The sequence below is a fragment of the Mycobacterium sp. VKM Ac-1816D genome, assembly GCF_000416385.1.
Taxonomy (GTDB): Bacteria; Actinomycetota; Actinomycetes; order Mycobacteriales; family Mycobacteriaceae; genus Mycobacterium; species Mycobacterium neoaurum_A.
The window spans coordinates 1-57,671 of sequence record NZ_AOHQ01000136.1 but is presented as its reverse complement, the minus strand read 5'-3'; the positions used below and the strand labels follow the sequence as shown (position 1 = coordinate 57,671).

The 57,671-nt window shown below is 64.9% G+C and carries 54 protein-coding genes and 1 tRNA gene (1 of these 55 running past the window's edge); 30 read left to right on the top strand and 25 right to left on the bottom strand.

Annotated elements, in window-relative coordinates; translation table 11 throughout:
• The 6 genes from G154_RS14040 to G154_RS14015 all read left to right on the top strand — a co-directional run.
• Positions 1–1,065: the 3' portion of a cytochrome P450 gene (locus G154_RS14040; protein WP_019511058.1), read on the top strand. Its footprint begins 294 nt before the window's first position; the window shows 1,065 of its 1,359 coding nt (coding positions 295–1,359); the start codon falls outside the window, past its left edge; it ends in the stop codon at positions 1,063–1,065.
• A 6-nt stretch (positions 1,066–1,071) separates the two neighbouring features.
• Positions 1,072–1,278 (top strand): ferredoxin, encoded by a 207-nt coding sequence (locus G154_RS14035; RefSeq protein WP_019511057.1) that lies wholly within the window; start codon positions 1,072–1,074, stop codon positions 1,276–1,278.
• Between the two features lie 12 nt (positions 1,279–1,290).
• Positions 1,291–1,830 carry a nuclear transport factor 2 family protein gene (locus tag G154_RS14030; RefSeq protein WP_019511056.1) on the top strand — a complete coding sequence of 180 codons (540 nt, stop codon included), beginning with the start codon at positions 1,291–1,293 and terminating at the stop codon, positions 1,828–1,830.
• 95 nt (positions 1,831–1,925) lie between these two features.
• Entirely contained in the window at positions 1,926–3,059 is a 1,134-nt protein-coding gene (locus G154_RS14025) for an NDMA-dependent alcohol dehydrogenase (protein ID WP_023986301.1), read from the top strand.
• A gap of 6 nt (positions 3,060–3,065) precedes the next feature.
• A complete protein-coding gene (locus G154_RS14020) occupies positions 3,066–3,503 on the top strand; it encodes a nuclear transport factor 2 family protein (protein WP_019511054.1) in 438 nt (145 codons plus the stop codon).
• Positions 3,504–3,540: 37 nt separating this feature from the next.
• Positions 3,541–4,359: an SDR family NAD(P)-dependent oxidoreductase gene (locus tag G154_RS14015; RefSeq protein ID WP_019511053.1), complete on the top strand. Its 819-nt coding sequence runs from the start codon at positions 3,541–3,543 to the stop codon at positions 4,357–4,359.
• Here the strand turns inward: G154_RS14015 and G154_RS14010 are convergent.
• Positions 4,352–5,995, bottom strand: a complete 1,644-nt coding sequence (locus tag G154_RS14010) for a long-chain-fatty-acid--CoA ligase (protein ID WP_019511052.1) — start codon at positions 5,993–5,995, stop codon at positions 4,352–4,354. The genes G154_RS14015 and G154_RS14010 overlap by 8 nt on opposite strands.
• Before the next feature lie 61 nt (positions 5,996–6,056).
• Between G154_RS14010 and G154_RS14005 the strand changes: the two genes are divergently transcribed.
• Positions 6,057–6,461: an HIT family protein gene (locus G154_RS14005; RefSeq protein ID WP_019511051.1), complete on the top strand. Its 405-nt coding sequence runs from the start codon at positions 6,057–6,059 to the stop codon at positions 6,459–6,461.
• Here the strand turns inward: G154_RS14005 and G154_RS14000 are convergent.
• Both G154_RS14000 and G154_RS13995 read right to left on the bottom strand, forming a co-directional pair.
• Positions 6,449–7,879 (bottom strand): cell wall metabolism sensor histidine kinase WalK, encoded by a 1,431-nt coding sequence (locus G154_RS14000; protein ID WP_023986302.1) that lies wholly within the window; start codon positions 7,877–7,879, stop codon positions 6,449–6,451. The genes G154_RS14005 and G154_RS14000 overlap by 13 nt on opposite strands.
• Before the next feature lie 14 nt (positions 7,880–7,893).
• Complete coding sequence (locus tag G154_RS13995; RefSeq protein ID WP_019511049.1) at positions 7,894–8,616, bottom strand: response regulator transcription factor; 723 nt, start codon at positions 8,614–8,616, stop codon at positions 7,894–7,896.
• 114 nt (positions 8,617–8,730) lie between these two features.
• Between G154_RS13995 and G154_RS13990 the strand changes: the two genes are divergently transcribed.
• From G154_RS13990 to G154_RS13980, 3 genes are all read left to right on the top strand, one after another.
• Positions 8,731–9,762 carry a hypothetical protein gene (locus tag G154_RS13990; RefSeq protein WP_019511048.1) on the top strand — a complete coding sequence of 344 codons (1,032 nt, stop codon included), beginning with the start codon at positions 8,731–8,733 and terminating at the stop codon, positions 9,760–9,762.
• 19 nt (positions 9,763–9,781) lie between these two features.
• Positions 9,782–9,853 (top strand) — tRNA-Thr (locus tag G154_RS13985).
• 46 nt (positions 9,854–9,899) lie between these two features.
• Entirely contained in the window at positions 9,900–10,304 is a 405-nt protein-coding gene (locus tag G154_RS13980; RefSeq protein ID WP_023986303.1) for an HNH endonuclease, read from the top strand.
• A gap of 9 nt (positions 10,305–10,313) precedes the next feature.
• Here G154_RS13980 and G154_RS13975 read toward each other — a convergent pair whose 3' ends face one another.
• Positions 10,314–10,502, bottom strand: coding sequence for a hypothetical protein (locus G154_RS13975; RefSeq protein ID WP_045546402.1), 189 nt, complete (start codon positions 10,500–10,502; stop codon positions 10,314–10,316).
• A 109-nt stretch (positions 10,503–10,611) separates the two neighbouring features.
• Between G154_RS13975 and G154_RS13970 the strand changes: the two genes are divergently transcribed.
• The 5 genes from G154_RS13970 to G154_RS13950 all read left to right on the top strand — a co-directional run bounded on the left by G154_RS13970 (position 10,612) and on the right by G154_RS13950 (position 15,416).
• Complete coding sequence (locus G154_RS13970) at positions 10,612–10,977, top strand: hypothetical protein (RefSeq protein WP_019511045.1); 366 nt, start codon at positions 10,612–10,614, stop codon at positions 10,975–10,977.
• Between the two features lie 122 nt (positions 10,978–11,099).
• Positions 11,100–13,322, top strand: a complete 2,223-nt coding sequence (locus G154_RS13965) for a DUF4185 domain-containing protein (RefSeq protein WP_045546363.1) — start codon at positions 11,100–11,102, stop codon at positions 13,320–13,322.
• A 1-nt stretch (position 13,323) separates the two neighbouring features.
• Positions 13,324–13,782: a hypothetical protein gene (locus G154_RS13960; RefSeq protein WP_019511043.1), complete on the top strand. Its 459-nt coding sequence runs from the start codon at positions 13,324–13,326 to the stop codon at positions 13,780–13,782.
• 65 nt (positions 13,783–13,847) lie between these two features.
• Complete coding sequence (locus G154_RS13955) at positions 13,848–14,993, top strand: XdhC/CoxI family protein (RefSeq protein WP_019511042.1); 1,146 nt, start codon at positions 13,848–13,850, stop codon at positions 14,991–14,993.
• Positions 14,994–15,083: 90 nt separating this feature from the next.
• Complete coding sequence (locus tag G154_RS13950) at positions 15,084–15,416, top strand: DUF732 domain-containing protein (protein ID WP_019511041.1); 333 nt, start codon at positions 15,084–15,086, stop codon at positions 15,414–15,416.
• Here the strand turns inward: G154_RS13950 and G154_RS13945 are convergent.
• A complete protein-coding gene (locus G154_RS13945; protein ID WP_019511040.1) occupies positions 15,413–16,246 on the bottom strand; it encodes an SDR family oxidoreductase in 834 nt (277 codons plus the stop codon). The genes G154_RS13950 and G154_RS13945 overlap by 4 nt on opposite strands.
• A 144-nt stretch (positions 16,247–16,390) precedes the next feature.
• Here G154_RS13945 and G154_RS26460 point away from each other — a divergent pair, with 144 nt between their 5' ends.
• Entirely contained in the window at positions 16,391–16,555 is a 165-nt protein-coding gene (locus tag G154_RS26460) for a hypothetical protein (RefSeq protein ID WP_019511039.1), read from the top strand.
• The gene (locus G154_RS13940; RefSeq protein WP_019511038.1) at positions 16,555–18,015 is read left to right on the top strand and encodes a trehalose-6-phosphate synthase; all 1,461 of its coding nucleotides are present in this window, start codon (positions 16,555–16,557) and stop codon (positions 18,013–18,015) included. Before G154_RS26460 ends, G154_RS13940 begins: the two co-directional genes overlap by 1 nt.
• Here the strand turns inward: G154_RS13940 and G154_RS13935 are convergent.
• From G154_RS13935 to G154_RS13900, 8 genes are all read right to left on the bottom strand, one after another.
• Positions 18,012–18,497, bottom strand: a complete 486-nt coding sequence (locus G154_RS13935; protein WP_019511037.1) for a hypothetical protein — start codon at positions 18,495–18,497, stop codon at positions 18,012–18,014. The two genes, G154_RS13940 and G154_RS13935, sit on opposite strands and share 4 nt — an antisense overlap.
• The gene (locus G154_RS13930; protein ID WP_019511036.1) at positions 18,497–19,207 is read right to left on the bottom strand and encodes a hypothetical protein; all 711 of its coding nucleotides are present in this window, start codon (positions 19,205–19,207) and stop codon (positions 18,497–18,499) included. The genes G154_RS13935 and G154_RS13930 overlap by 1 nt, the downstream gene beginning before the upstream one ends.
• The gene (locus G154_RS13925; RefSeq protein ID WP_019511035.1) at positions 19,208–20,971 is read right to left on the bottom strand and encodes an MCE family protein; all 1,764 of its coding nucleotides are present in this window, start codon (positions 20,969–20,971) and stop codon (positions 19,208–19,210) included.
• On the bottom strand, positions 20,971–22,125 hold the full coding sequence (locus G154_RS13920) for an MCE family protein (protein ID WP_023986305.1): 1,155 nt from the start codon (positions 22,123–22,125) through the stop codon (positions 20,971–20,973). Before G154_RS13920 ends, G154_RS13925 begins: the two co-directional genes overlap by 1 nt.
• A gap of 5 nt (positions 22,126–22,130) precedes the next feature.
• Positions 22,131–23,516 carry an MCE family protein gene (locus G154_RS13915; RefSeq protein WP_019511033.1) on the bottom strand — a complete coding sequence of 462 codons (1,386 nt, stop codon included), beginning with the start codon at positions 23,514–23,516 and terminating at the stop codon, positions 22,131–22,133.
• On the bottom strand, positions 23,513–24,571 hold the full coding sequence (locus G154_RS13910; protein ID WP_019511032.1) for an MCE family protein: 1,059 nt from the start codon (positions 24,569–24,571) through the stop codon (positions 23,513–23,515). Before G154_RS13910 ends, G154_RS13915 begins: the two co-directional genes overlap by 4 nt.
• Entirely contained in the window at positions 24,564–25,601 is a 1,038-nt protein-coding gene (locus tag G154_RS13905) for an MCE family protein (protein WP_019511031.1), read from the bottom strand. Before G154_RS13905 ends, G154_RS13910 begins: the two co-directional genes overlap by 8 nt.
• A gap of 64 nt (positions 25,602–25,665) precedes the next feature.
• A complete protein-coding gene (locus G154_RS13900) occupies positions 25,666–26,868 on the bottom strand; it encodes an MCE family protein (protein WP_019511030.1) in 1,203 nt (400 codons plus the stop codon).
• 713 nt (positions 26,869–27,581) lie between these two features.
• On the opposite strand from G154_RS13900, the gene car reads away from it, so the two are divergent.
• A complete protein-coding gene (car, locus tag G154_RS13895) occupies positions 27,582–31,007 on the top strand; it encodes a carboxylic acid reductase (protein WP_045546403.1) in 3,426 nt (1,141 codons plus the stop codon).
• Here car and G154_RS13890 read toward each other — a convergent pair whose 3' ends face one another.
• Entirely contained in the window at positions 31,008–32,192 is a 1,185-nt protein-coding gene (locus G154_RS13890; protein WP_023986306.1) for a cytochrome P450, read from the bottom strand. It abuts the gene before it with no gap.
• A 425-nt stretch (positions 32,193–32,617) separates the two neighbouring features.
• On the opposite strand from G154_RS13890, the gene G154_RS13885 reads away from it, so the two are divergent.
• A complete protein-coding gene (locus G154_RS13885) occupies positions 32,618–33,955 on the top strand; it encodes a cytochrome P450 (protein WP_031601698.1) in 1,338 nt (445 codons plus the stop codon).
• Here G154_RS13885 and G154_RS13880 read toward each other — a convergent pair.
• Positions 33,936–34,460 carry a nitroreductase/quinone reductase family protein gene (locus G154_RS13880; RefSeq protein WP_045546364.1) on the bottom strand — a complete coding sequence of 175 codons (525 nt, stop codon included), beginning with the start codon at positions 34,458–34,460 and terminating at the stop codon, positions 33,936–33,938. The genes G154_RS13885 and G154_RS13880 overlap by 20 nt on opposite strands.
• 96 nt (positions 34,461–34,556) lie before the next feature.
• Here G154_RS13880 and G154_RS13875 point away from each other — a divergent pair, with 96 nt between their 5' ends.
• Both G154_RS13875 and G154_RS13870 read left to right on the top strand, forming a co-directional pair.
• The gene (locus G154_RS13875) at positions 34,557–35,936 is read left to right on the top strand and encodes a wax ester/triacylglycerol synthase family O-acyltransferase (protein WP_019511025.1); all 1,380 of its coding nucleotides are present in this window, start codon (positions 34,557–34,559) and stop codon (positions 35,934–35,936) included.
• A 41-nt stretch (positions 35,937–35,977) separates the two neighbouring features.
• Positions 35,978–38,161, top strand: coding sequence for an aminotransferase class III-fold pyridoxal phosphate-dependent enzyme (locus tag G154_RS13870; RefSeq protein WP_023986307.1), 2,184 nt, complete (start codon positions 35,978–35,980; stop codon positions 38,159–38,161).
• Here the strand turns inward: G154_RS13870 and G154_RS13865 are convergent.
• A complete protein-coding gene (locus G154_RS13865) occupies positions 38,146–39,105 on the bottom strand; it encodes an SDR family NAD(P)-dependent oxidoreductase (RefSeq protein ID WP_031601700.1) in 960 nt (319 codons plus the stop codon). The genes G154_RS13870 and G154_RS13865 overlap by 16 nt on opposite strands.
• A 41-nt stretch (positions 39,106–39,146) precedes the next feature.
• On the opposite strand from G154_RS13865, the gene G154_RS13860 reads away from it, so the two are divergent.
• The 3 genes from G154_RS13860 to G154_RS13850 are packed head-to-tail and all read left to right on the top strand — an operon-like array spanning position 39,147 to position 43,075.
• A complete protein-coding gene (locus G154_RS13860) occupies positions 39,147–40,601 on the top strand; it encodes an NAD(P)/FAD-dependent oxidoreductase (protein ID WP_019511022.1) in 1,455 nt (484 codons plus the stop codon).
• A 49-nt stretch (positions 40,602–40,650) separates the two neighbouring features.
• Positions 40,651–41,904 (top strand): sulfotransferase, encoded by a 1,254-nt coding sequence (locus tag G154_RS13855; RefSeq protein WP_023986309.1) that lies wholly within the window; start codon positions 40,651–40,653, stop codon positions 41,902–41,904.
• Positions 41,894–43,075: a hypothetical protein gene (locus G154_RS13850; RefSeq protein WP_019511020.1), complete on the top strand. Its 1,182-nt coding sequence runs from the start codon at positions 41,894–41,896 to the stop codon at positions 43,073–43,075. Before G154_RS13855 ends, G154_RS13850 begins: the two co-directional genes overlap by 11 nt.
• 8 nt (positions 43,076–43,083) lie before the next feature.
• Here the strand turns inward: G154_RS13850 and G154_RS13845 are convergent, their stop codons facing one another.
• From G154_RS13845 to G154_RS26015, 4 genes are all read right to left on the bottom strand, one after another.
• Entirely contained in the window at positions 43,084–43,926 is an 843-nt protein-coding gene (locus G154_RS13845; protein WP_019511019.1) for an ABC transporter permease, read from the bottom strand.
• A gap of 4 nt (positions 43,927–43,930) precedes the next feature.
• Positions 43,931–44,695 carry an ABC transporter permease gene (locus G154_RS13840; protein WP_023986310.1) on the bottom strand — a complete coding sequence of 255 codons (765 nt, stop codon included), beginning with the start codon at positions 44,693–44,695 and terminating at the stop codon, positions 43,931–43,933.
• Between the two features lie 272 nt (positions 44,696–44,967).
• Entirely contained in the window at positions 44,968–45,879 is a 912-nt protein-coding gene (locus G154_RS13835; RefSeq protein ID WP_019511017.1) for a 3-oxoacyl-ACP reductase, read from the bottom strand.
• Between the two features lie 32 nt (positions 45,880–45,911).
• The gene (locus tag G154_RS26015; RefSeq protein ID WP_081650007.1) at positions 45,912–46,103 is read right to left on the bottom strand and encodes a ferredoxin; all 192 of its coding nucleotides are present in this window, start codon (positions 46,101–46,103) and stop codon (positions 45,912–45,914) included.
• Positions 46,104–46,260: 157 nt separating this feature from the next.
• On the opposite strand from G154_RS26015, the gene G154_RS13825 reads away from it, so the two are divergent.
• The 4 genes from G154_RS13825 to G154_RS13810 all read left to right on the top strand — a co-directional run bounded on the left by G154_RS13825 (position 46,261) and on the right by G154_RS13810 (position 50,880).
• Positions 46,261–47,442: an acyl-CoA dehydrogenase family protein gene (locus G154_RS13825; RefSeq protein WP_019511015.1), complete on the top strand. Its 1,182-nt coding sequence runs from the start codon at positions 46,261–46,263 to the stop codon at positions 47,440–47,442.
• 8 nt (positions 47,443–47,450) lie between these two features.
• Positions 47,451–48,548 carry an acyl-CoA dehydrogenase family protein gene (locus tag G154_RS13820; protein ID WP_019511014.1) on the top strand — a complete coding sequence of 366 codons (1,098 nt, stop codon included), beginning with the start codon at positions 47,451–47,453 and terminating at the stop codon, positions 48,546–48,548.
• A gap of 4 nt (positions 48,549–48,552) precedes the next feature.
• A complete protein-coding gene (gene fadD17, locus G154_RS13815; protein ID WP_019511013.1) occupies positions 48,553–50,064 on the top strand; it encodes a long-chain-fatty-acid--CoA ligase FadD17 in 1,512 nt (503 codons plus the stop codon).
• A gap of 123 nt (positions 50,065–50,187) precedes the next feature.
• A complete protein-coding gene (locus tag G154_RS13810; protein WP_023986311.1) occupies positions 50,188–50,880 on the top strand; it encodes an LpqN/LpqT family lipoprotein in 693 nt (230 codons plus the stop codon).
• On the opposite strand, the gene G154_RS13805 is transcribed toward G154_RS13810, so the two are convergent.
• On the bottom strand, positions 50,870–52,051 hold the full coding sequence (locus G154_RS13805; protein WP_019511011.1) for an NADH:flavin oxidoreductase: 1,182 nt from the start codon (positions 52,049–52,051) through the stop codon (positions 50,870–50,872). The two genes, G154_RS13810 and G154_RS13805, sit on opposite strands and share 11 nt — an antisense overlap.
• Before the next feature lie 27 nt (positions 52,052–52,078).
• On the opposite strand from G154_RS13805, the gene G154_RS13800 reads away from it, so the two are divergent.
• Positions 52,079–53,053, top strand: coding sequence for an NAD-dependent epimerase/dehydratase family protein (locus tag G154_RS13800; protein WP_019511010.1), 975 nt, complete (start codon positions 52,079–52,081; stop codon positions 53,051–53,053).
• Here the strand turns inward: G154_RS13800 and G154_RS13795 are convergent.
• From G154_RS13795 to G154_RS13785, 3 genes are read right to left on the bottom strand one after another with little or no spacing between them, the layout of a single operon-like run.
• The gene (locus tag G154_RS13795; protein ID WP_019511009.1) at positions 53,015–53,578 is read right to left on the bottom strand and encodes a helix-turn-helix domain-containing protein; all 564 of its coding nucleotides are present in this window, start codon (positions 53,576–53,578) and stop codon (positions 53,015–53,017) included. The two genes, G154_RS13800 and G154_RS13795, sit on opposite strands and share 39 nt — an antisense overlap.
• Positions 53,579–53,628: 50 nt before the next feature.
• Complete coding sequence (locus G154_RS13790) at positions 53,629–54,750, bottom strand: nitronate monooxygenase family protein (protein WP_019511008.1); 1,122 nt, start codon at positions 54,748–54,750, stop codon at positions 53,629–53,631.
• Positions 54,747–56,399, bottom strand: coding sequence for an acyl-CoA synthetase (locus tag G154_RS13785; RefSeq protein WP_019511007.1), 1,653 nt, complete (start codon positions 56,397–56,399; stop codon positions 54,747–54,749). Before G154_RS13785 ends, G154_RS13790 begins: the two co-directional genes overlap by 4 nt.
• 79 nt (positions 56,400–56,478) lie before the next feature.
• On the opposite strand from G154_RS13785, the gene G154_RS13780 reads away from it, so the two are divergent.
• Complete coding sequence (locus tag G154_RS13780; protein WP_019511006.1) at positions 56,479–57,279, top strand: crotonase/enoyl-CoA hydratase family protein; 801 nt, start codon at positions 56,479–56,481, stop codon at positions 57,277–57,279.
• Here G154_RS13780 and G154_RS26810 read toward each other — a convergent pair.
• Positions 57,242–57,671: hypothetical protein (locus G154_RS26810; RefSeq protein WP_019511005.1), on the bottom strand; the 430-nt coding region annotated here is incomplete at its 5' end. The genes G154_RS13780 and G154_RS26810 overlap by 38 nt on opposite strands.

Below are 57,671 nucleotides of genomic sequence, written 5' to 3'. Positions count from 1 at the left end.
GAGATGCTGCACAACACCGCTCTGCGCGGTGAACAGATGAAGGGCCACGCGGCCACCATCGAGAACGAGGTGAAGAAGATCATCGCCGACTGGGGCGATGAGGGCGAGATCGAACTGCTGGACTTCTTCTCGGAATTGACGATCTACACCTCGACGGCCTGCCTCATCGGCCTCAAGTTCCGTGAGCAACTCGACAGCCGGTTCGCCCATTACTACCACCAGCTGGAGCGTGGCACCGATCCGCTCTGCTACGTCGATCCTTATCTCGATATCGAGAGTTTCCGGATCCGCGACGAGTCGCGGGCGAAGCTGGTTGCGCTCGTCCAGGAGATCATGGACGGCCGGATCGCCAACCCGCCCAAGGGCAAAGAGGATCGCGATCTGCTCGACGTGCTCGTCTCGATCAAGGATGAGCAGGGCGAACCCCGCTTCACCGCCAACGAGGTCACCGGCATGTTCATCTCGTTGATGTTCGCCGGGCACCACACCAGTTCGGGCACCTCCTCCTGGACGCTGATCGAACTGCTGCGCAACCCCGAGGTGTACGCCCAGGTGCAGCAGGAACTCGATGAGCTCTACGCCGATGGCCAGGAGGTGAGTTTCCATGCCCTGCGCCAGATCCCGAAGCTGGACAACTCGCTGAAGGAGACGCTGCGCCTGCATCCGCCGCTGATCATCCTGATGCGTGTCGCACAGGACGAGTTCGAGGTGGCGGGCTACCCGATCCACAAGGGGCAGATGGTGGCCGCCTCCCCGGCGATCTCGAACCGTATCGCCGAGGACTTCCCGGATCCCGATACCTTCGATCCCGATCGCTATCAGAAGCCACGCCAGGAGGACCTGGTCAACCGGTGGACCTGGATCCCGTTCGGCGCGGGTAAGCACCGTTGCGTCGGTGCGGCGTTCGCGCAGATGCAGATCAAGGCCATCTTCTCGGTGCTGCTGCGCGAGTACGAGTTCGAGATGTCACAGCCCGCCGACACCTATCAGAACGACCACTCGAAGATGGTCGTTCAGCTCGCGCAGCCGGCGAAGGTCCGCTACCGCAGGCGAGTCCGGGACTGATCGCGAATGGGTTGCTATCGCATCGAACTCGACGAGGACCTGTGCCAAGGCCACGCCATGTGCGAGCTGGAGGCACCCGATGTCTTCCGGGTACCCAAACGCGGTGTCGTCGAGGTTCTCGACCTCGAGCCGCCCGATGATCTGCGCGACGCCGTCGAGATGGCTGTCGACATGTGCCCTACCCGCGCTCTATCCATAATCGAAAAGAACTGAAAGGCAACGACAATGGCGTCAAGGGAAGCTCTCGAAGACTGGGTCCAGCGCTGGCTGCAGGCCAACCGGGATGCCGAAGCGGCCGGTGACTGGAGGCCGATGGCGGACTTCTACACCGAGGACGCGACGTACGGCTGGAACATCGGCCCCAAGGAAGACGTCATGTGCGTCAACCGGGACGAGATCCGCGATGTCGCGCTCGGACTGGAGATGGAAGGGCTGGAGAACTGGGTCTACGAGTACCAGAAGACCCTCATCGACGAGAAGCAGAACGAGATCGTCGGCTTCTGGAAGCAGATCGCCCACAAGAGCGACGGTAGTAAGGACGAGATCTACGGCATCGGCGGCAGCTGGTTCCGCCTGAATGACGATCTGCTGATCGAGTGGCAGCGTGACTTCTTCGACTTCGGGCATGTGCAGAAGGCGTTCATGAAGCTGATTTCTTCCGGCGACCTGACCCCGACCATGCAGAAGCGCATCGAGCGCTCGCTGGCCGGCGAGAAGCTGCCGGGCTATTACCCGCTCGGTGAGGCACCCGTACCCCTCTGGTGACCACCCGGCCAAGCAGTTGCTTGGGGGTGGGTGTGACGTACCTAACTACTGCCTCTAGTCTGATGGGCACCGGTTCTAGTGGAAGGCATATGCGCATGAAGACAAAAGGCGCTCTCATCTACGAGTTCAACCAGCCGTGGTCGATCGAGGAGATCGAGATCGGCGACCCCGTCAAGGACGAGGTCAAGATCCAGATGGAAGCCTCGGGCATGTGCCATTCCGATCACCACCTGGTGACCGGTGACATCCCGATGGCCGGTTTCCCCGTGCTGGGCGGCCACGAGGGCGCCGGCGTGGTGACCGAGGTGGGCCCCGGAGTCGAGCACATCGCCCCCGGTGACCACGTGGTTCTGTCGTTCATCCCGTCCTGCGGTGAATGTCCGGCATGCCAGGAGGGTCTGCGCAACCTGTGCGATCTGGGCGCCGGTCTCCTCGCAGGCACGGCCGTCTCCGACGGCACCCACCGGATCCACTCCGTCAAGACTGGCGAGCCGGTCATCCCGATGACCCTGCTGGGCACCTTCAGCCCGTACATGGTGGTGCACAAGAGCTCGGTGGTGAAGATCGACCCGAGCATCCCGTTCGAGGTGGCCTGTCTGGTCGGTTGCGGTGTGACCACCGGCTACGGCTCGGCCGTCCGCAGCGGCGACGTGCGTCCCGGTGACGATGTCGTGATCGTGGGCGTCGGTGGTGTCGGGACCGGTGCCCTGCAGGGCGCACTGAACGCCGGCGCGCGCAACATCTTCGCCGTCGACCCGGTCGAGTTCAAGCGCGACAACGCACTCAAATTCGGCGCCACCCATGCCTACCCGGACATTTTCAGCGCCATGGCCGGTGTGGCGGAGGTGACCCAGGGCCGGATGGCGCACAAGACCATCGTCACCGTGGGTGAGCTCAAGGGCGAAGATATCGACCACTACATGAACATCACCGCCAAGGGCGGCACGGTGGTGGCCACAGCGGTGGCGAACATGGCCGAGAACGACGTCAAGCTCAACCTGTCCATGTTGACCCTGTTGCAGAAGCGTCTGCAGGGCACCATCTTCGGCGGCGGCAATCCCCACCACGACATCCCGCAGTTGCTGTCGATGTACAAGGCCGGGCGTCTCAATCTCGACGACATGGTGACCCGGCAGTACCGGCTGGAGCAGATCAACGACGGTTACGCCGACATGCTGGAAGGGCGCAACATCCGCGGGGTCATCCGTTACACCGACGCCGACCGGTAACCACGCATGACCCAGAGCTCGCAGGACACCACGGTCTCCCCGGTTGTCGCGGCGTCACAGAACTCGTGGCGCTGCGTGCAATCGGGTGACCGGGAGGGCTGGCTGGCGCTGATGGCCGACGATATCGTCGTCGAAGATCCCATCGGCGAAGCGGTTACCAATCCCGACGGCACCGGGGTGCGTGGCAAGGCCGCACTGGCGGCGTTCTACGACACCAACATCGGCCCAAACCGGCTGCGCGTCACCTGTGAGGCGACGTTTCCGTCGAGCAGCCCCACCGAGATCGCCTATATCTTGGTGCTGGAGACGACGTTCCCCAACGGTTTCGTCGCCACGGTCCGCGGCGTGTTCACCTACCGCGTCGACGACGCGGGACTGATCACCAACCTCCGCGGCTACTGGAACATGGACGCCATGACCTTCACCGAGGCCCCCGATCGCTAGGACTCCGGGGCGGCCGCTGGAAGACAGCTGTGCCGTCGTGGTCGGCGGCACCCGCGGTGTCGGCCTGTGCGTCGCCGAACTGCTCGCCGCACAGGGTGCGGACGTGGTCGTCAACGGCCGCGATCCCGATGCGGTCGCCGAAGCCGCCGAACGCATCTCGGGTGTCGGCTTCGTGGGATCCCCTGCCGACCCGGAGGTGGCCGACGCCCTTGTCGGGCGGTGCATCGACGAGTTCGGCCGGATCGACAGCCTGATCAATTGCGCAGGCACCGCCGAGCCCACCGGATCCTCGATCCTCACCGTGACCTCGGCACAGTTCCGGGACCTGTTGGACGCGCACCTGCTGACCACCTTCGAGACCTGCCGCGCTGCCGCACCCCATATGGTGCGGCAGCGCTCGGGTGCGATCGTCAACACGAGTTCGTTCGCCTTCCTCGGCGACTACGGGGGCACCGGGTACCCGGCGGGCAAGGGCGGGGTCAACAGCCTGACCCTTGCGATCGCCGCGGAGCTCGCCGAGCATGGCGTCCGGGCCAACGTGGTGTGTCCCGGTGCCAGGACACGGTTGTCGACGGGCTCCGACTATGAGCAGCACATCGTCGAGTTGAACCGGCGCGGGCTGCTCGACGATGTCAGCATGCAGGGGGCACTCGACGCCGGTCCGCCGGAGTACGTCGCACCCACCTACGCGTATCTGGCCGGTGATCTCGCCCGCCACATCACCGGGCAGATCTTCATCGCCGCAGGGGGTTTCGTCGGTCGGTTCGATCGGCAGCAGCCGGCATTCGTCGCCTACCGGGACCATCACGACGCGCCACCGTGGACGGTCGAGGAGATCGCCGCCGCCGTCAACTAGCGCTATCGGGCAACCGGTGCTCGCGGTACTCCTTGCGCAGTTGGATCTTCAGCAGCTTGCCGGTCGCGGTGTGCGGTAACTCCTCGACGAAGACCACATCATCGGGCAGCCACCACTTCACCACCCGCTCGGCGAGATAGTCCAGGATCTCCTCGCGGGAGGCATCCTGTCCGGGCCGCCGCACCACCAGCAGCAGCGGACGTTCCTGCCATTTCGGATGCGGCACACCGATCACCGCGGCCTCGGCGATCGCCGGATGCCCGGTGGCGGCATTCTCCAGGTCGATCGAGCTGATCCACTCGCCGCCGGATTTTATGACGTCCTTGGCGCGGTCCACCAGCTGCAGGTAACCATCCGGGTCGACGGTGGCGACGTCACCGGTGGGGAAGAAACCCTCGGCATCGAGCTTGTCGCCGCCCTCGCCCTTGAAATAACCGCTGGCGATCCACGGGCCGCGGACGAACACCTCGCCGAACGCCTCACCGTCCCACGGCAGTCGATTGCCCTCGTCATCGACGATCTTGATGTCGACACCCCAGATGGCGTGGCCCTGTTTGAGTTTGAGCTTCATCTTGTCGGCAGCCGACAGGTGGGCGTGCCGGGGCGCCAGCTTGCCGATCACACACAGCGGGCTGGTCTCGGTCATCCCCCAGCCCTGCACCACCTCCGAGCCGAAATCCCGTTCGAAGCGTTCGATCATCGACTGCGGCAACGCCGCGCCCCCGGTGCCTGCGAACTCCAGCCGCAGTTCGTGCGGGTCGATCTCGGGGTGGTCGTCGAGGTAGGAGAACAACATCATCCACACGGTGGGCACACCCTGGGTGAAGTTGACCCCTTCGTCGCGCATCAACTCATACAGACTCTCACCATCCAGGTGCGGACCGGGCAGCACGAGCTTCGCGCCGACCATCGGGGCGGTGTAGGGAGTGCCCCAGGCGTTCGCGTGGAACATCGGGACCACCACCAGGATGGTCGATCCGCTGTGCAGGTCGAAGCTGTCGCGCGGGATCGCACCGAGTGCGTGCAGCACCGTCGAGCGGTGGGAGTACAAGACGCCCTTGGGGTTACCGGTGGTCCCCGAGGTGTAGCACAGTGACGAGGCGCTGCGTTCGTCGAATTCGGGCCACCGATAGTGGGTCGACTGCGCGCTCACCAACTCGTCGAAACACACCAACCGGTCGACGTCGATCTCGGGCATATGGTCGCGATCGGTCATGGCGATGTAGGTGTGCACCGTCTGCAACTGCGGTGCGATCTGCTCGACCAGGGGCGCAAAGGTGATGTCGAAGAACAACACCCGATCCTCGGCGTGGTTGATGATGTAGACGATCTGCTCGGCGAACAACCGCGGGTTGACGGTGTGCAGGACGGCGCCGGATCCGGAAACTCCGTAGTACAGCGACAGATGCCGGTCACTGTTCCAGGCCAGGGTGCCCACCCGGTCTCCGGACTCGATGCCCAATTCGGACAGGGCGTTGGCCACCTGCTTGGATCGGTCCCGCACAGCCGACCATGTGGTCCGCGCGATCATGCCCTCCGGCAACCTGGACACGATCTCGGTGTCGCCGTGGAATGTCGCGGCGTGGTCAATCAGCGACGAGATCATCAACGGCCGGTCTTGCATCAGCCCAAGCATCTGGTCAGGCTAATGGTGCCGCCTGCGCATTGCAGGCGATCCACGGACTAGCCTCGATGCCATGGCGACCGTCTTCTCCATGATCATCAACCGCGAGATCCCCGGCCGATTCGTCTATGAGGACGACGAGATCGTGGCGTTCCTGACCATCGAACCGATGACCCAGGGCCACACGCTGGTGGTGCCTCGTGCCGAGGTCGACAACTGGCAGGATCTCGACCCCGCCCTCTTCGGTCGGGTGATGGCGGTGGCCCAGAAGATCGGCAAGGCCGTCTGTGCGGCCTTCGACGCCGAACGGGCCGGGGTGATCATCGCCGGACTGGAGGTGCCGCACCTGCATGTGCACGTGTTCCCCGCCCGCGATCTCAGCGATTTCGGATTCGCGGGCGTCGACCGTAATCCGTCACCGGAATCTCTCGACGAGGCACAGGCGAAGATCACGGCGGCACTGGCTCAGCTGAGCTGAACCGCGGCCTCCACGATCCGTGGCAGGGTGACCCGGAACCGGCAGCCCTGCCCGGGCGCGGTGTCCACCGACACGCTGCCACCGTGGGCGAGCACCAACGAATCGACGATCGAGAGCCCCAATCCGGAGCCGCCACTGGTCCGCGTGCGCGACGAGTCCGCACGGTAGAAGCGCTCGAAGACACGTTGGGCGTCTTCGGGATTCATGCCGGGTCCCGCATCGCACACCTCGATGACCGCGTCATCACCTTCGGTGCCCACCCGCACCGTCACCGGCGCGCTCTCCGGGGTGTGCTGTAGCGCGTTGGACATCAGGTTGCTCAGCACCTGCCGCAGCCTGGCCTCGTCACCGAGCACCTCCGGCGTGCCCGGTCCGTCGAAGACCTGCATCCCGATCGGTCGCCCCGGGGCGACCGTCTGCGCGTCGTGCACCGCATCACTGGCCAGTGCCAGCAGGTCGACGCGGCGCTGCTCCAGCGGACGCTGTTCGTCCAGCCTCGCCAACAACAACAGATCCTCGACCAGCAGGCCCATCCGGCCCGCCTCGCTCTCGATACGCCCCATCAGCATCTCGGTATCGCGCGCCGCGCCCTGCCGATACAGCTCCGCGTATCCCCTGATGGTCGTCAGTGGAGTGCGCAGGTCGTGGCTGGCATCGGCGATGAAGCGCCGCATCCGCTCCTCGGATTGTTGCGCCAACTCCGCCGATTCCGCCGATGACGCCATGGCCCGCTGGATTTGGGTCAGCATGCCGTTCAACGCCAGCGACAGCCGGCCCACCTCGGTGCGTGGATCACGTTGCGGAACACGACGGTCCAGTTCTCCGTCGGCGATGGCGGCAGCGGTCTCCTCGACCTCGGCCAAGGGTTTGAGGCTACGACGCACCACGGCATAGCCGACGACGCCGAGTACCAGCAGCACCGCGGTCCCGATCCCGAGCTGCGACCAGACCAGCGCGCGCACACTGGATTCCACATCGGTCAGATCGATGGCGACCGTGGTCAGCTCCCCGTCGGGACCGCCGACGGTGACCGCGCGCCATTGCACGCCGGAGCCGTCCTTGGAACCGACCGTGACGGGTTCGGGTCCGACGTCATTGCTCGCGGGCAGCACGGGTTCGGCCGCACTGTCGTTGATGGCCAACTGGATCCGGCCGTCGGCGTCGGTCCCCCGGACATAGAAGTTCGTCGGCGGATTCGCGGGGCTGGGATCCTGCAACGGTTCGGCGAACGCGTGCGGGGCCTGCGCCCAGCCGCCCGACGCCTCGAGCAGGGTGTCATCGACACGCTTGATCTCGGTGTGGCGCATTATCGACGTGACGGCAATACCGGAGGCCAGCAGTCCGAATGCCACCAACACCAGCGTCGCCGCCACCAACCCGACGCGCAGCGGCACCGCCCGCCGGTATCTACCGATCATGGATGAATGATGGCCTAGCGCGGCTCACGCAGCACGTACCCCACACCGCGCAGCGTGTGCAGCAGTCGCTTGTCACCGGTGTCGATCTTGCGTCGCAGATAGGAGACATAGGACTCGACGACGTTCACATCGCCGCCGAAGTCGTAGCGCCACACGTGGTCGAGGATCTTCGGCTTGGACAGCACCGTGCCCGCGTTGATGATGAAGTAGCGCAGCAGCGTGAACTCCGTCGGCGACAGCGATACGGGTTCGCCGGCCTTCCAGACCTCGTGGGTCTCCTCGTCGAGTTCGATATCGGCGAAGCTCAGCCGCGCGTTCTTGGGTTCTTCGACACCGCGGCCGACCCGGCGCAGGATGACCCGCAACCGTGCCACCACTTCCTCGAGGCTGAACGGTTTGGTCACGTAGTCGTCACCGCCGAGGGTGAGTCCGGTGATCTTGTCCTGCAGGTTGTCGCGCGCGGTGAGAAAGAGCGCGGGCGCGTCGATACCGTCGGCACGCATGCGTCGCAGCACGCCGAAGCCATCCATACCCGGCATCATCACGTCGAGGATCACCGCATCGGGCTTGATCTCGCGGGCCTTGGCCAGCGCATCGGGACCACTGGCAGCGGTATGCACCTCGAATCCCTGGAACTTCAGGCTCACCGAGAGCAGCTCCACGATGTTGGTCTCGTCATCGACGACGAGGATGCGCGCCTCGGGGATGCTGTCGTGAGATTCGGATATCGCTGCCATTGCCATGAAGTTCACAGTGCACTCTCTGGTTGAAGCACACCTGGAGACTGGCTGTGAACTCACTGAGAATGCAAACCCGGCCGGGCCCGTCGGCGGCCGCCCTAGACTGGCGGCATGAACCTCGGCAACACCATCGTGCAAGTTGCCACGGCCCCGGTCAGGGTCGGACTGGCCGTTGCCGACATCGGACTCAACATCGCTGGTGGCACGCTGAAGGTGGTGCAGCGATCGCTGACCGACGCCGGCCCGGTCAGCGGTACCACCGGCTTTGCCGCGATGCTGGGCATCGACGACGCGGTCGACCGCGCGAACCGGCTGGCCCGGTTGATGGACGATGATGCCCCACTCGGCCGGGCGCTGGCTCCCGAGGGTCCGCTCAACCAGCTGCTGCGGCCGGGCGGGCTTGTCGATCAGCTGACCGCCCCGGGGGGCCTGCTCGATCGGCTGAACAATCAGAACGGACCGGTCGCCCGCGCGCTGGCCGAAGACGGGCTGATCGACCAGATCACCGCCGAAGGCGGACTCGCCGACCGGTTGACCGCAGAGGGCGGTGTCGTCTCCCGGGTGATCGCCCCCGGCGGGTTGGCCGACCGGTTGCTCGCCGACGACGGCCTGGTGGAGCGGGCCCTGCGCGAGGACGGGGTCGCCGAACAACTCCTCTCCGAGAACGGCCCGGTCGGCCGGGCGCTGGCCAAGGGCGGGCTTGTCGATCAGGTCACCGCGGAGGGCGGACTGATCGATCGGCTGACCACCGACAGCGGCGCGCTGTCGCGGCTCATCGCACCCGGCGGACTGGCCGACCAGCTGCTCGCCGACGACGGCCTGATCGAACGGATCCTTCGGGAGGACGGCGTCGTCGACACGCTGCTGGCCGAGGGCGGTCTGCTGGACACCTTGACCGATCCGGACGGACCGCTGCTCAAGCTCGCCGATGTCGCCGACACCCTCAACCGCCTGGCACCCGGGCTGGAGGCGCTTGCCCCGACCATCGACGCCCTGCACGAAGCCGTCATCACGCTGTCGCAGGTGGTCAACCCGCTGTCGAACATCGCCGGGCGCATCCCGCTGGGACGTCAGCGCAGCCGCCGCACCGCCACCATGCCGCGCGCGGTGGTCTCCGAACGCGTCATCGACGACGAGGGCTAAGCTGTCCGGCGTAGTACACGCCTCCGTAGCTCAGTGGTAGAGCTTCCGCCTTGTAAGCGGACGGCCGTCGGTTCAATCCCGACCGGGGGCTCAGTTGTGGCTCGTCTGTTGTCGGACCGGGGACGTAGCGTGCGGCCATGAGACAGTGCAGAAGCTGCGGAGTTGCGCTCACTCGGCGCAGCCAAAAAGTGTTCTGTAGCAATCCGTGTCAGATTGCGTTCCGCCGCGCGACGCGCACGGAGATGTGGCTGGCATCCGGCCAAGGCCGTGCCGGATCTTTGCGAGGCCACTACATCCGCTCGTACGTGGACGCCGAACAGGGCGGCTGCTGCGCAATTTGCGGCTGTTCGGGCACCTGGCAAGACATCCCGCTGACCTTCGTGCTCGACCACATCGACGGCAATTCCGAGAACAACCGGCGCGAGAACCTGCGCCTGGTGTGCCCGAATTGCGATTCCCAGCTGCCGACGTACAAGAGTCGCAACCGCGGCAACGGCCGCAGCATCCGCCGTCAGCGGTACGCCGACGGGAAGTCCTACTAGGTGCGCCCGTCAGGTCTCGTCGGCGATCTGGCGGCGACTCTCGTGTAACCCGGGTCCGTCGGGGTCCTCGTGCCGACGGTCGAGCTGGTCCTGCACCTGGCGCTGGTCGGCGGTGGCCTCGGTGGCGTCCGCGGGGTTGGCCGGCGGGTCGATGCCGGGGTCCTTCACTGAGGCCTTGGCTATCTCGTCCTTTTTCATGTCCTGTTGCATGCCCGCGGGTTCTCCCCGCCGACCGAAAACTAAACGTCGTTGCCCGAGCCCACACCCGGGCATGTGTAGCTTGTGAGGCGAGAGAGGGAGGTGCGCCGTGGCCGATGCCGGATTCTGGGTTGCCTGGGGGTTGCCCACCCAGGGCCGCGAGGCCCTGGCACTGGAGACCCTGAAGTCGTCTCGTGACTTCCTGACCGAGCTGGCCGAGACCGGGCGCATCGAACGGTACGACACGGCCATCTTGAAGCCGCAGACCACCGAGCTCGGTGGGTTCTTCCTCATCCAGGGCAGCCGGACGCAGATCGATCAGCTCCGCCGCGATGCCGATTTCGAGCGCTGGGCCAACCGCGTTCAACTGGTTGCCGACCGCGTCGCGATCGTGGACGCCTGGGCGGGTAACGGAATCGACGAAGCGACCGATCTCTATATCGAGGCGCTGCGTGAGGCCGGTCTGCACGGCTGAATCCCCCGGCCGGCCGGGCCGGTTGCAGCGCGCGCATTAATTGCCTCTTCCGTTAACGGCTTTGCTGAGGTTCTATTAGATGTACTTGTTGGGCCGGGGGCGGACAGCACGGAGGCACCATCATGGGCTCATCGACGTTCTTCTGGCGGGGCGGGGGGCTGGCGGTGGGTCGCGTCGGGGGCCTGGCCGTGGCGCTGGGCGTCGGAACGGCGATCGTCAGCGGGCACGGCATCGCCGCGGCCGAGGGCAGCGACTCCGGCGGCGCCGGCAGTTCGTCGAGCGCATCCAACAGCACCGGCGGATCCGCCACGACGTCGACACACGCGGGCGGCGCCACGGGTTCGGGCGAGAAGTCCGGGGACTCCGAGGGCTCCGGCAGCGGTGGGCTCACCACCCGAGACCGCGACACCGACCGGGAGAACGAGAAGGACGCCACGTCCGGCGGCTCCGGCTCCGAGGCCGTCAAGGGATCCGGCGACGACGTCATCGACGACTCCAAGATCGACGATTCAACAACCGACGATGACGAGCCGCTCGGCGGGGGCTCCAACAGCAGTGGCTCCAACAGCGGTGGCTCCAAGGACGAATCCCCCACCTCGGAGTCCGGCTCGACGCCGCCCGACGAACTCGAACCGACAGAGCAGACCGCGCCGCGCACACCGCGCGTCACCATCGGCCAGTCCGACCGGCCACACTCCATAGCCCCGACCACCGAGCAGCCGAGCGCCTCGGTCGAATCCGGTGCGGGCACCACCGACGACTCGCGCACCACCACCGAGACGGCCAGCTTGAGCACCACCCGGGTCGCCGATGCCTCGGACACGTTGGCCACCGCGGGCAACGTCGCGGTGTTCGCCTCGGCGCGCACCCTGGCCACCGCCACGGTCACCGACAACCCGTCCCGGCCGGCCGCCACCGCCTCGGCCCACCCGTTGACCGGCGTGGTGAAGGTCGTCGCCAACGTCCTCGACTGGGCGGCGGGCGTGGTGCCGGGCTCGCCGAGCGCTCCCACCCTGGCATGGGCCCTGCTCGCGTTCGCCCGGCGCGAGGTGGACAATCTGCTCAGCCGGCTCGATCCCGCGCACGCTGCCGCGACCGCGGCGGCCAACTCGGCGGCCGCCGCGACCGATAACGCGGCGCGCGCCCTGGCGGCTGCCGCGATCAATCCGCGTCCCGGCTTCCCTCCGCCGGGCTATCAGTTCAGCCCGTCGACGAGTTTCGTGGACTGGGTCACCGGTAACTTCGCCCCCAACGACACCTTCAACCGGTACGGGATCTGGGGTACCGATATCGGAACCATGTGGGACAACGGTATCCCCGATGATCCCAACACCCCGATCAACGAGAACCAGGTGCTCATCGCCTTCGGCGACACCTTCGGTGGACCCAACATGACCGGCACCTGGCGACTCAACACGCTCTTCCGCAGCCCGGACCGCAACCTTGCCGACGGTCTGGCGGTACCGGGCGGACAGTGGTTCAACGGCAACATGTTCGGCGGTTCTCCACTGTGGGAGGAGCATTACGCCAGGCAGATCATCCTGCCCGAACGGCTCCCCAAGGGACTGCCGACGGGTGTCACGCTGATCCCGACGGCCGGCATCTCGGTTCCCACTCCGGGCACCAAATACGGTGCCACGCAATACCTGAGCTTCATGTCGGTCAAGCAGTGGGGTGCGGCGGGACAGTGGTCGACCAACTATTCGGCCATCGCCTATTCCGAGGACAACGGCGAGAACTGGTACATCGCCCCGAGCAGTGTGCGCACCAACTTCGGCGGTAACGCGAACTTCCAGCAGGGCGCGTTCGTGCGGCCCGGCGACGGATTCGTGTACTCCTACGGAACTCCGAACGGTCGGCAGGGCCAGGCCTTCGTCTCCCGGGTCGCCGAGAAGGACATCCTCGACGTCACCAAGTACGAGTACTACAGCGCGGGCAGCAGCGGCTGGCTGTTCGGCATCGGGGCCTACAGCTCCGGTTGGTATCGCAACGACCCCGGCAAGGCCTCCCCCGTCTTCGGACGCGAGACCGGGGCGTGCGGCGTGGCCAAGGCCGGCAACCAGGTCAGCGAGATGTCGGTGCAGTACAACAAGACGCTCGGCAAATACGTTGCCATGCACGGGGATCAGTTCAACAACATCATCCTGCGCACCTCGGATCGCCCCGAGGGTGGTTGGTCCGCACCCACGGTCGTGATGGGTCAGCAGGGCGGCGGCATCTACGCACCGATGATGCATCCGTGGTCACCGTCGACGCTGGGTACCGGCACCGAGCTGTACTTCAACCTCTCGGTGTGGAACGACTACAACGTGTGGCTTGTGAAAACCGACCTCGCCAAGCTCTGACATGCGCACGATCCTGGCGGCGATCGCGTTGCTCGTGGTGACGGCGGCGCCCGCCGCCGCCGAACCGCCGTCACCGAACACCCCCTGCACACCGGATCTGACCGGTGCCACCACGATGCAGGCCGGACAGCTCCTACCGCTGGTGTGCACGGGCGGACGATGGGCGGCGGTGACCGTGCCGGGCGATCCCAGCGATCGCTGGGTGAGCTTCGGCCCGGAAATGGCTTTGCACGGTGAGGGTTTGCGTAACCCGAATCTGGCCTCGGGGACCTGGACCGCAACCCCGTTGGAGCCGCAAACCTCCTGCGGGGCAACGCAGCAGAGCGTCGTCAGTGCAGGTGTCGTCGGCGCCCCCATGACCACGACGGCACCGATCGGTCAACCGCTCACCGTGGTGGTGATGCCGCGACTGTTCGACATCGTCATGACCGGACATTGTTTGTGGACGCGCAACCGCTAGGCGGCCACGCACCGCCCTTCCACTTCGCCGCGCGACGGCACCGCGTGCACACTTAGACTTCGCTGGTGCGCGAGATCCTCGGCGACGTACTGACAACCTGGCATTCCGGTGGCACCGCCGGCCTCGCCACGGTCGTGCGCACCTTCCGCTCCGCCCCACGCGCGCCCGGCGCGGCCCTGGCCGTGGCACCCGACGGTAGCGTTGCCGGGTCGGTATCCGGCGGTTGTGTCGAAGGCGCGGTGTACGAGCTTGCCGCCGAGGTCGTCGCGACCGGATCGCCGCAACTACAGCGCTACGGGATCAGCGATGACGACGCCTTCGCCGTCGGACTCACCTGCGGCGGCATCATCGATGTGTTCGTCGAACCCGTGTCACGACAGACATTTCCCGAACTGCCGGCGTTGGCCGACGCGGTCGACCACGACCGGCCGGTGGCGGTCGCCACCGTGATCGCCCACCCCGATGCTCGTCGCATCGGACGCCGGATGGTCATCGACTCCGAGCGCCGCGATGGCTCGCTGGGGTCGGCGCGCGCAGATGACGCCGTGACCGACGATGCACGCGGCCTGCTGCTGGCGGGACAGACCGGTGTGCTGTCCTACGGCCCCGACGGAGAGCGCATCGACGAGACGGCCGACCGGGGCATGGAGGTGTTCGTCGCCAGTTACGCTCCGGCGCCGCGCATGGTGATCTTCGGCGCCATCGACTTCGCCGCAGCGCTGACTCGGCAGGCCGGGCTGCTGGGATATCGGGTGACGGTATGCGACGCCCGCCCGGTGTTCGCGACCGCTGCCCGATTCCCGACCGCCGACGAGGTGGTCGTCGACTGGCCCGACCGTTACCTGCGCGCTCAGCAGGATCTCGGCGCCATCGACAACAGAACCGCGATCTGCGTGCTGACCCACGACCCGAAATTCGATGTGCCCGCCCTTGCGGTGGCGCTGCGGCTCCCCCAGGTCGGGTATGTCGGGGCGATGGGCTCCCGGCGCACCCATCTGGACCGATTGGCCCGACTCTCCGAGGCGGGGCTCGGCGGCGACGAGCTGGCCCGGCTGTCCAGCCCCATCGGACTGGACCTCGGCGCGCGGACGCCGGAGGAGACCGCGGTGTCGATCGTCGCCGAGATCATCGCCAGCCGATGGGGTGGCGGCGGACGCCCCCTCGCCGCGCTCGACGGTCGCATCCACCGTGATCGGGAAGCCCGCACCTGAGTCGGTGTTCGGTAACGTCGGGTCCGACCCCGCCGATAGTCCTCACAGCGTCTGCCGATGCATCTCGCTCGGTGCTGGGACAGGAGAACAATGATCACGCGCATGCTGGCCGCCGCTTTCCTGGCCGGCGCTGTCATCGGCCCGGCTGCCGGACTCGGTGCCGCCGCGCCCGCCGCCGCCGAGGAAATCACCCAGGAGCAGTTCCTGGCGGCGATCGCCCAGCAGGGCGTGCAGGTCGGCAGCGATGAGGACGCCGTCCGGATCGCCCAGCGGATGTGCGAGATCGCCGGCGACGGCAGCGGCACGAAACTGCAGAAGGCCGTCTACTACGTCCGTGATCACACCGAGCTGAGCAAGGACGCCGTCACGACCTTCGCCGGTATCGCCGCCAGGGTGTACTGCCCCGACGTCCTGCCCAGCTAGTCGGTCACCACACCGCGCAGACCATCCGCGCCGAACAGCGGCTCGAGCATCCCGGACAGATCGGGCCCGCGGCGCAGGCCGTGCCCACCGTCGACGTTGATCACCTGGCCGGTGATGAAGCTCGCGGCGTCGCTGAGCAGGAACACCGCCAGATTCGCGACATCCTCGACCTCCCCGACCCGCGGCAGCGGCGTGCAGGCGGCGTAATCGGCGCTCAGCGCGGGCGTATCGAGGATCGGCGCCACCATGTCGGTACGGGTCAATCCGGGCCGGATTCCGTTGACACGCACCGAGGACGGGCCCAGCTCGTCGGCGGCGACCATCATCAGATGATCAAGCGCGGCCTTGCTTGGTCCGTAGGCGCCGAACCAGCGGTGGGTGTTGCTCGAGGCGATCGAGGAGATTCCGACGAACGATCCGCCGCCGCCGCGGACCAGCTCGCGAGCGGAGTGCTTGAGCACATACATGGTCCCGTTGATGTTCAGGTCGACCGTGTTGCGCCAGGCCGCGGAGTCGATCTGGGTCAGCGGGCCGATCGTTTCCGAGCCGCCTGCGCTGTGCACGACGCCATCGAGCTGCCCGTGCCAGGCGGTCGCCGCGTCGACGAGGCGGGCAGCCTCGTCCTCGTCGGTGATATCGGCGGGCTGGTAGTTCACCTGACCGGCGCCGGCGCCGGCGATCTCCGCCGCGGCGGCCTCCAGCTTGTCGGCGTTGCGGCCGGCGAGCACGACATTGCCGCCTGCGCCGACGATGGCGGCCGCCACCCCCTTGCCGATACCGCTGCCACCACCGGTGACCAGGTAGGTGCGCTCGGCCAGCGACAACAGCATGGACAACCTCCGCGAAAGAGAAGACCGACTAACTAGAACAGGTTCCAGTTATACGGCACCGCTGACCTCGGCGCGGAGGTTTCCGCCGACAACGGATTCCTCCCTGACAATCCCCGGCCGACGCCGGTCGCCTAGCATTGGAGGATGCCTGCAAAAACAGATGCCGCCGATATCGGCGAGGTCGAGCCCGTCGCCGACGATACGGCCAGCCAGGCGCGCCGCGTCGTCGCCGCCTATGCCGTCGACGCCGAGGAGTGCCGGATGTTCCTGGCGATGCTGGGTATCGGACCCGCGAAGTCCGAGGCCTAGTGGCACCGGGAGTCGATTCCGCCGACTCCATCCCGGAATCCGGGCACGCCGACTTCGTAGTCGTCGCCAACCGGCTGCCGATCGACCAGGTCCGTCTTCCCGACGGCACCACCACCTGGAAGCGCAGCCCGGGCGGCCTGGTGACCGCGCTGGAGCCGATACTGCGCAAGCAGAGCGGTGCATGGATCGGTTGGGCGGGCGTTCCGGACGGTGACGAAGAGCCCATCGTCCAAGAGGACCTCAAGCTCTACCCCGTGCGGTTGTCCGCCGAGGACGTGGCGCTGTACTACGAGGGCTTTTCCAACGCCACCCTCTGGCCGCTGTACCACGATGTCATCGTCAAACCGCAGTACCACCGGCACTGGTGGGACCGCTACGTGGAGGTGAACCGGCGCTTCGCCGAGGCCACGGCGCGCGCCGCTGCGCCCGGGGCGACCGTCTGGATCCAGGACTACCAGCTGCAGCTGGTCCCCAAGATGTTGCGGATGCTGCGCCCCGATCTCACCATCGGCTTCTTCCTGCACATCCCGTTCCCGCCGGTGGAACTGTTCATGCAGATGCCCTGGCGCACCGAGATCATCGAGGGGCTCCTGGGCGCCGACCTGGTCGGTTTCCACCTCGCCGGCGGCGCGCAGAACTTCCTGATCCTGGCTCGTCGCCTGCTGGGCGCCAACACCTCACGCGCCACGATCGGTGTGCGCTCCCGCTTCGGTGAGGTGCAGATCGGCTTCCGCACCGTCAAGGTGGGCGCATTCCCCATCTCCATCGACTCGGCCGAACTCGATCGAAAGGCGCGCGCCCGCGGCATCCGTCAACGCGCCCGCGAGATCCGGGCCGAGCTGGGCAACCCGCGCAAGCTGCTGCTCGGCGTCGACCGACTGGACTACACCAAGGGCATCGATGTCCGGTTGAAGGCCTTCTCCGAGTTGCTGGCCGAAGATCGCGCCGACCGCTCCGACACGGTGTTGGTCCAACTCGCCACGCCCAGCCGTGAGCGGGTGGAGAGCTATATCGAGATGCGCGAGGGTATCGAGCGACAGGTCGGGCACATCAACGGTGAGTACGGCGAGGTCGGTCACCCGGTGGTGCACTATCTGCACCGGCCGGTCCCCCGCGATGACCTGATCGCCTTCTTCGTCGCCGCCGATGTCATGCTCGTCACCCCGTTGCGCGATGGGATGAACCTGGTGGCCAAGGAGTACGTCGCCTGCCGCAGTGACCTCGGCGGCGCCCTCGTGCTCTCCGAATTCACCGGCGCCGCTGCGGAGTTGCGCCAGGCCTACCTGTGCAACCCGCACCACACCGATGGTGTGCGCGATGCCATCGAGCAGGCGCTGAACCAGCCTCCCGAGGAGGGCAGGCGCCGGATGCGGGCGTTGCGCCGGCAGGTCCTCGCCCACGATGTCGACCGCTGGGCGCGGTCGTTCCTGGATGCCCTTGCCGGGACCGGCCCGGACTAGATCGGCGTGATGTAACTGATCAGCCAGCGCCCGTCGACCTTCTGGTAGTCGACCTTCAGCCGGCTGCCGTCGTACACCGACTCCTTGGACTTGTCGGTGACGGTGCGGTTCATGAACACCAGCACCGATGCCGAATCCCGTTGCGCGCTCAGCATTCCGGCACCGACGGCATGCGCCTGGCTGACCACCTGACGCTCCCTGGCCTGCGGGATGATGTCCTTGGCGGCGCGGTCCTCGAACTCACGCCGGTAGTCCGGGGTCAGCAGCGTGGCCGCCTCGGACAGGCTGCGCTCCACCGTCTGGAAGTCATAGCCGAACACCCGCGGGATCTGCTGGATGGCCAGGGCGGGCAACTCCGCCTCGGCGGCCTGCGCCGCGCGGGTCTGCACCCTGTCCCAGTACAAGCCGCCCGCGACGGCGGCCAGCGCGACCAGGCCGAGGGCGAACAACACCGACACCGCCTGGATGAGTCTGGTGCGCATCAGTTGCCGCCTTCGGGGTACTTCAGGTCATATCCGGTCATGTGGCCGTTACCGTCCTCGTGCACGATCACCCGCATCCGGTACGGCTGCGACGGCGTGTCGACCCCGTCTATATCGGTGACCGTCACCCGGACCGACACCAGAACCGATGCATTACCGCCGATCTCGTCGACCTTTTCCAGCGCCGCACCGCTGATGACGGCCTCGGAGCTGGCATTGGTGTCGCGGAAGATGGCCTTCAGATTGTCGACGTTGTTGTCCTGGCTCATCATGTCGCGCAACGGCCCGCTGGTGCCATCGACGAAGCGGTTGACGCTCTCGTCGATGCTGTTCTGGTCGTAGCTGAACATGTTCATCACCGTCTGTGACGCGGTGTCGACAAAACGCTGATCGCGGGCCTGACTCTCAGCAGCCTCCCGTCGCTGCACGGTCAACACCACCACAGCGGTCACCAACACTGCCGCGGCGACCAGGGCCGCCACCGCCGACACCAGGGATACCAGCGCCCGGTGCGGCCGGCGCGGTGGCAGGGCCGCCGCACGCACCGGTGCGGGCACCGTCACCGCGGGCGGCGGCGCCGGCAAGATCGTGGCTGCCTCGGTAGCATCAGCGCCCGCCGGACCGGCGGCCCGGGACGCGCGTCGACGGGCTACCTTGCGGGTCTGCTCGCCATCGGTGTCGGTGTTGTCCGTCGTTTCTTCGTCGACCATCTACAGCTGTCCTGGCGCCATCATCAGATCCACCCAATTCTCCGCGGGGGTGAACTTGTCACTCCCGGATGCGAACACTCCGGTGCCGCCGTTCGTGGGGTCGGCGAACACTCCCGTCTTCGGATCGTAGGTGGTCGTCAACGACGCGCTGGCCACGGGCTGTTCGGCGGGCAATGGTCCCGGCATCGGAGGTGCAGGAGCCGGCGGTACCAGCGCCTCGGGCGGTGGCGCCAAAGCCGGCGCCTCCGATCCCGGCGGTCGGTAGATCGGCGTACCCGGTGGCAGCGGCGGAGCAGGCACCTGGCGACCGTAGGGCGGCAGCACCTGATCCGGCGGCGCATAGAACGGCCACGGCGGCGCCGGCGGATTGTTGTTGGGCGGCACCGGATTCGGGAACGGCGCGTTGGGCGCGGGCCCCGGTCCCGGCAGCACGCCAGGGGGCAACTGCACCGCGGGCGGACCCGGGTCGTAATCGGCCTCCGGCGGGATGTTCGGGAACTTGTTCGGCGGCGTGATATTGCGTGGGTCCGTAACAGGGGTGCCGTAGGGCACCGGCGGGCCACGCCACGGATTGCTGCCAATCGGGACATAACCGACCGGATCGCGGCACAGTTGCACCGTGGGTGCCCGCTTGCCGGGGAATTCCTGGCATGGGTAGTTGCGCGCGCCCCGCACGACCGCAGGGTCGTTCTGGGCCGTTTTGCAGTACATGTCGGTGGGAAGCTCACGCAGCGTGGTATCCGCGGGCGACCGGATTTCAGTCGCCGGTAGGAAGCCGACCGAACACGGCGGCGAGTCACCCAGGTTGATCTTGAAGTCCAGCTTGCCGCCCTCGTCGGCAGGCAGACCGGTGCCAACGGTGTTCAGCGCGGCGAGCAGGGCCGGGAAGATCACCAACGCCTGCTCGATCGACTTGTGGTAAATCACGCCGATGCGACCGACGTTGGCGAGATTCGCGGCCAGCACCGGGAATGTCGGTCGGATCCCCTCGAACGTGACGTTGGCCTCGGCGGCGGCACCCGGCACGGTCTGCAACACCGAGCGCAGCTGCGGATCGGCGTTGGCGACCTCACCGGTCAACCGTGCCAGTCCGTCAGCGGTGGCACGGATGCTGTCCCCGGATCGAATCTGGGCGTCCAGGAACGGGCCGGCCTCGTCGATCAGCTGGGCGGTCTGCGGATAGGCGGCATTGGCCTCGTCTACCAGATCGCGTCCGGACTGGATGAGCCGGGACAGCTCGGGACCGGATCCGTTGAAGGCCTTGAAGGTCTCCGAGAGCAGATCCTGGATGCGGGCATCGCCGACACTGTTGACCAGATCATCGGCCTGCTTCAGCATTCCGGCGATGTCCTGGCCGATCGCGGTGCGCTCCACCCCGATGGTGGACCCGTTGCGCAGCAGCTCAGAATCGGCCTGCCCGTCCGGTGGAACAAGGTCGATGTACTGCTCACCGACAGCCGACACGCTCTTCACGGTGGCGGTGACATTGGCGGGCACCTCGGTGTCGGTGTTCAACCGCATCTTGGCAGCCACACCGTCATCGGTCAGCCCGACTTCCTCGACACGACCGATGGTGACACCGCGATAAGTCACGTTGGCGTTCTGGTACAGGCCGCCCCCGGCAACGAAATTAGCCGTGACGTTGTAGGTTCCGATTCCCAGCGTGGCAGGCACGTGCAGGTAGAACGCCGAGATGGCGGTGACGGTCAGCACCGTCACGACGGCGAAGATGGACAGTTGCAGGCGGGTCAGACGGGTCAGCATTACGGCGCCCCCTCGTGCTGGGTCGCGGTGCCCGGCGGGATCTTGAACGGATCGGCCGCCTGACCGGAAAGGTTCGCGAGCGCGCCGGTCAGAAAGTCCGGCGGGTTGATCACCTCGTTGAGGTGCTTCATGTTCGGATCGAAGAAGGATGTGGTGAAGATCGACTCGCCGAACCGGCGCACGGTCAGGTCGAAGGTGACGAATGTGTTGAGGTAGTCACCCCGGACCGCGTTGCGCAGGTATTTGTAGTGGAACGGGAACGTCGGAAGGAATTCCAAATCCTTGATGAAGTCATCGGCATTATCGTTGAGCGCCTTGATGACCGGGTACAGATCCTTGAGGTCGGCGGCGAAATCGTCCTTGGTCTCCGAGAGCACCCGCGAGCCCACCTCGGCGAAGCCGCGCAATGCGGAGAATGCGTCGACGATGTTCTGCCGGTTGTTGTTCAGCACCAGCAGCGCGTTGGGCAGCGTGTCCAGCGTGCGGCCCAGATTGTCCTTGCTGCGCGCCAGGATCGAGGCGAACCGGTTCAACCCATCGGCGGCGGCGATGATGTCATCGGTCTGGCGATCCAGGGACGCGGTCAACTCGGCCAACCGGGGCAGCAGACCGGCGAAACTGCCGGACCGGCCGGCGACCGCGGCGTAGGCCTCATCGGTGATGTCCTGCAGCGCACCGAGATTACCCTTGTTGACCACGATCCCGAGGGCGGAGAGCACCTCCTCGGTGGTGGGATAGCGACCGATGGCGCCCAGCGGGATCCTCGATCCCTGCTTGAGCCTGCCCACCGGGTCATCCAGCGGCGGGGCCAACTGCACATGCTGGGACCCCAGAAGGGAGGTCTGCGCGACGGTCGCCGTCGCATTCTCCGGCAGATCCACATCACCGTCCAGAGACAGCTGGACGGCAGCGTAGAAGGTGCCGTCGGGCCTCTGCACCGCCTCGATACCCGAGACGCTGCCGACGGTGACATCGTCGAGCATCACCGGTGAGTTCTGCGGCAGTGTCGCCACATCCGGCAGTTCGGCGGTGATGACATACGAGCCGGCACCGTGGCCGGCGGTTCCCGGCATGTTCAGCGAGTTGAGTCCGCCGAATTGGCAGCCGGCCAACACCAGCGCGGAGGCACCTACCGCGCCGCCGCGCAACAGCATCCGGGTCATCCGCCCGCTCCTTCCACCGGTGCCGGGCCAGGCAGCGGGCCGGTGCCCATCGGCGGCGGCGGCGGGACGGGTCCCGCCGGGGATACCTGTCCTGGCACGGCCGGCGGCGGCAGGATGAGCTGGCTGAGGTTGCCACCCGGCGGGGCAGTCGGCGGGGTCACCCCTGGCGCCGGTTGCCACTGCAGGTAGGGAACCGGCGTCCGAGACTTGGCCTCCGTGGCCGGCGTGTCGTAGATGATCTGACCCTTGTACGCGGTGATGCTGTCGATCGGATGCAGCAGGATAGGCGGATAGTTCATGGTGATGCGCTTGAGCACCGGGCCCATGCGCTGCCGGCAGATCTCGGCGCGCTTGTAATTGTCCGGCGAGGCACCGACATCGAAGGTGCCACCGCAGATGAACTGCACCGGGTTGGCGAAGTTGGGCAGCGACAGCAGACCACCGACGGTGCCCTGTGCGGGGTTGTAGATGTTGTAGAAGTTCGCCAGACCGTTGGGTGTCACGTGCAGGATCTGCTCGATGTCATCGCTGTGATCGGTGAGGATCTGGGTGAACTCGGTAAGGCTGTTCACCGATTTGATCAGCGAAGAGTTGGACTCGCTGAGTAGTCCGCGGACATCGCCGAGTGCGGTGTTGAGCACACCGAGGGTGTTGTCCAGATCGGCGGAACTGTCGGCCAGCACCTGGGACACCGATGCCACGTGGTTGGTGAACTGCACGATCTGCTCGTTGCTGTTGGACAACGCGTTGACCAGCACCTGCAGGTTGCGGATGGTGCCGAACAGGTCGGCGCGTGAGTCACCGAGACGACCCGCGGTCTGGGACAGTTCGCGCAGCGCCTGCCGGAACGATTCGCCGTTACCGTCGAAGGTGTCGGCGGCCTGGTTGACGAAGGTGGTCAGCGGTCCCTGCAGGCCGCCCTCCTTCGGTCCGAGCTGGGTGCTCAGCGCGGTGAGCTGTTCTTTGACCTCGTCCCATTCGACGGGGACGCCGGTGCGATCGAGGCCGATCTCGGCGCCGGCAGCCAAGGTGTCACCGCCGGTGAAGGCCGGGGTGAGTTGGATGAACCTGGCCGAGACCAGGTTCGGCGCGATGATGATCGCCCGCGCATCGGCGGGTACCCGGACGTCGTCCTGCACGGTCATGGTGATCTTGACGTCGTTGGCCCGTGGCTGGATCGAGTCGATGCGGCCCACCGGGACGCCGACGACGCGGACATCGTCGCCCGGATAGAGCCCGACCGCGGTCGGGAAGTAGGCGACGATCCTTTGGCCACCGCGGTTCGGCCACACCAGGTAGACGCCGACGGCGAGCAGCGCGACGAGTGCAACCGCGACGACCCCGCGCAGCCAACTGGATCTTTTCGACTTCGGTTGTGTCATGGCGTCTTCGGCCTAATCAGGGTGCGTTCGGAGATGTATCCGCGCAGCATGTCGGCGAGGCTGTCGGGCAGCTTGCCGGGCTGGAAGTAGCCGTCCAGCAATACCTCCGCCATCGTTGCCGGCGGTAATCCGTAGAGGTTGATGTTGAAGCCCGGGCCGTTGCCGACGACCTCGGCCAGCGCGGTGGCATACGGTGGCAGACGCTTGAGCGCTTCCCCGATGTGTTCCTTGCGCTCAAGCAGGTTGGCCATCACGGCATCCAGCTTCTGCAATACGGGCAGGAACTCCCGCTTGTTGTCGGCAACGAATCCCGAAAGCTGTTGGGACACATCGTCGATACCGGCGATCAGTGTGCTGAGCGCCTGCCTGCGCTCGTCGAGGGCGGCGAAGAGCTGATTACCGTCGGTGATCAGTTGGTTCACCTGACCGGAGCGCTCCGCCAACGTCTGCGAGACGTTCTTGGCGTGCAAGAGCAGCTGCTCCAGCGCGGCATCACGCTTGTTCAGGCTGCGACTCAGGTCGGCGACCCCGTCCAGGGCGCCGCGCAGCTGCGGGGTGGCATCGCGCAGCGTGTCGGTGAGGGTCTGCAGGGCCTGCTCGAACCGCGGCTTGTCGAGTGCACTGACGTTGCCACCGAGATCCTGCAACGCTGTGTTGAGGGTGTACGGCGTGGTGGTGCGGTTGACCGGGATGACGGTGGAGTCCCCACTGCCACCCGGAGTGACCGATAGCGACTTCTGACCGAGCACCGTATCGGTCTTGATGGCCACCAACGTCTGGTTGCCGACCTTGATCTTGCGATCGACTGTGAATCCGACCTTGGCCTGATCACCGGCCAGGGACACCGAGTTCACCTTGCCCACGTTGATCCCCGAGATGTTCACATCGTTGCCGGGTGTGATACCGCCGGCATCGGTGAAGTAGGCCTCGTAGGTGCGCCCTTGCGGATACCAAGGCAATCCGGTGTAGCCGAAGGACACCAGCACCAGGCAGGACACCACGAAAATACCGAGGATGCCGGTGCGCAGCGGGTTGCTGCGATCTGGGCTAGCCATTCTCCGAACACCTCCCCTTCGACGGGTCCGGCGGGCCGCCGAACGGGATCAGGATGTCGCTCCCGGCGGGCCCATTGATTTTCATCCGGATCGAGCAGTAGTAGATGTTGAAGAACGCCCCGTACGCGCCGAGAGCATTCAGGCGCAGATAGTTCTCGGCCAGTGGTTCGATGACCTTGTTGATATCGGCCTTGCGCTCGTCCATCCGCTGCATCAGCGGCCGGGCGTTTTCGATGACACCCTGCAACGGCCGCCGCGATGCCTGCAACATCTCGGTCAGATCGTTCTCGGCGCTGGCCAGCGGCCCGATCGCACCGGCAATGGGGTCACGGTTCTCGGCGAGACCGGTAATGAGCTTCTGCAGTTCGTCGACGCTGGCGTTGAACTGATCGCCCTTCTCGTCGATGGTGCCCAGCACGGTGTTGAGGTTGGTGATGACATCGCCGATCAGTTGGTCGCGGGCGGCCAGGTTCTGGCTGAACGAGCTGGTGCTGGCCAACATGTTCTGGATGGCCCCGCCCTGGCCCTGCAACAGTTCGATGACAGCGTTGCTGACCTCGTTGACCTTGTTGCCGTCCAGACCCTTGAGCACCGGGCGCAGTCCGCCGAGCAGTGCGTCGAGATCCAGCGCAGGCTGGGTATTTGCCGTCGACAGGGTCGAACCCGCCGGTAGCTTCTGCAGTTCCCCTGGGCCGGAGGTGATCTCCATATAGCGATCGCCGACGAGATTCTCGTAGCGCACGACCGCGCGGGTCGAGGTGTAGAGCTGATAGCGCTTGTCGACATCGAACGCGACATCGACGGTGTTGTCCGGATTCAGCGTGACGGCACTGACCGAGCCGACGGGCACCCCGGCGATCCGGACGTCCTGACCGGTCTTGAGTCGCGAGGCCTCGGTGAATGTTGCGTGGTACTGGTTGCTCGAGGCGAACCGGAACTGCCCGAACACGACGATCAGCCCGGCAGCCACCAGCACCATGGCCATGGTGAAGACCGCGACATTGATGAGGGTTCTGCGCTCGCTGTTCATCAGAACCCCATGTTCTTGGCAGTCAACTCTTCGCGCAGGCGCTCATCGCAGCGCAACCTGTTCATCAGAAATCATCCCGTTCCGCGAAGGCACCGTTGAACAGGAACTGCAGCGTGGACGGCGCGTTGAACTGCACTTCGGTGTTGGGCTGATACGGCACGTAAGCGTTATCTGTCACCAAGAACTGGGTGTGATACCAGGACCCGCCGAGCTGCTTGCCCGGAATATCCGGCAGGCCACGGCAGTTGGGCCCGCCCGAGGCGTTCACGATCGGCAGGCTCTCCGGATATGTATAGGCCGGGGCCCCCGGCAGGAAGTTGGCCGCGACGAACAGACCGGGCCGGATACCGCCGATCACCGGCGCGAAGGTGTCGATCGCCTTCGCGGTGCCCTGCAGGGTGCAACCGATGACCGGTGAGTAGTCGCCGACAACTTTGAGCGGCGCACGCAGCCGCTGAATCGCGGCGATGTAGTCATCGGCCGCGGGTTCCAAGGTGGCGGTGCCGTTCTGGGCCAGGCCGGTGGCGGCCAGCAGCGCGGCATTGAGGCTGTCCTGCTCGTCGACAATCGGCTGCGCCACCCGTGGCGCATTGTCGAAGATACTGGCGAGATCGGGGCCGGCGTCGCCGTAAATCCCCGCGACGACGGCGGTCTTGCGTAGATCGTCCTGCACCGCGGGCAGCTTGGGATTGAGTTGGGCAAGATAGCTGTTCAGCCCGGACATCGCGACACCGAGATCCTCACCGTTACCGCGCAAGCCCTCACCGAGCGCGGTGACGGTGGCGTTCAGATTGACCGGGTCGACCTTGTGCAGTACATCGGTCAGCGTCTGGAACAGCGTGTTGACCTCGAGCTGGACTGCGGAGGCCTGGATGTTGGTCCCGGCCTGCAGGGTGGTTCCGCGCGGATCCTCTGGCGGCAGGAACTCCACCGATTTCGCGCCGAAGACGGTGGTACCGCCGATCTTCACGTCCGCGTTCGACGGGATGAACCGCATCTGGCTGCGGTCGATCGACAACGTGAGCTTGGCCTGATCCCCGGCGTATTCGATACTGGCGACCTTGCCGATCTGGATCCCGCGGTACTTGACCTTGGCATCGCGCTCCATCACCAGGCCCGCCCGCTGCGATGTGACGGTCACGGTATCTGTGGCGGTGAACGCCGCAGTGAAGAACAGATAAGTCAGCGCGACCGCGACCACGACAATGGTGGCCAGGATCGCGGCGGCGATCCGCACATGACTGCGCTTGGCATCACTTTGCGCCATGAACGTCCTCGGGCCTTCCGGAAGCCAGTCGGGGTTTGCGAAGCTTCAAAGTATCCGACGCCATCTGCTTGCTGCGCGAGATGGCAGAAGTGGCCTCACCTAGTTCTCGAATTCCAGGCTCGGAGCCGACCCGCCACAGCGCCTTCGGCAACGAATCCTCGCAATATGACCGTCGAACACGCGGTCGAGGAACGCCAGCGAAGGTCTCAGTAGGCAGTGCCCGCATAACCGTTGACACAAGCCCCCTTCGCGCTCATCCCGACCAGCATCTCCGCGTGAGCATACTAAACTAGAACACGTTCACTTAACAGATTCCAGCACTTGATCGCACAATTCCGCTATCTTGCAGGGAATGGCTGGTCGTGAGAACCATGATGTTGGAACGCGTTCTTACTACTAGGTGACCGGGGGATCACTGGGGGGATCAGTGCGCAACCGCGCAAAGTGTGGCCGACATGGCACCTGGGTCGCATCGGACAGCAAAGCCATCGCCGGCGCCGCTCGACATCGACGCGGTCTGGGAGACCTACTGCGATCGTCGACCCCTGCCGCAACGGGGAGGGCGATCAACGGCCCGGCCCGGATGCCCGTGCGGTGCTCCGTTCGAACCATGGACCTGACTGTCGAAAAGTAGGGCTGAAGGGAAGACCTGCCTCGTGACCGAGAACGACACACGCAAAGTTGCAGACCTCGAGCGGATCACCGCGAAGCTCATGGGATTGCTAGGGTCTGATCCCCAGTTCGCCGCCGCCTTGCCCGACGCCACCATCGCCGAAGCCGTCAAAGCGCCAGGAATGCGACTTGCCGAGATGCTGGCCGTGGTGATGGAGGGGTACGGACCCCGGCCGGCGCTCGGCGAGCGCACCTACCGGCTCACCACCGATGCGGCGGGACGGACCAGCAGAGAATTCTTGTCCGACTTCGCCACCATCACTTACGCAGAGCTATGGCGCCGGGTCGGCGCGCTGGCGAGCGCATGGCGTCACGAGTCCACCGATGTCCGTCCCGGCAGTTTCGTCTGCACGGCCGGTCGGGCCGGTATCGACTACACAGTCGCAGATCTCGCCTGCATCCGGATGGGCGCAGTCGCAGTTCCTTTACCGGCAACTGCAACGGAATCCGAGTTCACGGCGATGCTCGAAGAGGTCCGTCCCGCTGTCGTGTGCTCGGACATGGAGACCGTCGGACGGCTGTCCCGCGCCGTGCTTGCGTGCTCGCACAAACCACGTCAGCTCGTATTGCTCGACTATCAAGCCGAGAACGACGAGCAGCGCCAGGCCTTCGAATCGACGGTCGGCGAGGTGGGCACGATGTTCGACGTCGACACGCTGCAGTCGCTGACGGAGCGAGGCGGCCAGTATCCGGCGATCTCCCCATACGTCGACGCCGAGGACGACAACCCGATGGCAGCGCTGCTGTACACCTCGGGCAGCACAGGAACCCCTAAGGCCGCGATCTGCACGGAACGCATGTGCGCGATGGCGTGGACATCGGCATCCTTGGCACCGGCGATCGGCCTCACCTACATGCCGATGAGTCATTTCTATGGCCGTGGATTCCTCTACACCACTTTGTCTGGCGGTGGCACCAACTACTTCGTCACCGAGAGCGACCTGTCCTCGCTGTTCGACGATCTGGCGCTGATTCGCCCGACGGCACTACCGCTGGTGCCACGAGTGTGCGAGATGATCGCTCACCGGTATCACGGTGAAGTGGTGGCACGTGTGGCCGCAGGCTGCGACCGCGCCGCCGCCGAAGACGAGGCCAAGACACTGGTCCGCGACCAGGTGTTGGGCGGCCGCTACCTGTGGGCCAGTTGCGCCAGTGCGCCCCTATCCCCCGCCATGCACACCCTGATGGAAGAACTGCTCGACGCCCCGTTGGTCATAAGCTACGGCGCCACGGAGATCGTCGGGGTCACCATCGATGGAGTGGTGTCCCGGCCACCGGTGATCGACTACAAACTCGTCGACGTTCCGGCTCTCGGGTACTTCGGCACCGATCAGCCGTACCCTCGCGGTGAACTGCTGGTCAAGACCGTCAATGCGATGGCAGGCTATTACAAGCGACCGGAACTCACCGCGGAGTCCTTCGACGCCGACGGGTATTACCGCACCGGCGACATCATGGCAGAGATCGCGCCGGATCGGCTCAAGTACGTCGATCGTGTCAACAATGTCCTCAAACTTGCGCAGGGCGAGTTCGTTGCGGTCTCACAGTTGGAGGCCACGTTCTGCTCCCATCCGCTGATCGAGCAGATTTTCGTATACGGCAACAGCTCTCAATCATTCGTGCTCGCAATCGTGGTACCCGACGCGACCGAGGCCGCGCGCCATCCGGCGGACATCTCCAGCCAGATCAGGGATGCACTCCACAGCGTCGGCCGCGAAACCGGGCTCAAGTCCTGGGAAGTCCCCCGCCATTTTCTTGTCGAGCATCAGCACTTCACCGCGCACAACGGATTGCTCACCGCGTCCAACAAGCTTGCTCGGCCGAAGCTGATCGCTCGCTACGGGGCGCGCTTGGAACAGCTCTATGCAGAAATCGCCGATGCTGCCGCGAGAAACCTCCGTGACCTCCACAGCGGAAAGACCGAACGTCCTGTCGTGGACACGATCGAGCGCGCTGTCCTGGTAGCCCTGGACCTCCCCGATACCGGCCAGCTCCGACACGCTCGTTTCGTCGATCTCGGCGGTGACTCGATGTCCGCGCTGTCCCTGGCGAACCTGCTCGAGGAAATCTTCGAAGTCGACGTGCCGGTCGCCGACATCATCGATCCAACAATCGAGCTCCACCACCTGGCGGCCAGGATCTCGGCCCGGATCGACACGAGATCGGCTGTGCCGAACGCGAAGTCGGTGCACGGCTCGGAGCACGCACGGATCAGCGCGGCGCAGTTGACACTCGATGCGTTCGCCGCAGGACCAGGACAGGCGCCCGGTGCCGGCGAGGTCGATGCGGTGACACGCCCACCGCGCACCGTTCTGCTAACTGGTGCGACAGGATTCCTCGGACGATTCCAGTGCGTGGAGTTGATGACCATGATGGCGAACGGCACCGGCGGAAAGGTGGTCTGCATCGTGCGCGGACGCTCGCACGATGACGCACGCGACCGCCTTCTTCGTGCTGTTGCGGCCGATTCCGCGTTCATGGAGAAATTCACTCGCTTGGCCGAGAACCACTTGGAGGTCTTGGCAGGCGATCTCGGATTGCCGCGATTCGGAATGCAGAATGGCGACTGGGACCGACTCTGTGACACCGTCGACGCCATCGTGCACGCAGGCGCGCTGGTCAATCACGCCTTGCCCTACCGTGCGCTGTTCGCGCCCAACGTCTTCGGAACCTCCGAAGTTCTCAGACTGGCGGTAACTGGCCGGCTCAAACCCGTCAGCTTCATATCCACCGTTGCCGCCGCGGTAACCCCGACGGGAAGTCTGGTCGACGAGAACTCCGATATCCGCCACGCAAGCCCCTATCGCGATCTCGACAACACCTACGCAAACGGTTATGGCGCAAGCAAGTGGGCCGCGGAGGTACTGTGCCGCGACGCACATCAGCGTTATGGGCTCCCCGTCAACGTCTTTCGCTGCAGCATGCTGCTTCCTCACCGCCTGTTCCCTGGCCACGTCAACAGTCAAGATGTACTGAGCCGACTACTGGCCAGTCTCATCGATACCGGACTGGCGCCCGGATCGTTCTACACCGGCGATTCTCAGCACGCGCATTTCGACGGACTTCCGGTCGATTTCGTTGCCCACGCGACGACTCACATCCACCCGGAGACACGCACCTTTCGCACCTTCAACGTGGTCAACCCGAACCCCGACAACGTCTCCATCGACACGTTCGTGACGTGGCTCGTGGAGGCCGGTTTCCCGATCCGCTACATCGACGATTACGACGAGTGGTTCTGCCGAACACACACAGCACTTCGCGCGCTACCCGACTCAGTCCGGCATCAGACTCTGTTCGATTTGCCCAGCGTCTTCGCACACCCCAGCCCAGCCATTCCCGGGTCTATGTTCCCGGCCGACATGTTCTGCGCCACAGTGCGCGACACCCTCGCGGCGGACGGCGCAATACCGACCGTAGAAGGGGTTCACATCGTGCGCCTCGCAGAGGCTCTGCGGCCGCGCTGATCACCAAGCGACGGGGATATTGGTGAACCCACCGGTCAGGCTACCGTCGCGCATCACCAGCTCCGAGATATCGCCGCCGAGGTGCAGGCTCGGCACACGATCGACGAGCGCCGTGATGACCTCCGTCAACTGCAACCGGGCCAGCGGTGCACCGACGCAGTAACGTGCGCCGTGACCGAACGTCAGATGTCCCGACGTATTACGAGCGATATCGAGGAGATCCGGGTCGTCGAAGACAGTCTGATCGTGATTGGCAGCACCGACGTCGAGAAGAAGAAGGTCCCCGGCAGAGATTGCGGCCGCGCCGATCTCGAAATCCTCCCGCGCGTAGCGTGGAATCTCACCACCGCCTGTTCGCGACGCCCGCAGAGTCTCCTCGACGGCGTTGCCGACGAGATTCGGCTGTCTCACCAGGAGCTCCCACTGATCCCGCCGCGTCAGTAACAACAGCGTGGCGAGACTGAGCTGAATCACGGTGGTCTCGTGGCCACCCAGCAGCAATGCCATCGACTGGGACGCGATCTCATGATCGGTGACCCCGTCGGTAGCACACAACCGAGAGATCACGTCATCTCCAGGTTCTCGGCGTTTTCGACCCACCAACTCTGTGCCGTACATGTAAAGCTGCCCTATACCCCACTGCGAACGGGCATTGTCGCGGGTATTGGTCGCTGCCGCGGTCCACATTCGGAAGTCATCCCGGTCGGCGTGCGGCACGCCGAGGAGCTCGCACAGCACCCGCATGGGCAACGGCAGTGCCATCGCTGCGTAGAAGTCCGCCGAAGATCCTTGGCCGAGCATCTCATCCAGCAGCTCGGCGATGTTCGCGCGCACCCCTACGACAAGTGCCCTCATCTGCTTCGGTGCGAAATGGCGCTGCATCAGTCGCCGCCCCCTCGCGTGGTCGGCATGCTCGGTGTCGAAGTTGCCGATCGGCCCACCGAAGAACGCTGATTCACCGGTGCGCGAGGCATTTTCAGGGTCACGGTGGGCCCGACCGACGCGCTCGTCATCGAAGAGCAAGCGCACCGCCTCGTAGCCGGTGACCAACCAGGCCGAATCACCCACCGCGGTCAGCACCCGGTGGATCGTGCCCCGCGCCTGTAATGCTCGATGCTCTGACGAGGGCGTGAACAGACCCTCCCGCGCAAACGGGAGTCGAGGTGGGTCAGCTGCTGGTGTCATGATTGTCCTAGCTCTTCGGCTACAGCATCTAGTTCGCCCGCACCACCCAGGATAAGCCCTGAAAGCCGGACATGATGCAGGAAAAATGTGGATTGCGCCGAACCGAATGACGCAAGAAGCGATATCTATTTGTCTTCAATGCCAGCACATCTGATCACCAGTAGACAGCCGCAAGAAAATCGCTCCGCCAACCATGACGAAGCCGCGCAGATGCCCACTGGATGGTGTGAGCGATTGACAATTACATCACTTGGCAAAGAACGGTAACACGTTCTAGTATGCATCTACCGGCGCTGCTGATCACATCCTTCGGGGGTGGGCAATGACCAGCATGATGCTGTCCTTGGGGGGATGGACAATTGGTGAGCTTCGATGTTCCTCATTCCGCAGCGGGTGATGATTACGAGTGGCAGCCTCGGCTGCGGATTCCGCGCAAACTATCGGCCATCGCTCCTCGTTTGGGTGACACGATCGGCCTGATGCTGGATCCGACGTTGTATCTCTTCGAGAAGTATCTGCAACACGGTCCGGTCTTCACGATGAAGACGCCATACCTGACATACACGGTCCTCGCAGGCATCGAAGCCGCAAACTTCATGAGCAGCAAGCAAGGACGCGAATGCCTCACCGTGGGGAACTCCTGGCGTTTTGTCGAGGAGGAATTCGGCGGCCACGATTCACTGGTCGCCGTCGACGGTGACCAGCACCGGCAATGGCGCACTCTGTTACAACGCGGTTACTCGCGCGAGGCCGTCAATGGTCGATACGACGACGCCGTCCAACTGATCGATGAGACCGTCGACAAGCATTGGCAATGTGGCGATCTGGTACCCATCCTTTCCGCCATGCAGAAGCTGTCCATCGCGCAGGTCGGGACCTTCGTGGGCGGCGTCCGACCGACCGATGACGAGGTCGACGACATAGCTCTGGTAACCAGAGAGATTCTCAAGATAGCGCCGGTACAGCACATGCCTCGGCTGATGCTTCACCTGCCGCGCTACACGAAGCCCAAGTCTCGGGTTACAGCGGTGGCCAGAACTGCCATCACCCGAGCGCACGACTCGGCTGGATACGGCACCGCGGACGGTTCCATACTGCTGCAGGACATCATGCAATCCCTGCTCGACAACCCCGGATCGACCAACGGCAGGAACACCCTCTTCCACTGCGTCCTACCGTATTTCGCCGGTGTCGAGACCACTTCTGCCACTGCGACGTATGCCTTGTATCTGATCCACAAGCACCCCGAGGTGCTCGCGCGAATACGCGCCGAGGTCGACGACCTGTTCCGTGGCCCTGTACTGACCCAAGACATATTGTTCAGCTCGACGCCTGTACTTCACGGAGCAGTGACAGAAGCGATGCGGTTGTATCCGATCGCATCGTTCTTGATCCGTGTCGCGGCGCGTGATTTCGACTTCGCCGGACACCGGATCAAGCGTGGTGAGCACGTGTTCATCGGCACGACCGTTCCCCACTTCTTGGCTGAATACTATTCGCGCCCTATGGTGTTCGATGTCGATCGCTACCGCGGTTCCGCGGTGCCGCACCGAATGCCGGGAGCCTACTCACCTTTCGGACGTGGCCCCCACATGTGTATAGGTAAGGGACTCGCCGAGACCTTGATGCAGTTGACCCTCGCTCGGATCATCCATCGGCGAGAGTTAGAGCTGACATCACCGTCTTTCCGCTTGTCGAATCGTATGTCCTCGAGTTCGCCATCCGGTCGATTTGCCCTCAAGGTCAATGGTGTTCGCCAATGACCTCAGAATCCAGGCGGAAAACCCTCGGCTGCCGGCCCGATTTACGCTCGATATCGGCGTGGAAGGGCGAAATCTTCACCACGGCGTCCCAAATGCACTGGCGATCTTCGCCAGTCATGAGCACCGCACGGCATTCGGTCTCGGCACCCGTGATGTTCACTCGGCACTCTGGCCGAGCCAACAACCAGGCAGACCACAGCGGATGTGTCGGTCGCGACCAGTTCGTGCCGACGATGTATCGCAAACCGTCTATCTCGTGGTACTGCAGGGGAATCACGGTCTGCTCGCCACGCGCGTTCCGAACCAACAGCGTCAATGCCGGAATCCGGGATACGCCCGTCACTGTCCAGCGTCCCGCTGTGAGCTTGAATAGCACGCGGTCGAGCGCTACCGACGAACGACGGATCGGAGCAGCCAGATCGTGGTGGCCGACCGCGAGCACCATGCGGCGAACCACTCCGACGAGTCCGCCACGTGCCGGAGACGAGTCGGGCGACGAGACCATGCTTCCTCCAGACGTTCTCAACTACACATCATCCGCGATGACACTAACGCGTGGTGCGCAGGCATGCCGTCCCGGTCGAGCAGAGAAGAGACATCCATGGAGCAGCTGACCGGATACGACGCCAGTTTTCTCTACCTGGAAACACCGACACATTTCCATCAGGGTTGCGGTGTCATCATTCTCGACACATCGACCGTGCCCGGCGGCTACACCTTTGAAAGGCTCCGGACATGGCTCTCAGAGCGCATCCAGGAAATACCTACATACACCGAGAAGGCCTTCGACCCTTGGTACAACCTCGGTCATCCGTTCTGGATGAAGGATCGCTCGTTCGACCTCGACCATCACCTCCATCGTGTCAGTATCGCTGCACCCGGGACACAACGTGAACTGGCAGCCGAGTGTTCAAGAATCGCTTCAATCCCCCTCGATCAACACCGCCCGCTTTGGACCATCACAGTGCTCGAGGGTCTTGCCGACGGCAACGTCGCGGTTCTGATCAAGCGCCACAACGCCAGCCTCGACGGTGTCAGAGGTAACTCGCAGCTCGGTCAATTGTGCGGTACTGCGGCCAACCAGTACTCGGTTGTCCGCGACGCCGGAGACGCTGAACCGCTGCGGGTAGCAGTCGACGGTCTGAAGACATTCGTGGGCAAACCGGTGAAGCTGGCTCGGATGCTCTACGAGCTGATACACGCTCGTCGTCATCGGGAGACTCCGGTCCTGCCACCGGGGGTTCCCAGCCCGATGTCGGCGCCGCGGACCTCCTTCAACACCACCCTCACCCCGAACCGGAATCTGGCATGGGTCAGTCTGCCGCTGGCGGACGTCGTCGACGCCAAACGCCTTCTGGGCGTGAAGCTCAACGATGTGATGCTGGCGCTTACTGCCGATGTGGTGCGGCACTACCTGCTGCAGCGTGGCGAATTGCCCGAAGTCCCATTGCAGGCGTTCGTTCCCGCATCGGTCCACGACAAGCCTGGACAGCATGGCAGGAACCGCACCACGGGACTGTTGACCAGTTTGCAGACCCTGACTGTCGATCCGGTGCGCCGGGCGCACGAGATAGCGTCCATCACCGATGCCGCCAAAAGACATGCCGAAGCTCTTGGCCCCGGACGTATTCATGACAGGTTCGACTTCAGTGCCCGCTACTGGGGCCTTCTGTTCAGCGCGTACTCCCGCCTGAGGATGGCAGACCGGCACAGTGTGATGCAGAATCTTGTGTTGTCCAACATCGGTGGCCGTCATACGGACCTGTACTTCGCCGGTGCCCGGATAACTGCTTTCTATCCTTTCGGCGCGCCGTTCGATGGAGGCGCGCTCTTTGTCACCATCGCCTCGCACGAGGATCAGCTCAATGTCGGTCTTATCGCGTGCCCGGAAATCCTGCCCGACTTGGCCGATCTTGCAGCCGGCTTTCCGCGCGCGCTGGCCGAGCTCAAGAGGGCGCTCGAGACCGCTCCGTGCGACTAGAGCCGGTCTCTGCTCCCCGATACGTCCACCGAAGGAGGTCGATCATCTCCGACCGTTACCGCGCCGCTACCGCCGCGACCATTGAGGCGCTCATCGAACTGAACCGCAGCAAACGCCCTAACATCCTGGTTTCGGGATTGGCCATAACGGTAGAGAGCGCGCAGGTCGGTTACCTGATGAGTGAAATATGCCCGGGTGAAGTCGATTATGTCACCTACTATTCGAATTCTCTTGAGGAGGCCTTCTCCGGCGCACTCCGACTAGCTCGACACACCAGCAAGCTCGGGACGACCGAGGATGCACACAGTTGGGTCCTGGTGTACGACCCGACGTCACGACTGCAAAGGTATTTCGATCCGCTCGCTGAAACCGGGGACATCGGGCTCGTCCGCCATGTTCGGTTCGCCAGGTCGGCCGAAGAAGTCGCGGACGCGTTCGGCAGTCGCCGCTGGAGTGCGTTCGCGATTCTTGATCCGGATGAATCCGCCGCGGTGCTGCTCGAAGAGGCCCACCTCCGCAACATGCTTTGTGTGATCGCCGAGAGTCGGTCGCTGCCCGAGCGAGGGACTTTGGCACAGAGGGTCGCCGGCGGCGACATCTACGTCTTCGGGGAGAACCTGGTCGACTTCCAGGTGCCGTTCGGTTGCCTCTCGATGTCGCCGGCAGCCTACGCGGTGTGGAATAACCCATTGGATGCCATGGCGCAGACATCGACGTTCGCTGCGAGTGCGACCGCTTTGTCTCTGGTGCTGAACACCTTACGAACCTGCGGATACGTCACGAGTGAGCATGAGTCAGTGCTGGGTGATATCGAGTCCTCACGGCGGTTGCGCAACGACTACTTTCACCGTCATTCGAATCCCTCTGCAGCCGATCTGATGGAGGCCTTCGGGTTGGACTTCGATTTCGATGCGGCCGAGGGCGCCCAGATCACCCTGCGCGACGGCACCACGCTGCTGGACTGCGCCCTGGGAAATGGCGCCAATCTTCGAGGCCACAACCCTCCGGACTTCGCCGACGCCATCTCGCGGCACGACGAAGCTATCGACTACAACCACAAGCTGGCTGAACTGCTGTCCGTATTGAGCGGTTTCGAGGTTACCGTGCCCGCGGTGAGCGGTGCCACCAGTGTCGAGAATGCGTTGTTTCTCGCCAGAATGGCACGCCCGACCAAACCGCGGATCGTCACGTTCAACGGCAACTTCTCGGGCAAGACGATTCCCACACTGAATGTGAGTCGGCACGGTCCGCAGCGTTCAGCCAGCATCAAAGACGCTTTCGCGCCCTACTATCCGGACGTCATCTTCGTTAATCCGTTCGCGCGGGGTGCGGCGGATGACCTGATCGCGGCCCTGTCTGGTGGCGACGTCGGCCTGGTCTGGTGCGAGTTGGTCCAGGGTATGTCCTGCCGCGCGATTCCCGATGAGCTCCTACAGATCATCGCCTCGCTGAAGCATGACATGGGATACCTGATCGGTATCGACGAAGTCTTGACCGGAGTATGGCGCAGTGCTGACACCTTCCTGTTGGCACAATCGTGGCTACCCGATGTGGTGGACATAGCTTCCATCGCCAAGCCCCTCTCCGACATGATGGTCCCGGTAGCGGCGACTCTGACGACCACCGAGGTGATCTGGAGCTGCCGCCAGACGAATGACGCAGCGGTCGATCAGTTACTCAAGCGATACCGGAACAATCTGTGTGCGCACGTAGCCTGGCATGCATTGCAGAGTGTCAACACCGAAGCTGCGCGAGAACATCGGCGACTCGCCGAAGGACAGCTGCGCGAAGGGCTGGTCCGACTCGCCGATCGCTCTCCCTTGTACGAATCGGTACAAGGACACGGCATGCACGTTCGGTTGATTGCCAACTCGAGGCTCTTCCCCTTCCGAGAGAACAGTCTGATGGGGGAACTTCTCGGACAGGCTTTCGAGGACCTGATCCTTCGTCGGTGCCGAGTCATCCTGGGCCGCGGACGATTCTTCCCGCCGCTGTTTCCCCCACCGGATACCATTGCGCAGGCCGTCTCCCGCCTGGAATACGGGCTTGAGGGAGTAACGGCTTTCACCGTCTACGTCAACCTGCTCCGGAACGTCGCCGGTTTAGCGTCGTTCGCGGTACGGCGGTGGGTTCGGCGGCTGCGCCCACAATCCGATGGTGGTCAGACGATAGACGGACGTGATCGATGCTCCGGCGAGTTCCCTCATGGTCACTCGCCGAGATGATCGTCACGGCTGTCCCACCACCACTCGGCTGTGGAGGTCTCGGTCACGCCGGCGACGGCATTGATGGCGTCGAAGAGATCCTCGGCGGCACGATCGTCCAGTGCGATCGACGGCGCAGGGCTGAACCCGTCCACCTTCGCGTAGGACATCCCCACCGGCAGCGCACCGCGCGCCAGCATGTCGCACAGCCAGTCGGCCGACCGTTGCGGCGTGCTGAATCCGTCGACTCCGGTGAGCAGCGGAAAGAGCTTCCGCACCACCCATCTGGAGATTCGCGGCATGTTGCGGGCGATTTCTGTGCCGGCCATGATCCCAGGATCGTAGGAAAGGATCGCAGTACGTTCCGGCATACGAGCGGTGTACGCCCGGCACAACCGAACCGTCGCACGCTTGCTGACCGCGTAGGCCTGTGGCCCCGGCAACGCCCCTGCCTCGAACATGGTTTCGGCAGAAGGTTCCACTGTGGCAGGCAGTCCGGTCCACCAACGCCGGCGACTGTTCGCACCCGATCCGACGAAGACCAGATTCAGCGCGGTGTGCTGACCGACATGAGGAGACAACAGCGCCACCAGGAGGTGCGGACCGATGAGGTTCGTCACGAGCGTGGCATCGAGTCCTTCTGCGGTTCGACCGGAGACGGCCCCAGGATGGACCGCGGCGTTGAGCACCACGGCGCCCAGCGGCGCGATCTCCTCGGAACGCAACCAACTGCACAACCGAGTGGCGGCGGTCCTGACACCGCTCAAGGTGGCGAAATCACAAACCAGATAGCGGGCCTTTTCATCACCAAGGCGGGCCCGCAGATCCTCTCGGCGTGTTTCGTTGCGGCACAGAAAGATCGGTTGGAAGCGAGAGTCGCATGTGATGCGTTCGGCCATCGCCAATCCCAAACCCGATGTCGGCCCCGTCAGAACGAGGCTCCGCCGGCAAACGTTGTTGTGCACCTCAGCAGAGTACGACTCCACATCGACCAGCGGGAGAACAGATGAACAATGGTGTCCATGAGCACGTCGATGTCGTAGTCATCGGCGCAGGAATCGCCGGGATCAGCGCCGCCTGGCATATCCGAAGGCACTGTCCTGATCTCAGTGTCGCAGTCCTGGAGGGCCGTTCGGAGCTGGGTGGCACGTGGAGCCTGTTTCGCTACCCCGGAGTGCGCTGCGATTCCGATATGTACACCCTGGGATTCACGTTCGCGCCATGGACCGAGCAGGATGCCATCGTGGGCGGCGATGTCATCCTGGCGTACCTGAAACGAGTCGTCGACCAGGAAAAACTGACTCCATTCATCCGACTGGGACATCAGGTACACGCCGCGCGCTGGTCGAGTCGACAGAAGCGATGGTCGATTCAGGTCACCGGCTCCAGCGGGAATCGGGAGATGACATGCTCATTTCTGTTGGCGTGCACGGGTTACTACCGATACGACGGGGGCTACCTTCCCGACTTCCCAGGTATCGACGACTTCGAAGGCGTAGTCGTACACCCTCAACAGTGGCCGCAGGAACTGTCGGTCGAAGACCGACGCGTGGCGGTGATCGGCAGCGGCGCAACAGCGATGACGCTGGCTCCGACCTTGGCAACCAAAGCAGCCCACGTCACCATGGTGCAACGGTCGCCGACTTACGTAGTCAGTCGTCCCCGTCGCGATCGGGTCGCAAATCTGCTGCTGCGTAATCTTCCACGCCCCGCCGCGTACTCCCTCATCCGAGCCAAGAACATATCCATGATGATGCTCTCGCTGTACATGGCCAGGAAGGTTCCGGCACGTATGGGCGAGGCCATCATCGATCGAGCAAAGCGAGAACTCCCGGCCGGCTATGACGCCGAGACGCACTTCCGACCCAGGTACAAAATCTGGGACAACCGGCTCTGCCTGATCCTGGACGGGGATCTGTTCACATCAATCCGGCGGGGCGAGCTTTCGATGGCAACCGGGCAGGTGGAGCGCTTCGACAAAGACGGACTGATGCTTGGTAACGGCGAACATGTGCCCGCCGATGTCGTGGTGATGGCGACCGGATTCCACATGCGATTGTTCGGCGGCATAGATCTATACGTCGACGATGAGCAGATCAATCTTGCCGATACGGTGTGTTACAAGGGAATGATGCTGCATGGCGTGCCGAATTTCGCCTTCACAGTCGGCTATCAGGCCGCTACTTACACACTGAAGGCCGATATCGTCTCGCGGTACGTCAGCCGGCTGCTCAACTACATGAGGGATCACCATATACACTGCGTCACACCGAATCTCGATGACGAGTCCGTACATCTGGTACCGTTCACCGAATACCGACCGGGATATGTCGAGCGCGTGCTCGACTCTCTTCCGCGCCAGGGTTCCAAGCCCCCGTGGCGATTGAGCATGAATTACTATCGTGATTCGTGGATGTCGCGGGTCCAGCCCATCGCTGACGATCACTTGACGATGTCATGACCGACGGATTCCAGTACCCGGCTATACGCAGATCTAGGCCGGTGACCTGATGGTAGACAACTTCGCGGTTTGTTCTCCATGGCCGGTTCGCACGCTCAACCGGATCGGCCGTCCGTTGGCCGCCGGGGGCCTGGCACCCACACTCCAATCTGGAAGTCTGCGATCAGCGGCGGGCACGTCGGCGGGGATGGATTGGGTCGCCGACTCTTACTTGGACGAGGCGCTGGATGTCCTGACCGAATCCTTGGTAGCGGAAGCCGAACTCAGTTATCTCGGCCGAATAATGGTGCAGAAACGGCTCGTACGCATGCTGACAACTCGATTGCGCATGCGGCGCCTGCTTCGGAGCCGCCCCGAAATCGCAGAGCGGACGATTGCCCCACCTGTGGTCATCGTCGGATTGCAACGCTCGGGAACGACGTTGCTGCACCGGTTGTTGGCCGCCGACCCTGCGACACGGTCGATGGCGTCGTGGGAAGGCGCGCGACCGCTACCCGACGATGAGCAAGCTGCTCACGCTCCGGATTCTCGACGGGCAGTGGCCGCCAGGGAGGAACGCGCGCTGCGCTATCTGCAACCACAGTTCTACGCGATTCACTCACTGGAATCGACTGCTCCAGAAGAAGACGTCCTACTCCTCGACTACTCCTTACACAGTCAGATGGCAGAGGTCATGTTCCATGTACCTTCATATGCGCGGTGGCTCTTGCAGCAGGACATGCGGCCGGCCTATGAACTGCACCGTGTGATGCTGCAGATTTTGGACTGGCAGCACTGTCGCGAGCGCTGGGTGCTCAAGTCGCCGGCGCACCTGGAACATCTTGATGCCCTGTTGGAGGCCTTGCCCGGCGCGGTCGTGGTGTGGACTCACCGTGATCCCGCCCAGACGACGGCGTCCTCTTCCAGCATGCTTGCCCACTATCAGTCGCTGTTCAGCGACCGGGTCGACCACCGTCGATTGGCCCGTCACTGGTTGGACAAGAACTCGACGATGATCGATCGCGCGATGCAGTTCCGGCGCACCAGCAAAGGTATTTTCGTGGATGTCCACTATCACGAACTCATGGCCGATCCGATGAGTGTGATCGGGCGCATCTACGCGGCCCAGGGCCGCCCACTCAGCGACGCGGCGGCGGCCACCATGACGGATACGCTCGCGGCGAGTCCCCAGAACCTTCATGGCGAACACCGCTACAGCCTGCGTCAATTCGGCTTGAACGTTGCCGATGTCGACGACTGCTACAGCGGTTACATCGAGCATTTCTCCATAGATCGAGAACGGGGTGGCGTGCGTGAACTCTGAAGACTTCGACAGTCGACCTTTCACCGAAGCGATTGCCGAGGCAGAGCGGCTGGTGGCCGCGGCGCCACACATCGAATCCGAAGCCGATCTCTTGGAGGGACTGCAGTATCTGGCGGGGGGGATATCGGCGTCGCTACATCTGGTGTTCAACTTCAGCGAAGATCACCCGATGTTGCTCAGCGGTACTGGGCCGTTCACCAAGATGGGCCTCGACAATCCCGATTTCCTCTACTTCGCCGCGCAGATCGATGGCCGCAACACCTATGTCATCAGCGGCAGACGCGGGACGACGGTCGACCTGAACTTTCAATTGCTCAACAGTTCCTACACCGACCGTTCCTTACCGGACCAGCTGAATGCGTTCGATGATCGCGACCTGGACCTCGGTGCAGACGGGACCTACCGGATAAGCCTCGGCGCAAAGCCCGCCCGCGGTTGTACCAAGCACATCCCCATGAAGCCCGGGCCCGCACAACTGATCGTCCGGGAGGCCTACAACGATTGGTCCGAGCAGCGCGGCAGTGTGGCGCTCACTCGGTGGGACACCGCAGGCGAGGGCGCCGCGCCGTTGGACCGTAGGTTTATCAGGGACCGATACGCGGGGGCGGGGATACACCTTGTCAACCGAATCAAAACCTGGTTGCAGTTCCCGCAGTGGTTCTATCAAAACAATCCGGCGAACACGTTCGAGCCCCCACGGATCACGCCGGGGGGCTTGGCATCCCAGTTCTCGTCCGTCGGGTTCTTCGAGTTGGAACCGCACCAGGCGCTGATCATCACCATTCCCCGATCACCTGCCCCCTACCAGGGATTCCAACTAGGCAGCATGTGGTACGTCTCGCTCGATTACATCAACCACCAGACTTCGCTGAACGCCCATCAGTCCCAGGTCGACCCCGACGGGAACATCCGACTGGTGATCAGTGAGAACAACCCCGGAATCGCGAACTGGATAGACACAGTCGGGCACCGCCGCGGCTTCATGAAGTTCCGCTGGCAACGCACCGAATACACGATCGGGGTCGACCAGGGACCACGGGCCGAGGTCGTCGAACTTGAGCAGATACCCCGCGTCCTGCCCCATTTCTCCGAGAACGCCGTCACCGATGATCAATGGAAGTCACGCGTCGCCGCGCGGCAGATCGCCGTGGCCAACCGAATGCTCGGCTGAGTGCCTCGCTATCCGGAGAGGTTGAAATTGCCGGACGCGCCGTACACGGCGAGCGAGATGAACAGGGTGATGGTGACGACCACGATCAGTGAGGTCCGCACGGCCTGGCCGACGGCGATGCCCACGCCGACCGGGCCGCCGGAGGCGTTGTACCCGTAGTAGGTGTGCACCAGCATGACCGCGATCGACATGACGATCGCCTGCAGGAAGGACCACAGCAGGTCGCTCGGTATCAGGAACGTGTTGAAGTAGTGGTCGTACAGACCGGCGCTCTGGCCGTTGATGAAGACGGTGGTGAAGCGGGCCGCGAAGAAGGCTGCCAGGACCGAGAGCGAGTACAGCGGCACGATGGCGATCAGCCCGGCGATGATCCTGGTCGACACCAGATACGAGACCGCGTGCACGGCCATCGCTTCCACGGCGTCGATCTCCTCGGCCACTCGCATGGCACCCAACTGCGCAGTCGTGCCCGCACCGATGGTGGCCGCCAGCGCGATGCCCGCGATCACGGGGGCGACGATGCGCACGTTGAGGAACGCCGAGAGGAACCCGGTCAGCGCCTCGATACCGATATTGCCCAGCGAGGAGTAGCCCTGCACGGCGATGACGCCACCGGAGGCCAACGTGAGGAATGCCGCGACGCCGACGGTGCCGCCGATCATGACCAATGCGCCCGCGCCCATGGTCATCTCGGCGACCAGCCGGATGGTCTCCTTGCGATAGCGGGTGATGGCGTTGGGGATGTAACGCATCGACTCGCCGTAGAACAGTGCCTGCTCGCCGATGTTGTCCACCGCGCGGGGCACGCCACGGAAGAACCTGCGCAGTCGAAGTGTGGCGTCGTAACTCATGCGGTCAGCGCTCCAGAACTCGGACGCCGACGGCGGTCAGGATGACATTGACGACGAACAGACAGATGAAGGCGTAGACCACGGTCTCGTTGACCGCGATCCCCACGCCCTTGGGCCCGCCCTGCACCGTCAGACCGCGGTAGCACCCGACCAGGCCGGCGAGCAGACCGAACAGCAGCGCCTTGAACATGGCGAGCACCAGCTCGCCCAGTCCGGTCAGGATGGTCAACCCGTTGATGAACGCACCCGGGTTGACACCCTGAAGGAACACCGAGAACACGTAGCCGCCCGACAGACCGATCGCGCACACCAGCCCGTTGAGCAGCACCGCGACGAATGTCGATGCCAGCACACGCGGCACCACCAGACGCTGGATCGGATCGATGCCGAGCACCCGCATCGCATCGATCTCCTCGCGGATGGTGCGTGCACCCAGATCGGCACAGATCGCCGTCGCACCGGCTCCGGCGACCACCAGCACGGTCACCACCGGCCCCAGCTGGGTGATGGTGCCGAACGCGGTGCCGGCTCCGGAGAGGTCGGCGGCACCGATCTCGCGGAGCAGGATGTTGAGAGTGAAGGCGACCAGCACGGTGAACGGGATCGACACCAGCAGCGTGGGCACCAGCGAGACCCGCGCGATCATCCAGGTCTGGTCGAGGAATTCGCGGAACTGGAACGGCCGCTGGAACATCTTGACGAACGTGTCGATGGTCATCTCGACGAACCCACCCACGGCTCGCGCCGGAGCCGAAAGCTGTTCGATCAACCTCGACTCCATTCTCGAGTGGGGCTGCCGTCCCGTCGTGGCGAAGAACCCGACAATAGCGGGAATCTGTTCGCTCCGGCGGGCTTTCCACCCCTGGTGTGCACGTCGTTCATAGTGAGCGGGCTCATAGTAACTAGAACACGTTCACAGTGTCAAAGAACCGAAAAGTTCTTGGAAAACTCCCATTTTTCCTGGTCAGAGCCAGTGTGACGGATGTCATTCTAGAACAGGTTCTAGTAGGCCCGAACCGCTGGAAATGACGTTCTCGCAGATCAAGAGCCCATGAGCTCGGTGGCGGAGAAGCCGATATTCGGATCCCTTTTAGCAAAGAAGTCACCGAGCGTGGCGCTCAACGCCGCGGGGTCCCAGGCGTCACCGACGGCATCGAACCGCTGCGCGGCCACCGGGGCCGCGACCAAGGTGACCGTGGGCCCGTACACGATGAACAGCTGCCCGTTGACATCCTCGGACGCGGGCGAGGACAGGTAGGTCACGAGCGTGACGACATGCTCCGGTGAGAGGGCATCGACCTGTCCGTCGACCAGCTCGGGTGCATCACCGAACACGCCAGCGGTCATGGCGGTGCGGGCACGGGGCGCGATGGCATTGGCCCGCACCCCGTACCTGCTCAGCCCGCGCGCCGCCGACAGGGTCAAGGCCGTGATACCGGCCTTGGCCGCACCGTAATTGGCCTGGCCCACCGGTCCGGCGATCCCGGCTTCCGAAGAGGTGTTGACGATGCGCCCGTAGACCCGCCCTTCGGCGGAGTCCTTGGCCTTCGCCTTCCAGTACGCCGCGGCATTGCGGGTCAGCAGGAAGTGCCCGCGCAGATGCACGGCGATCACCGCGTCCCAGTCCTCGTCGGACATGTTGAACAGCATCTTGTCCCGGGTGATGCCCGCGTTGTTGACCACGATGCCCAGTCCCCCGAGCCGGTCGGCGGTCTCGACGAGCTCGTCGGCCGTGCTGCGCGCACTGATATCACCGGCGACGGCGACACCCTTGGACCCGACGGCCTCGATCTCGGCCAGCACATCGGAGGAGTCCAGCGCGCCGGCCATGTCGTTGACCACGACCGTCGCACCGGCGCGCGCCAGGCCTATCGCCTCGGCACGACCGAGGCCGGCGGCCGCGCCGGTCACGACGGCAACCTTTCCGGACAGGTCGATCGGGTTGTCGTTCATCGCTGCTTCAGGGGACACGGTTATGAATACCTCTAGTCTCTACGGATCAGGGCCGCCCGAGGGCATTCGGCCACGGATTGTTCGGCCAGATCCTCCTGGCCGGCGGGTACCGGGTCGGCTTTCACCACGGCATAGTCCTCGTCATCGAGATCGAACAGGTCGGGCGCTATCCCGACACACACCGCATTACCTTCGCAGCGGTCACGGTCGACTTCTACGTGCATGTGAACCTCCTCGCGCTCCGGGCACGGGCTGTGTGCCCCTGTGCAGGCTAACGGTACCGCCCTGGACCGCAAGACTAGAACGTGTTACAACGAGCATATCGGCGGGCAATCGGTTTCGGCCGGTCGCCCCGCAACCTCAGACAGACAGGAAGCCGTCATGCGGATCGGTTACACCGCCGAGCAGGAGGAGTTGCGTCGCGAACTGCGCTCGTACTTCACCAAACTGATGACCCCCGAGCGGGCCGAGGCGCTGGCGGCCAGCGATGGCGAGATGGGCCGCGGGAACGTGTACCGCGAAACCGTCGAGCAGATGGGCAAGGACGGCTGGCTCACCTTGTCCTGGCCGACCGAGTACGGCGGCCAGGCCCGCCCGCCGATGGACGGGTTGATCTTCAACGACGAAGCCGCCATCGCGAACGTGCCGGTGCCCTTCCTGACCATCAACAGCGTGGCGCCGACGATCATGCATTTCGGCACCGAGGAACAGAAGAAGTTCTTCCTGCCGAAGATCGCAGCGGGCAAATTGCACTTCTCCATCGGCTATTCCGAGCCGGGTGCCGGCACCGACCTCGCCTCGCTGCGCACCACGGCGGTCCACGACGGTGACGACTACGTGATCAACGGCCAGAAGATGTGGACCTCGCTGATCGCCTATGCCGACTACGTCTGGTTGGCGGTGCGCACCAATCCCGAGGCCAAGAAGCACCGCGGCATCTCGATGCTGATCGTGCCGACCACCGCCGAGGGCTTCTCCTGGACGCCCGTGCACACGGTGTCCGGTGTGGATACCAGCGCGACCTACTACCAGGACGTGCGGGTTCCCAAGTCCGCCCTCGTCGGCGAGGAGAACGCCGGCTGGAAACTGGTCACCAACCAGCTCAACCACGAGCGTGTCGCACTGGTCTCGGCGCAGCCGATCTTCGTGGCGCTCAACGGTGTCCGTGAGTGGGCACAGAACACCAAGGACGTCCACGGCAAGCGACTGATCGACGCCGAATGGGTGCAGTTGAACCTGGCCCGGGTACACGCCAAGGCCGAGGTGCTCAAGCTGATCAACTGGGAGCTGGCCTCGGCCACCGACGCGGCGCCGTCACCGGCCGACGCATCGGCGGCAAAGGTGTACGGCACCGAACTGGCCACCGAGGCCTACCGCCTGTTGATGGAGGTGCTGGGCACCTCGGCCACGCTGCGTTCCGGGTCACCGGGAGCCTTGCTGCGCGGCCGGATCGAGCGCATGCACCGCTCGTGCCTGATCCTCACCTTCGGCGGCGGCACCAACGAGATCCAGCGTGACATCATCGGCATGGTCGCACTCGGCCTGCCCCGAGTGAACCGATAGGAACGACAATGGATTTCACCCCAAGCGAGGCCTCGGTGGACCTGGGCGGGCTGGTCCGCACCATCACCGAGTCGGTGGTCACCAATGACCACCAGCGGATGCTCGACGGGCTCGACGAACGTTTCGACCGTGCCCTGTGGAGCAAACTGATCGAAGCCGACATCCTGTCCACCGCGGCACCGGAATCACTGGGCGGTGGCGGATTCGGCGTGCTTGAGCAGTCGGCGGTGCTGACGGCGCTGGGCAGGCAATTGGCCGCCGTGCCCTACCTGGAGTCGGCGGTGCTGGGCGCTGGTGCGCTGGCTAAATTCGGATCCGCCGCCCTGCAAGAGCAATGGGCGACTCCGGCGATCAATGGCACGTCGATCCTCACCGTCGCACTCGACGGTGAGATGGGCCAGGGCCCGGTGCAGGCCCAACCCACCGACGGCGGGTACCAGCTGACCGGATCGCGCACCCAAGTCGCCTACGGTCCGGTGGCCGACGCCTTCCTGCTGCCCGCCGACACCGACAACGGCCTCCAGGTCTTCCTGGTCACCGGCGACGACCCCGGCGTCACGGTCGCCACGCTGGACACCACCGGCCATGGCACCGTCGGCCATCTGGAGCTGAGCGCGACGCCGGTCGATCCGAGCCGTCTGGTCGGCGGCGCGGAGGTGCTGGAGTGGCTGACCGTGCACCACGCACTGGGGCGCAGCGCCTTTCAGCTCGGCGTGCTGGAACGTGCTCTCGAACTGACCGCCATCTATGCCCGCGAACGCGAACAGTTCGACCGTCCGATCGGTAGCTTCCAGGCGGTCTCGGCCCGCCTGGCCGACGGGTACATCGATGTCAAGGCGTTGCGTTCCACGCTGACACAGGCCGCGTGGCGATTGTCCGAGGACCATCCCGCGACGATCGATGTCGCCAGCGCCGCGTTCTGGGCCGCCGATGCCGGGCACCGTGTCGTCCACACCGCGGTGCACGTGCACGGCGGTGTGGGCATCGATCTCGACCACCCGATCCACCGGTACTTCCTGGCCGCCAAGCAGACCGAGTTCGCGGTCGGCAGCGCGACCGGCCAGTTGTTGCGTATCGGTCGCGAGCTGGCCGATACCCCCGTCTGAGGACGTGGACAACCCGACCGGCCCGACCGTGGGCGAGCTGCTCGCGCCGTTGGTCGAGGTCACCGACCGCGGCGTGCACGACGAGGAGTCGTTCACGCCGTGGCGCGACCACATCACCGCGGGCGCGGCATTGGCCGCCGCCCTGCGGGCCCGCCTGGATCCGGCGCGACCGCCCCATATCGGGGTGCTGTTGGGCAACACCAGGTTCTTCTCCTCGGTTCTGGTCGCCGCGGCATTGTCCGGCCTGGTTCCGGTCGGGCTCAACCCCACCCGGCGCGGCGCGGCGCTCGCGGCCGACGCCGAACGTGCGGACTGCCAGTTCGTGCTGGCCGATTCCGGCGCAGACGTACCCGCGGGCGTGGTCGCCGTCGACGTCGAATCCGACTCCTGGGCACGCGAACTGGCCGCACACTCCGGTACGCCGGTGACGTTCGCGCAGCTGTCCGGTGACGATCTGTTCATGCTGATCTTCACCTCGGGTACCAGCGGTGAGCCCAAGGCGGTGCAGGTGACCAACGACAAGGTCGCCTTCCCCGGCCGGATGCTGGCCGAGCGGTTCGGGCTCGGGCCCACCGATACGTGTTACCTGTCCATGCCGTTGTTCCACTCCAATGCCGTCATGGCCGGCTGGGCGGTGGGGGTCGCGGCAGGGGCGTCGATCGCCCTGCGCCGCAAATTCTCGGCCTCGCGCTTCATCCCTGATGCGCGGCGTTTCGGAGCCACCTATGCCAACTATGTCGGCAAACCCCTGTCCTACATCCTGGCCACCCCCGAACAACCCGATGATGCCGATAATCCACTGAAGTTCTTGTACGGCAACGAGGGCGCCCCCCGCGACCTGCCGCGCTTCGCCGAGCGATTCGGCGTGCACGTGGTCGACGGTTTCGGTTCCACCGAGGGTGGTGTGGCCATCGCCCGCACCCCCGATACCCCGGACGGATCGCTCGGTCCGCTGACCGATGAGGTCGCCATCGTCGATATCGAGACCGGTGTGCCCTGCCCGCCCGGGGTGGTCGGCGAGATCGTGAACCCGAGGGGGCCGGGTTGGTTCCGCGGCTACTACAACTCCCCCGATGCCGAGGCCGAGCGGATGTCCGGCGGTATCTATCACTCCGGTGATCTGGCCTACCGGGACGATGACGGGTACGTGTATTTCGCCGGACGACTCGGTGACTGGATGCGGGTCGACGGTGAGAATCTGGGCACCGCCCCGATCGAACGGATCCTGCTGCGTCATCTCGATATCACCGAGGTGGCGGTCTACCCGATTCCCGACCCCGCGGTCGGTGACCGGGTGATGGCCGCGATCGTGCTCGCCGAGGGCGCGGTTTTCGACCCCGAGGCCTTCCGGGCATTCCTGGCCGATCAACCCGACCTGGGGCCCAAGCAGTGGCCGTCGTTCGTGCGAGTGGCCACCGAACTGCCCCGCACCGAAACCTTCAAGGTGCTCAAACGGGAGTTGTCCGCCCAGGCGCTGGATTGCCCTGATCCCGTCTACCCCTGCCGCCGGGGCTGATCCTCAATCCCCCCGTGGACCGACTCGCAGCCGCGCTGCGGTGGGGATATGTGGGCTACGCTTCCGGTCGGAGAGCATGGCCGACGTATGCCATGAACCCGAGACCTCATGACGGAGGGTTTGATGAGGACGTCTGCGCTCACCGGCGTCGCGGCACTGGCCACCGCGCTCGGCGTGCTCCTGTCCGGCTGCGGCTCGACCAAGGCCGTCGACGGCACCCCGGTCGCGGCACCGTCGACATCGGGTCGCACCTCCGCACCCCCACCGGCGCAACCCGACGAGGGCACCCCCGGCTCGTACGAGACGATCGCCAGCTATATCAGCCAGAACGGTATCCAGGAGACACCGGTGAAGGCCGGCGATCCGGGGGCTCCCACCATCGACCTGCCCTACCCACGGGGGTGGGAGGACGCCGGCCCCGAGACACCGGACTGGGCCTACGGCGCGACGGTGTACCGCGGCCCGGAGGCCGCCGAGTACACCCCGAGCATCGTGGCGTTGATCTCCAAGCTCAGTGGCGACGTCGACCCCGCGAAGATCATCGAGCTCGCCCCCGGTGAGCTGCAGAACCTGCCGGGCTACGAGGCCATCACCGACGGCACGACCAGTCAGCTGAGCGGGTTCGACGCCTACCAACTCGCCGGGACCTGGGAACAGGACGGGCTGCGGAAATTCGTCGCCCAGAAGACCGTCGTCATCCCCGGCAGCGACGGTCTCTACGTGCTGCAGCTCAACGCGGACGGCCTGGCCGACCAGGCCGATATCCTCAGCGCGGCAACCGATGTGATCGACGCCGAAACCGTCATCACGCCCTGAGCCCGGCCGCCTCGCGCACCACGCACCGGGTACCGGTGTAGACGGTCGGCATGCACTTCATGCAGTGCACGCACAGACCGGTTGCGCGGTCGCCGCGCTCGAACCGGTTGATCAGGTCCGGTTCGCGCAGCAGAGCCCGCGCCATCGCGACGAACTCGAACCCGTCCTGCAACGCCGTGTCGACAGTCGTCAATCGGTTGACCCCGCCGAGCAGGATCAGCGGCATGCGCAGTGTGTCGCGGAACTGGCGCGCCGTGTCGACGAAGAACCCCTCCTCGAACGGATACTCACGGAACAGCCTGCGCCCCATGACACGCAAGCCCAGCCCGACCGGGGCGGGTTGCGAGGCGATGAACTCCGCCATCGGCACCTGGCCGCGAAAGTAGTACATCGGATTGCTCAACGAGCTTCCGCCGGTGAGTTGCAGGGCATCCAGATGCCCGTCGTCCTGCAGCAGTTTCGCCGTGACCAGGCTATCGGCGAGCCAGAAGCCGCCGGGCACACCATCATCCATGTTGAACTTCGCGGTGACCGCCACACCGTCACCGGCGGCACGGCGGACCCGTTCGGCGACGCGGCGGGCCAGTTCGGCCCGGCGCACCACGTCACCGCCGAAGGCATCGCGGCGTTTGTTGAGGTTGGGGCTGAAGAACGAACTCAACAGGTATCCGTGGCCCATGTGGATCTCGATCGCGTCGAATCCCGCCGCCACCGCGTGCGCTGCGGCCGTGCCGAAATCGTCGACGACGGTGGCAAGTTGGGTGGCGTCGGCCGCCCCGACCCAGCCCATCGCCGGAGCGCTGAAACGCGCACTCGGCGCCAGCGTGGGCTGCCGGTTCGACAACGTGTTGGCGACCAGACCGGCATGGCCGATCTGGGCACACACCTTGGCCCCCTCGGCATGCACGATGTCGGTGAGGGTGCGCAGCGCGGCGGCGCGGGCCGCGTCCAGGACGATGGTGTCGCGGTGCACCCGTCCGCCGGGCGAAATGGCGAGGTAGGCAACGGTCGTCATCGCGGCTCCGCCACGGGCCACCTCGGCGTGGAATGCGATGAGCTTCTCGCTCACCTGACCGCGCGGCATCACCCCCTCGAAGGTGGCGGCCTTGATGAACCTGTTCTTCAGGGTCAGAGGACCCAACGGATGCGGGGTGAACGCTTTCGATACCATTGGCATCGAAATATACCAGGAGGTCGTATGCGCATCGCCATCACCGGTGGCACCGGGTATCTCGGCGCACACATCACGCGCGCACTGCTCGCCGCCGGACATCAGGTCCGCCTGCTCGTCGCGCCGGGCGCAGCCGCCGATCCGGTCATCGCGCACCTCGCGGGCGAGGGCGAGGTGGCACCGGTCGAGGGTGATGTGCGCGATACCGCCACGGTCGAGCGGCTGTTGCGGGGCTGCGACGCGGTGTTACACGCCGCGGGGGTGGTCGGCACCGATCGGCGGCGAGCTCGGCTGATGTGGGAAATCAACGCCCACGCCACCGAAACGGTGTTGCTCCGCGCCGTCGATGCCGGCCTGGATCCCGTTGTCTGCGTGAGTAGTTACAGCGCCCTGTTCCCGCCACCGGATGGCGTCATCACCGAGAACACCCCGCCGGCCGCCGGACGCAGCCCGTACGCGCAGACCAAGGCGTATGCAGACCGGGTGGCCCGCCACCTGCAGGAGCGCGGTGCGCCCGTGGTGGTGAGCTACCCGTCCAGCGTGGTCGGCCCCGCCTGGCACACCGCACCGGGGGTAACCGAACGCGGGTGGGCACCGATCGTGGCTCACGGTCTGGCGCCGCGGATGCCGGGCGGTATGCAGATGATCGACGTCACCGATATCGCCGATGTCCATGTGCGATCGATGGTGCCCGGTCGCGGCCCGCAGCGCTATGTCTGCGGCGGTGAGATGGTGGCCTTCGACGACATGATCGATCTGCTGGAACAGGGATCAGGCCGGCGGATTCGTCGGATAGCGCTGTCACCCGGTCTTTTTCGTGGCATCGGAAGGGTCGCCGATCTGGCCGGCCGGATGTTGCCAGTCGGCGACGGGATCAGCTACGAGGCGGCCCTGCTGCTGACCTCGGCGACGCCGACCGACGATCGGCACACCCGGACCGCGCTGGGTATCGACGCCTGGCGCTCACCCCGGTCGGCGATCCTGGCCTGCCTGCAACGCTGAGGTCAACAGTTCGACCATCCGGTCCTGAAGCTGCGGGGAGTCGTCCTCGTCGGCCACCGTGGTCACGAACAACGCCGCACCGGCCGCCATCGCCAGGGCCGCCCTGGCGTCCAGTTCGGCACCGTGACCGTCTTCGGCGAACAGCCCCACGGCCGGGCCGCTGAAACCGGTCCACAACTGCCTGCGCAGCTCCGCGTTCTCCCGCAACGCCAGCAGCAGTCCGGGAACGGCGGCCCGGACATCGGGACGGGTGAACAACTGATGGCTGCCCCGCACCACCCAGGCGATCCAGCCGGCCCGGTCGGTGCCGGAAAACGGTGCCATGTCGGGGGTTTCCCCCAGAATCGCGTGCAGCACCAGCTCAGCCTTGGAAGACCAGCGCCGGTTCAGACTGGAACGCCCAACCCCGGCACGGGTGGCGACCAACCGCACACTGAGGTCATCCCAACCCACCTCGACGAGCAACTCCCGGGTCACCGACAGCACCCGTTCGTCGATCGAGGCGTCGCGAGGTCGACCGGTCATGCACCGATTCAACCGTACCGACGGGCGGCGACGCGCCACCCGCCCTGTGCTCAGCCCTGCGCGATCCCGTCGAGACGCTTGGTGGCCGCCTCGAAACCGCTGACCAGTTCGGCGATGATGTCGGCGACCGGGCGGATCTCGTTCATCCGGCCGACGATCTGGCCGACCGGCATGGCCACCGCGGTCGGGTCCGAGGACTCGTTCATCCGCTGGTGCGCCTCGCTGACGAGGATGTTCTGCAACGGCATCGGCAACGGATCGGGCGCATTGTCGGCATCCCAGGCGTCGGTCCAACGGCTCTTCAGCAGGCGCGCGGGCTTACCCGTGTAGATCTTGCGCCGCACGGTGTCCGCCGACGTGGCATCCAGCATGGCCTGCTGAATGGTCGACACCCCGGAGGACTGCCGCACGCCGAGGTCGTACTCGGCAGAGGTCAAGAAGGCGGAGCCCATCCACACACCCTGCGCGCCGAGCGCGAGTGCGGCGGCGACCTGACGTCCGGTGCCGATGCCGCCTGCGGCGAGAACGGGGGTCTTGCCGTCGAGGGCATCGACGATCTCCGGCCACAGCACCACCGAGCCGATCTCCCCGGTGTGACCGCCGGCCTCATGACCCTGCGCGACGACGATGTCCACACCGTTCTCGGCATGGCGCAGCGCATGTTTGGCGCTACCGGCCAGGGCCGCCACCGGCACACCGGCGGCGTGCGCCTGGTCGATGACGTCCTTGGGCGGTGAGCCCAGCGCATTGGCGATCAACTTGATCGGATGCTTGAGCGCCACGTCGACGTGGCTGCGCGCCACCGAGTGCAACCAACCCAGCACGCCTTCGGACTTCTCCTCGTCCTCGGGCAACGGGGGCACGCCGAGGTCGGCAAGCGTCTTGGCCACGAAGTCGCGGTGCGTCTCCGGAATCAGCTTGTTGATGTCGACGCTGGTGCCCTCTGTGGGCACCTTGGCCGGCATCACGATGTCGACACCGTAGGGCTTACCGTCGGTGTTGGCATCCATCCACTGCAGGACGTTCTCCAGATCGTCGGCGTCGTTGAACCGCACGCAGCCCAATACGCCGAGACCGCCGGCCTTGCTGACCGCGGCGGCCACCTTCTCCGACGGGGTGAAGACGAAGATCGGGTATTCGATACCGAAACGTTCGCACAGTTCAGTTTTCATGCTTTTGCTCCTGCATGCTTGGCGTGCACGTCATCGGCGGCACGCTCCTCGGTGGTGTCCTTGGCCCAGCGGTAATCCGGCTTGCCGGCGGGCGAGCGCTTGACCTCGTCGACGAGCCACAGACTGCGCGGCACCTTGTAGCCGGCGATCTCGGTGCGCACGTGGGCATCGAGGTCGGCCAACGTCGGGCGGGTGCCCTCGCGAGGCTGGACGACGGCGGCGACGTGCTGACCGAAGCGCTCGTCGGGGACGCCGACGACCAGCGCGTCGAACACGTCGGGATGGCCCTTGAGCGCGGCCTCGACCTCTTCGGGGTAGATCTTCTCACCACCGGAGTTGATCGATACCGAGCCGCGGCCCAGCATGGTCACGCTGCCGTCCGCCTCGACCTCGGCGTAGTCACCCGGGATGGCATACCGCACACCGTGGTACGTGCGGAAGGTTTCGGCGGTCTTCTTCTCGTCCTTGAAGTAGCCGACCGGGATGTGGCCGCACTTGGCGATGATGCCCCGCACACCCGAACCGGGCACCACCTCGTTACCGTCCTCGTCGAGGACCTTGGTGTTCTTGTCGATGGTGACCCTCGGACCGCCGGTGTGGCTCTGTCCCTTGGCCACGATGCTGGTGCCGCCGAATCCGGTCTCCGAGGATCCGATCGAGTCGGTGATCACCCGGTTGGGCAGCAGTTCCAGGAACTTCTCCTTGAGGCTGGTGGAGAACAGCGCCGCGGTGCTGGCGAGCAGGAACAGACTCGACAGGTCGTAGGTGTTCCCCTCTTCCTGGTGCGCCAACAAGGCATCGAGCAGCGGGCGGGCCATCGCGTCGCCGGTGAAGAAGAGCAGATTGACCTTGTGGTCGTGGATCAGGCGCCACACCTGATCGGCGTCGAATTCCGGTGTCAGCACGACGGTCTGGCCGGAGAACAGCGCCATCCAGGTGGCCGACTGCGTCGCGCCGTGGATCATCGGCGGGATCGGCAGCCGCACCATCGGCGCGTTCTCCTTGGCCTGCTTGGAAAGGTCGTACTCGTCGGCGATCGGCTCACCGGTCGCGAAATCGGTGCCGCCGAACAACACCCGGTAGATGTCCTCGTGGCGCCACATGACGCCCTTGGGGAATCCGGTGGTGCCACCGGTGTAGAGCAGGTAGATGTCATCTTCGCTGCGCGGTCCGAAATCACGCTTGGGTGAGCCCTTGGCGAGTGCGTCTTCGAACGGCACTCCGCCATAGCGCGCGAAGTCATCGTCGGTGCCGTCCTCGACCACCAGGACCGTCTTGACCGACGGGGTCTCGGGCAGCACATTGGCCACCCGGTCGGCGTAGCGCCGCTCGTGGATCAGCGCCACCATGTCGGAGTTGTCGAACAGGTACTTCAACTCCCCCTCGACATAGCGGAAGTTGACGTTGACCAGGATCGCACCGGCCTTGATGATGCCCAGCATCCCGATCACGATCTCGATGCGGTTGCGGCAGTACAGGCCGACCTTGTCGTCCTTCTTGACACCCTGGTCCAGCAGGTAGTGCGCGAGCCGGTTGGCCCGCTCCTCCAGTTGGCCGTACGTCAGCTGTTCGCCCTCACAGATCAGGGCGACGCGGTCGGGCACGGCGTCGATGGCATGCTCGGCAAGATCGGCGATGTTCAGGGCCATGGCACCTAAACTAGAACGTGTTACATTTTTGTTCAAGTAGCACCCGCACACCAGTCCGAACGCAGAGAGGCGATACCCGATGAGTGAGACCGCCAAAGGCCCCGACGCCCTCATCGAGCAGCGCGGACACACCCTCATCGTGACCCTCAACCGGCCCGAGGCCCGCAATGCCCTTTCCGGTGAGATGCTCTCGATAATGGTCGAGGCCTGGGACCGTGTCGACAGCGATCCGGAGATCCGCACCTGCATCCTCACCGGCGCCGGCGGCTACTTCTGCGCGGGCATGGATCTCAAGGGTGCGGCCAAGAAGCCACCCGGCGATTCCTTCAAGGACGGCAGCTACGACCCCTCACGGATCGACGGGTTGCTGAAGGGTCGTCGTCTGACGAAGCCGTTGATCGCCGCGGTCGAAGGTCCCGCCATCGCGGGCGGCACCGAGATCCTGCAGGGCACCGATATCCGTGTCGCCGGCGAGAGTGCGAAATTCGGTATCTCCGAGGCAAAGTGGAGCCTGTACCCGATGGGCGGGTCCGCGGTACGCCTGGTTCGCCAGATTCCGTACACCATCGCGTGCGACATGCTGCTGACCGGTCGCCACATCACCGCAGCCCAGGCGCTGGAGTACGGACTGATCGGGCACGTCGTGCCGGACGGCACGGCCCTGGAGAAGGCGCTCGAGATCGCCGAGGTGATCAACAACAACGGTCCGCTGGCGGTGCAGGCCATCCTGAAGACCATTCGCGAGACCGAGGGCATGCACGAGCTCGACGCGTTCAAGCCCGACACCGCCAACGGCATCCCGGTGTTCCTCTCCGAGGACGCCAAAGAGGGCCCGCGGGCCTTCAAGGAGAAGCGGGCACCGAACTTCCAGATGAAATGAGCGCCGGGCGCCCGGTGCGCACGCCCCACGTGGCGACCGCAGCGGCCACCCGATCGACGTCGGAGTCGTTACCGACCAAGGCGTAGTGCGACGAGAGTTCGGTCGTGCCGTTGATCGCGCATTCGTAGTGCACACGGTGAACGACGTCGCGCAACCATGTCTGTGCCGCCGACCGCCGGTTCGGCGCGAGCCCCCGCAGCTGACACGCCACCACCAGCCGGCGCGCACCACCGCCGAGCACGGCGTCGACGGCCGCGTCCGCCGTATCCCGCGCGCAGCGACCCCGCCGGCGCCACGATGCGCGGACGTTACCGTCCACCAATGACCGTGCCGCACAGTCTGCGTCGACGACGACCACGACCGTGTCGATCGCTCCCGCCGATATGGCGGGG

Coding starts and splice junctions, on each gene's coding strand:
- G154_RS13910 (WP_019511032.1), bottom strand. CDS start 24,571: ATGGCTAGCCCAGATCGCAGCAACCCGCTGCGCACCGGCATCCTCGGT.
- G154_RS13965 (WP_045546363.1), top strand. CDS start 11,100: ATGGGCTCATCGACGTTCTTCTGGCGGGGCGGGGGGCTGGCGGTGGGT.
- G154_RS13900 (WP_019511030.1), bottom strand. CDS start 26,868: ATGGCGCAAAGTGATGCCAAGCGCAGTCATGTGCGGATCGCCGCCGCG.
- car (WP_045546403.1), top strand. CDS start 27,582: ATGGGATTGCTAGGGTCTGATCCCCAGTTCGCCGCCGCCTTGCCCGAC.
- G154_RS13995 (WP_019511049.1), bottom strand. CDS start 8,616: ATGGCAGCGATATCCGAATCTCACGACAGCATCCCCGAGGCGCGCATC.
- G154_RS13805 (WP_019511011.1), bottom strand. CDS start 52,051: ATGGTATCGAAAGCGTTCACCCCGCATCCGTTGGGTCCTCTGACCCTG.
- G154_RS13975 (WP_045546402.1), bottom strand. CDS start 10,502: ATGAAAAAGGACGAGATAGCCAAGGCCTCAGTGAAGGACCCCGGCATC.
- G154_RS13920 (WP_023986305.1), bottom strand. CDS start 22,125: ATGCTGTTGCGCGGCGGCGCGGTAGGTGCCTCCGCGCTGGTGTTGGCC.
- G154_RS13825 (WP_019511015.1), top strand. CDS start 46,261: ATGCGGATCGGTTACACCGCCGAGCAGGAGGAGTTGCGTCGCGAACTG.
- G154_RS14035 (WP_019511057.1), top strand. CDS start 1,072: ATGGGTTGCTATCGCATCGAACTCGACGAGGACCTGTGCCAAGGCCAC.
- G154_RS13785 (WP_019511007.1), bottom strand. CDS start 56,399: ATGGCCCTGAACATCGCCGATCTTGCCGAGCATGCCATCGACGCCGTG.
- G154_RS13945 (WP_019511040.1), bottom strand. CDS start 16,246: ATGCTGTTGTCGCTGGCCGAGCGCACCTACCTGGTCACCGGTGGTGGC.
- G154_RS14030 (WP_019511056.1), top strand. CDS start 1,291: ATGGCGTCAAGGGAAGCTCTCGAAGACTGGGTCCAGCGCTGGCTGCAG.
- G154_RS13820 (WP_019511014.1), top strand. CDS start 47,451: ATGGATTTCACCCCAAGCGAGGCCTCGGTGGACCTGGGCGGGCTGGTC.
- G154_RS13925 (WP_019511035.1), bottom strand. CDS start 20,971: ATGCTGACCCGTCTGACCCGCCTGCAACTGTCCATCTTCGCCGTCGTG.
- G154_RS13980 (WP_023986303.1), top strand. CDS start 9,900: ATGAGACAGTGCAGAAGCTGCGGAGTTGCGCTCACTCGGCGCAGCCAA.
- G154_RS26460 (WP_019511039.1), top strand. CDS start 16,391: ATGCCTGCAAAAACAGATGCCGCCGATATCGGCGAGGTCGAGCCCGTC.
- G154_RS13860 (WP_019511022.1), top strand. CDS start 39,147: ATGAACAATGGTGTCCATGAGCACGTCGATGTCGTAGTCATCGGCGCA.
- G154_RS13905 (WP_019511031.1), bottom strand. CDS start 25,601: ATGAACAGCGAGCGCAGAACCCTCATCAATGTCGCGGTCTTCACCATG.
- G154_RS13790 (WP_019511008.1), bottom strand. CDS start 54,750: ATGAAAACTGAACTGTGCGAACGTTTCGGTATCGAATACCCGATCTTC.
- G154_RS14020 (WP_019511054.1), top strand. CDS start 3,066: ATGACCCAGAGCTCGCAGGACACCACGGTCTCCCCGGTTGTCGCGGCG.
- G154_RS13935 (WP_019511037.1), bottom strand. CDS start 18,497: ATGCGCACCAGACTCATCCAGGCGGTGTCGGTGTTGTTCGCCCTCGGC.
- G154_RS13835 (WP_019511017.1), bottom strand. CDS start 45,879: ATGAACGACAACCCGATCGACCTGTCCGGAAAGGTTGCCGTCGTGACC.
- G154_RS14025 (WP_023986301.1), top strand. CDS start 1,926: ATGAAGACAAAAGGCGCTCTCATCTACGAGTTCAACCAGCCGTGGTCG.
- G154_RS26015 (WP_081650007.1), bottom strand. CDS start 46,103: ATGCACGTAGAAGTCGACCGTGACCGCTGCGAAGGTAATGCGGTGTGT.
- G154_RS14005 (WP_019511051.1), top strand. CDS start 6,057: ATGGCGACCGTCTTCTCCATGATCATCAACCGCGAGATCCCCGGCCGA.
- G154_RS13915 (WP_019511033.1), bottom strand. CDS start 23,516: ATGACACAACCGAAGTCGAAAAGATCCAGTTGGCTGCGCGGGGTCGTC.
- G154_RS14010 (WP_019511052.1), bottom strand. CDS start 5,995: ATGCTTGGGCTGATGCAAGACCGGCCGTTGATGATCTCGTCGCTGATT.
- G154_RS13795 (WP_019511009.1), bottom strand. CDS start 53,578: ATGACCGGTCGACCTCGCGACGCCTCGATCGACGAACGGGTGCTGTCG.
- G154_RS13990 (WP_019511048.1), top strand. CDS start 8,731: ATGAACCTCGGCAACACCATCGTGCAAGTTGCCACGGCCCCGGTCAGG.
- G154_RS13780 (WP_019511006.1), top strand. CDS start 56,479: ATGAGTGAGACCGCCAAAGGCCCCGACGCCCTCATCGAGCAGCGCGGA.
- G154_RS13890 (WP_023986306.1), bottom strand. CDS start 32,192: ATGACACCAGCAGCTGACCCACCTCGACTCCCGTTTGCGCGGGAGGGT.
- G154_RS13930 (WP_019511036.1), bottom strand. CDS start 19,207: ATGGTCGACGAAGAAACGACGGACAACACCGACACCGATGGCGAGCAG.
- G154_RS13800 (WP_019511010.1), top strand. CDS start 52,079: ATGCGCATCGCCATCACCGGTGGCACCGGGTATCTCGGCGCACACATC.
- G154_RS13880 (WP_045546364.1), bottom strand. CDS start 34,460: ATGGTCTCGTCGCCCGACTCGTCTCCGGCACGTGGCGGACTCGTCGGA.
- G154_RS13855 (WP_023986309.1), top strand. CDS start 40,651: ATGGTAGACAACTTCGCGGTTTGTTCTCCATGGCCGGTTCGCACGCTC.
- G154_RS13810 (WP_023986311.1), top strand. CDS start 50,188: ATGAGGACGTCTGCGCTCACCGGCGTCGCGGCACTGGCCACCGCGCTC.
- G154_RS13950 (WP_019511041.1), top strand. CDS start 15,084: ATGATCACGCGCATGCTGGCCGCCGCTTTCCTGGCCGGCGCTGTCATC.
- G154_RS13960 (WP_019511043.1), top strand. CDS start 13,324: ATGCGCACGATCCTGGCGGCGATCGCGTTGCTCGTGGTGACGGCGGCG.
- G154_RS14000 (WP_023986302.1), bottom strand. CDS start 7,879: ATGATCGGTAGATACCGGCGGGCGGTGCCGCTGCGCGTCGGGTTGGTG.
- G154_RS13875 (WP_019511025.1), top strand. CDS start 34,557: ATGGAGCAGCTGACCGGATACGACGCCAGTTTTCTCTACCTGGAAACA.
- G154_RS13845 (WP_019511019.1), bottom strand. CDS start 43,926: ATGAGTTACGACGCCACACTTCGACTGCGCAGGTTCTTCCGTGGCGTG.